Genomic DNA, 52,317 nt, shown 5'->3' on the forward strand with positions numbered 1-52,317 from the left:
ACGCCGGCATCCGCGACCGCAACGGCACGCGACCCATCGCAACACTCCTCAATCACACGGGGTGTTGCATCGACCCCTTGAAACCGCCCGAGTGCAGCCGTCAACACTGCACACTCGATGCGTCGTGAGAGGAAAGCGCCCCCGGCAGGGATCGAACCTGCGACCAACCGCTTAGAAGGCGGTTGCTCTATCCACTGAGCTACGGGGGCAACGCCCGAGGAGTCTAGCCCAATCGGTGTAAACCACGGGTTGCGTCGTCACCTAATGTGAAAGCAATGGCTAGCCACCACACGAAAGACAAGGGCGACTTGGGGATCGCCAAGGCTCATGCAGATTTGGTGGCCAAGGGCTACACAGTCCTCTTCCCTGCGACGGAGCACGCTCCGTTTGATCTTGTCGCGTACGAAACGGGCAACTTCCATCGCCTACAAGTGAAGTACCGCTCCGCTCGAGCGGGCGCCGTCACCGTGAAGTTTCGGTCGATCTGGGCGGACCGCGCAGGGACTCATACGACGCCGACGGACAAGACCGCGATCGATGCGCTGTGCGTCTATTGCCCGGAAACAGATGAGTGTTACTACATCGATCCGGCGGCTCATGGTTCGTCTGTGACGCTGCGTATCACCCCGAGCAAGAACGGGCAGCTTGCCGGAATTTTGGAGGCTGCGGCGTTTCGCGAATTGCCGCCGCCCGCGGTTGGCACGCCATGAGGTCGCGGACAGCGTGATTTGTGTCGCGAAGGCTATCGCGCGCAGGCCCTAAAGCCGCTCCGCGTCTCAGGGCGGCCGACTAGCGTGGTGCCCATGAGCAATGCGCCGGAAGTGGACGCGGCCGGACTCCCGGAGGAACTCAGTCCGCTCGACCAGATCCTGCACCGTGGCGAAGCCAACCCGCGCACCCGCTCCGGCATTCTCACGGTCGAACTGCTCGACACCACTCCCGACTGGAACGTCTTCCGCGCCCGCTTCGAGAACGCCTCCCGCAAAGTCCTGCGGCTGCGGCAGAAGGTCGTCACCCCGACGCTGCCGACGGCTGCGCCGCGCTGGGTGGTCGACCCGGACTTCAACCTCGACTTCCACCTGCGCCGCGTGCGCGTCCCGCAACCGGGCACCCTGCGCCAGGTGATGGATCTGGCCGAGGTGGCCGCCCAGTCGCCGCTCGACATATCCCGTCCGCTGTGGACCGCCACGCTGATCGAAGGGGTGCACGACGGACAGGCCGCGTTGATGGTCCATCTCAGCCACGCCGTCACCGATGGCGTGGGCGGGGTCGAGATGTTCGCCAACCTGTACGACCTGGAACGCGACCCCCCGCCGCAGGACACCGCGCCGCTGCCCATCCCGGCCGACCTGTCACCGAATGATCTGATGCGCCAGGGGTTCAACCGGCTGCCCGGCACCATCGCCGGCGGGGTCCGCGACGCGCTCTTCGGCGCTGCGCAGGCGGTCGGGCACGTCGTGCGCGACCCGGTCTCACGGCTGGGCAGCGTCATCGACTACGCGATGTCGGGCGCCCGCGTCATCGGTCCGGTGGCCCCGCCCTCGCCGCTGCTGCGCCGGCGCAGCCTGTCGAGTCGCAGCGAGGCCATCGACATCGAGTTCGGTGCCCTGCACCGCGCCGCCAAGGCCGCGGGCGGCTCGATCAACGACGCCTACCTGGCGGGGCTGTGCGGCGCGCTGCGGCGCTACCACCAGGCCAAGGGGGTTCCGGTGGACACGCTGCCGATGGCGGTGCCGGTGAACTTGCGGTCCGAGGCGGACCCGGCGGGCGGCAACCGGTTCGCGGGGGTGAACCTCGCCGCGCCGATCGGGCTGAGCGACCCGGCGGTACGCATCCGCAACATCAGGACGCAGATGACGCGCAAGCGCGACGAGCGCGCGCTCGACATGGTCGGCGCGATCGCCCCGGTCGTCTCCCTGCTCCCCGACAGCGTGCTGGAGTCGATGGCCGGTTCCATCGTGAACTCCGACGTGCAGGCCAGCAACGTGCCCGTGTACGCGGGGGACACCTTCATCGCCGGAGCGAAGGTGTTGCGGCAGTACGGGCTCGGGCCGCTGCCCGGGGTCGCGATGATGGTCGTGCTGATCTCGCGGTCCGGCTACTGCACGATCACCACCCGCTACGACCGCGCGGCCATCACCGATCCGGCGCTGCTGGCCCAGTGTCTGCTCTCCGGTTTCGACGAAGTCCTCGCCCTGGGCGGTGACGGCCGGGCCGTGCCCGCGACCTTCGCCGACGAGTCGTCCACTCTGTCCTCCACCACCTCGACGTCCTCCACCACCTCGACGTCCTCCACCACCTCGACGTCCCCTGCCCCCTCGACGAATGGAAGTGCCGCACAGTGACACCGAATACGGCCGGCAGCCCTCAGATGCGTCTCCCCGGGTCGGTCGCCGAGATCGAAGCCAGCCCGGAGGGTCCTCAGGTCGGGGCGTTCTTCGACCTCGACGGCACTCTGGTCGCCGGATTCACCGGCGTCGTCATGACGCAGGACCGGTTGCGGCGCCGGCAGATGTCGGTCGGTGAGTTCATCGGCATGGTGCAGGCCGGCCTCAACCATCAGCTGGGGCGCTCGGAGTTCGAGGACCTCATCGGCAAGGGCGCCCGGATGCTGCGCGGCAACTCCGTGGACGACATCGACGAACTCGCCGAGCGGCTGTTCGTGCAGAAGATCGTCGGCCGCATCTATCCGGAGATGCGCCAACTGGTCCGCGCGCACATGGCCCGCGGCCACACCGTCGTCCTCAGTTCCTCCGCGCTGACCGTGCAGGTCGAACCCGTCGCTCGCTTCCTCGGGATCGACAACGTGCTGAGCAACAAGTTCGAGACCGATGAGAACGGACTGATCACCGGCGAAGTGGAGCGGCCCATCATCTGGGGGCCGGGCAAGGCCCGCGCGGTGCAGGAGTTCGCCGCGGCCAACAGCGTCGACCTCTCGCAGAGCTACTTCTACGCCGACGGCGACGAGGACGTCGCGCTGATGTACCTCGTCGGCAATCCCCGGCCGACCAATCCCGCGGGCAAGATGGCCGCCGTCGCCGCCAAGCGCGGCTGGCCCATCCTGCGCTTCAGCAGTCGCAGCGGGGCGAGCCCGGTGTCGCAACTGCGCACCGCGGCCGGGATCGCGACGATGGTGCCGGTGGCGTGGGGAGCACTCGGGGTGGGGCTGCTCGCGCGCAACCGGCGCAGCGGGGTGAACTTCTTCACCTCGGTGTTCGGCAGAACCCTGCTCAACACCATCGGGATCAACCTGAACGTGCTCGGCGAGGAGAACCTGACCGCGCAGCGCCCCGCGGTGTTCATCTTCAACCACCGCAACCAGGCCGACCCGCTCATCGCCGGCAGGCTCGTCAGTGACAACTTCACCTCGGTCGGCAAGAAGGAACTCGAGAACGACCCCATCGTCGGCACGATGGGCAAGATCATGGACGCCGCCTTCATCGACCGTGACGATCCGCGCAAGGCCGTCGAGGGGTTGAAGAAGGTCGAGGACCTGGCGCGCAAAGGCCTGTCGATCCTGATCGCCCCCGAAGGCACCCGGCTGGACACCACCGAGGTCGGCGAGTTCAAGAAGGGCCCGTTCCGGATCGCGATGTCGGTGGGCATCCCGATCGTGCCGATCGTCATCCGCAACGCGGAGGTGATCGCCGCGCGCGACTCCAGCACGTTCAATCCCGGGACCGTGGATGTCGTTGTCTTCCCGCCGATTCCGGTCGACGACTGGACGCACGACACCCTCGACGAGCGCATCGCCGAGGTGCGGCAGCTCTACCTCGACACCCTCAAGGACTGGCCGCAGGACACCCTGCCGGAGCCCGACCTGTACAAGCGCACGAAGGCGGCCAAGGCCCCGGCCAAGAAGGCCGCGAAGAAGACACCGGCGAAGAAAGCCGCCGCCAAGAAGACCGCCGCCAAGAAGACGACCGCGGCCAAGAAGACGACCGGGGCCAAGAAGGCGCCCGCGAAGGGCCGGCCATGAAAGTCCGCGCCGACGACATCACGGCGTTCACCGCCGTCGACGACACCCTCGTGCTCGCCTCGGTGTCGTCACCGGCCGAGGAGGAGCTGCTCAGCGACTGGCTGCACCGGCAGCGGGACGAACACCCCGATTCCAAGATCGAGGTCCTCAGACTGCCGGCCGACGATGACCCGCCGCCGGGGGTGCTGGCTCAGCTGGTGGAGATGCTCGACGCCGACGACGACCGCTCCGTCGTCCCGGTGCGCGTGTTCTGGGTGCCCGGCGGACTGCCGACGCGCTCGAAGGTGGTCGCGCTCATCTCGGGGCGTGACACGTACTGCCCGCCGAAGATCCTGCAGCACAGCATCCTCAAACGTGACCCCTCACGTGCCCGTGTCGTCGCCGGCGAACCGGCCAAGGTGTCCGAACTACGGCAGTACTGGAGTGACAACACCACCGCCGAAAACCCCAGGGAATTCGCCCGATTCGTGCTGCGCCGGGCGATCCTGGCGATCGAGCGGGTGGAGCTGCGGCTGCTCGGGCCGGAGTACAAGTCCCCCCGGCTGATCAAACCCGAGGTGCTCTCCTCGGCCCGGTTCCGGGAGGGCCTGGAGAAGATCCCCGGCGCCACCGTCGAGCAGGCCGGCGAGATGCTCGACGAACTCGGCACCGGCTGGAGCCGGTTCTCCGTCGACCTGATCCCGTCGCTGGGCCGGGCCATCTTCAGCCGCGGCTTCGACCCCAACATCGACTACGACCGCACCGAGGTCGAGACGATGCGCCACGCGCTGGAAGCCCACCCGGCCGTCCTGCTGTTCTCCCACCGGTCCTACCTCGACGGGGTCATCGTGCCCGTCGCGATGCAGGAGAACCGCCTGCCGCCGGTGCACACGTTCGCCGGGATCAACCTGTCGTTCGGGGCCATGGGGCCGCTGATGCGCCGGTCCGGCGTGATCTTCCTGCGCCGCAAGCTCGACGACCCGTTGTACAAGTTCGTGCTGCGCCAGTTCGTCGGCTACATCGTCGAGAAGCGGTTCAACCTGTCGTGGGCGATCGAGGGCACCCGGTCGCGCACCGGAAAGATGTTGCCGCCCAAGCTCGGTCTGCTCGCCTACGTCGCCGACGCCTACCTCGACGGCCGTAGCGACGACATCCTGCTGCAGCCGGTGTCGATCAGCTTCGACCAGCTGCACGAGACCGCCGAGTACGCGTCGTACGCCCGGGGTGGCGAGAAGACCCCGGAGGGGTTGTCCTGGCTGGTCAACTACATCCGCGCCCAGGGGGAGCGCAACTACGGCAAGATCTACGTCCGGTTCCCGCAGGCGGTGTCGATGCGGGAGTACCTCGGCGAGCCGCACGGCCCGATGACCACCGACGAGGCGGCCAAACGCCTTGCGCTGCAGAAGATGGCGTTCGAGGTGGCGTGGCGCATCGTGCAGGTGACGCCGGTCAACGCGACGGGTCTCGTCTCGGCGCTGCTGCTGTCCACCCGCGGGGTCGCGCTGACACTGGACCAGTTGCACCACACCCTGCAGGACTCGCTGGACTACCTCGAGCGCAAGCAGACCCCGATGACCAACAGCGCGTTGCGGTTACGCACCCCCGACGGCGTCCGCGCCGCGCTGGACGCGCTGTCGGGTGGACACCCGGTCACCCGCGTCGACGGCGGCCGCGAGACCGTCTGGTACATCGCGCCGCAGGACGAGCTCGAGGCGGCCTTCTACCGCAACTCACTGATCGACGCGTTCCTGGAGACCTCGCTGGTCGAGCTCGCCCTCGCCTATGCCGCCCGCACGGACAGCGATCGGCTGGACGCGTTCTGGAGCCAGGTGATGCGGCTGCGCGATCTGCTCAAGTTCGAGTTCTACTTCGCCGACTCGGCGGCCTTCCGCGCGCACGTCGCCGAGGAGATGTCCTGGCACGAGGACTGGGAGAGCGACGTCGCCGCCGGCGGTGACCGCCTCGACGCGCTGCTGCGAGCCAAACGCCCGACGATCGCCGGCCCGCTGCTGCGGCCGTTCTTCGAGGCCTATCAGATCGTCGCGGACGCCCTTCTGGACGCACCGGCCGACATCTCCGAGAAGGACCTGACGGCCAAGGCGCTCGGGCTGGGCCGGCAGTACGTCGCGCAGGGTCGGGTGCAGAGCAACGAGTCGGTGTCGGCGCTGCTGTTCACCACCGCGCGGCAGGTCGCGGCCGACCAGCATCTGCTCGAACCCGCCGCGGACCTCGCCGACCGGCGCAGGAACTTCCGCGGCGAGCTGCGGGGCATCCTGACCGACATGAACACCGTCGACCGGACGGCCCGCAGGCAGTTCGTCGCGCGGGAGCGCAGCCGTCGCGAGCTGCGCAAGCCGACGGTCTGAGGAGCGCCGCCCGCAGAGGTCATACGCTGGAGGGATGACTCTCACCGGCCGACCCGCCACGGTAGGCGTGCGCAGGGCATCGGTGTGGCCAGTGCTCTACGGCGTCGCCGTGCTCGCCGGGCTGACCGCGGCCGGGCTGTCCGCGCTGTCGCTGGCCGAGGCGCTGACCGCGACCGGACTGCCCGACCCCGGACCGGTCACCACCTACGGGTTGCCGTTCGTCAAAGCCGCCGGTGAGTTGGCCGCGGTGATCGCCACCGGCTCGTTCCTCTTCGCGGCGTTCATGGTGCCGCCGCAGGCCAACGGCGTGCTCGACGTCGCGGGCTATCGGGCGCTGCGCACCGGCACGGCGGCCGCGGGGATCTGGACCGTCTGCGCTGTGCTGATGGTGCCGCTCACCGTCTCCGACATCAGCGGGCAGCCCCTGTCGTCGCGGCTGAGTCCCGGCGACATCTGGTCGGTCGCCGACCTCATCGACATCGCGGGAGCCTGGCGGTGGACGGCGCTGTTCGCCGCGGTGGTGACCGTGGTGAGCATCCCGGTGCTGCGGTGGTCGTGGACGCCGGTGCTGTTCGCCGGGTCCCTGGCGACGCTGCTGCCGCTCGCGCTCACCGGTCACTCGTCCTCCGGCGGCGCGCACGACATCGCGACCAACAGCCTTCTCGTGCATCTGATCGCCGGTGCGGTGTGGGCCGGGGGACTGCTGGCCCTGCTGGCGCACGCGCTGCGGGGCGGATCCGGCGGGCAGGAGCGCAGCGACCGGGGGATGATCCAGCACGGGTACCTGGCGGCGCGACGGTTCTCGGCGGTGGCGCTGTGGTGCTTCGTGGCGATGGTGCTCAGTGGCGTCCTCAACGCGCTCGTGCGGATGCGGCCGGAGGACCTGGTGCAGACGCGGTACGGGTGGCTGTTGCTCGCCAAGATCGTCGCCCTGGTCACGCTCGGATTCCTGGGGTGGCGGCAGCGGCGCAGCGGGATCGCCGCGCTCGCCGAGGATGCGAACGCACGCGCAGCGCTGATCCGGTTGGCGCTCGTCGAGGCGGTCGTCTTCGGGTTGACCTTCGGCATCGCCGTCGCGCTCGGACGTACCCCGCCACCGCCCCCGCGTTCTGTCGACCTGTCGATCCCCGCCGTCGAGATCGGCTACGACCTGGACGGTCCGCCGACGGCGGCGCGGTTGCTCTTCGATTGGCGGTTCGACCTGGTGTTCGGGACCGCGGCACTGGTGTTCGCCGTCGTGTACCTCGCCGCGGTGCGCCGGTTGCGCCGTCGCGGCGACGCGTGGCCGATCGGGCGCGTCGTGGCGTGGCTGCTCGGGTGTCTGGTGCTGCTGCTGGCGACGTCGTCGGGGATCGGCCGCTACATGCCGGCGATGTTCAGCATGCACATGATCGCCCACATGCTGCTGTCGATGCTGGCGCCGATCCTGCTGGTGCTCGGCGCCCCGATGACGCTGGCGCTGCGCGCGTTGCCGACCGCCGGCCGCAACGAGCCGCCCGGCCCCCGGGAATGGCTGCTGGCCGCGCTGCATTCGCGGTTCTCCCGGGTGCTGACCAATCCGTTCGTCGCCACCGCACTGTTCATCGTCGGGTTCTACGGCCTGTACTTCGGCGGCATCTTCGACGCCGTGGTCGGCAGTCACGCCGCGCACCTCGCGATGAACCTGCACTTCCTGCTCAGCGGCTACCTCTTCTACTGGGTGGTGATCGGCATCGACCCGACGCCGCGGCCGCTGCCACCGATCGCCAAGCTGGGCATGGTGTTCGCGTCGCTTCCGCTGCACGCGTTCTTCGGTGTCGTGCTGATGGGCACCAATACCGCGATCGGCGGCGACTTCTACCGCTCGCTGGCCCTGCCCTGGCACACCGACCTGCTCGGGGATCAGCGCCTCGGCGGCGCGATCGCGTGGGCCGCGGGTGAGGTGCCGCTGGTCGTGGTGCTGATCGCGCTGTTCGTGCAGTGGCGCCGCAGCGACGACCGGACCGCGCGCCGGCTCGACCGCGCCGCCGACCGCGACGACGACGCCGACCTGGCCGCCTACAACGCGATGCTCGCCGAGTTGGCGCGCCGGGACCGCGCCGACGGTTAGCCGGACCCCGGCGCCGCGCCGGCCGCGATCGCGGCGGGCCAGCCGCCGTATCCGCTGATGTCGGTTCCGTCGGCCGCGGCCGCGTCGCAGCTGAATGCGGTCCGCCACGAGCCGTCGGCGAACTCGACCTTGCCCAGCTGCATCGGCGCCGGCAGCGCCGCGAGGAACCGCCCCAGCGCCGCCGCCGACATCAGCCACCGCTGCCCGTAGAGCGCCGCTCCGGCCGAGCCGTCGGGGACACGGCAGACCGCCGGTTTGGCCGGCGTCGACGGCAGCACCGTCATCCGGTAGCGCGGGGCGGTCGTCACCTCGCCGGCCCAGCGGGCGCCCCGGTCGGTGAGCTGGTGGGTCAGCGGGCCGCCGAGCAGATGCGCGCCGAACACGACCAACTCCTGCGGATCGGCGACAGTGAGTGGCCAGACATCGTCGATCGTGCACCCGGTCAGCGCCGCGGCCACGTCCAGCGCGACCGCGTCGTCGTGCGGGCGGGCTAGCACCGCGAAGTGCGCGGTGTACACGGCAGCGCCGCCTGGGTCGCCGCAGGGCCGGCCGGTCGTCAGGACAGCGTCGACCCCGTCGGGAAGCCGCCCGCCGTCGTCCGGCGCCGCGACCACCGTGGCGTCGGGAATCGCCTGCCGCACGGCGTCGGACAGCGCGCCGGGCGCAGCGATCACGGGTCGCGGCGGCGCGGCGAACCGGACGTCGGCGGGCCAGCGCGTCGCCGCGGCCTGCGGGGCGAGCACGGCCATCGCGCGGTTGGCCGTGACGAGATCGGGCCCCAGGACGGTGATCCGATCGGCGGCCGTGGTGGGCGCGATGCCGACAGCGCCGGCCGGCACGTGCGTCCCCGTGAGGACGCGCACCCCGGGCAGCGAGGTCTGGTCGGCGGTCACCCGCTCAACCTAGGCGGCCGTCATCCCCAATGCGCGATTCATCCCCAGGGTCGCGGCCCGGCGGGCGCTGCCGGGGCCCCGCTGTCGGCGCCGCGGCGCTCAATGGCGGTGTCACCGACGGCTCGGGCGCCGTGCCCGGGCCGCAGCCACACGAGAAAGAGGAACCGTCATGTTCGAGACCCCCATCGCCATCGTCGGCACGATCGTCACCGCTCCGGAGCGCCGCTGGGTCGGCGACCAGGAGCTGTTCAAGTTCCGCGTCGCGAGCAACTCGCGCAGGCGCACCGCGGACGGAAGCTGGGAGCCGGGCAATTCGCTGTACGCCACGGTCAACTGCTGGGGCCGCCTGGTCACCGGCGTCGGTGCGGGCCTCGGGAAGGGGGACGCGGTGATCGTCGTCGGCACCCTGTATACCAGCGAGTACGAGGACCGCGACGGCAACCGGCGGTCCTCGCTGGAGATCCGGGCCACCAACGTCGGGCCCGACCTCGCGCGGTGCATCGCCCGCATAGACAAGCGCAGGCATCTCGAACAGGCCGCGGGCGCCTCGACCGGGGACACCGCGGCCGCGGAGGACGAGCCGGACGAGCCCCAGGCCGGGGCCGAGACCGTCGGGCTGCCGCTGTCCGCCTAGCGCCGGGCAACGCCGGCGCGGCCACGCCTAGGATGGGCTCCGGACTATCGCAGATCGCGAAGACCGGAGAAAGGCGACATCACAGGCATGGCCGAATTCATCTACACGATGCGGAAGGTCCGCAAGGCGCACGGCGACAAGGTCATCCTTGACGACGTCACCCTGAACTTCCTTCCGGGCGCGAAGATCGGCGTCGTCGGCCCCAACGGGGCCGGTAAGTCGAGCGTCTTGCGGATCATGGCCGGATTGGACCAGCCCAACAACGGCGACGCGTTCCTGGCCCCCGGCGCCACGGTCGGCATTCTCATGCAGGAGCCCCAGCTCGACGAGACGAAGACCGTCCGCGAGAACGTCGAAGAAGGCGTGCCGATCAAAGCCAAGCTCAACCGGTACAACGAGGTCGCCGAACTGATGGCGACCGATTACTCCGACGAGCTCATGGAAGAGATGGGCGCGCTGCAGGAGGAGCTCGACGCCGCCGACGCGTGGGACATCGACAGCCAGCTCGAGCAGGCGATGGACGCGCTGCGCTGCCCGCCCGCCGACGAGCCGGTGACGCACCTGTCCGGCGGCGAGAAGCGCCGTGTCGCGCTGTGCAAGCTGCTGCTGTCCAAGCCCGACCTGCTGCTGCTCGACGAGCCCACCAACCACCTCGACGCGGAGAGCGTGCTCTGGCTCGAGCAGCACCTCGCCGAGTACGCGGGCGCGATCCTGGCCGTCACCCACGACCGGTACTTCCTCGACAACGTCGCCGAGTGGATCCTCGAACTCGACCGCGGCCGCGCTTACCCCTACGAAGGCAACTACTCCACCTACCTGGAGAAGAAGGCCGAGCGGATCGCCGTGCAGGGGCGCAAAGACGCCAAGCTGCAGAAGCGGCTCAAGGACGAACTGGAATGGGTGCGCTCGGGAGCCAAGGCCCGCCAGGCCAAGAACAAGGCCCGCCTCGGCCGCTACGAGGAGATGGTCGCCGAGGCCGAGAAGACCCGCAAGCTCGACTTCGAGGAGATCCAGATCCCGACCGGCCCGCGCCTGGGCAGCGTCGTCGTCGAGGTCGAACACCTCGACAAGGGCTTCGACGGCAGGCAGCTGATCAAGGACCTGTCGTTCACGCTGCCGCGCAACGGCATCGTCGGCGTCATCGGGCCCAACGGCGTGGGCAAGACCACGCTGTTCAAGACCATCGTCGGCCTCGAGCAGCCCGACAGCGGAACCGTCAGGATCGGCGAGACGGTCAAGCTGAGCTACGTCGACCAGAGCCGCTCGGGCATCGACCCCAAGAAGACGGTGTGGGAGGTCGTCTCCGACGGGCTGGACTACATCGAGGTCGGTCAGAACGAGATCCCGTCGCGGGCCTACGTGTCGGCGTTCGGGTTCAAGGGACCCGACCAGCAGAAGCCCGCGGGCGTTCTCTCCGGCGGTGAGCGCAACCGGCTGAACCTGGCGCTCACGCTCAAAGAGGGCGGAAATCTGCTGCTTCTCGACGAGCCCACCAACGACCTGGACGTCGAGACACTGAGTTCCCTGGAGAACGCACTGCAGCAGTTCCCCGGTTGCGCGGTGGTCATCTCCCACGACCGCTGGTTCCTCGACCGCACGTGCACGCACATCCTGGCCTGGGAAGGCGACACCGACAACGAGGCCAAATGGTTCTGGTTCGAGGGCAACTTCGGCGGCTACGAGGAGAACAAGATCGAGCGGCTCGGCGCCGAAGCGGCCCGTCCGCACAGGGTGACCCACCGCAAGCTCACGCGGGGATAGTCTCGTCGTGCGGACCAAGTGACCGACCGCCGAACGCGGCCGGTCGCAGCCAACGGCGGCCGGTACGCAGTGTGTGAGTGTAGGAGCGGCGCATGTCGTTGAAACCCGGTGCGATCGGGGAAACCGAGCAGGACGTCACCCCCGAGGTGGTCGACCGCCTGCTTCCCGCATACCTGGAGACCTATCGGGGTCCGCACGGCGGAGCCCCGGGCTCCGAGGGCGCCGTGACCGGACCGCTGCGCCGGCCCGCGGAGAGCTCGCCGGCGGGCACGGCGCTGATCGAGGCGCAGTACCGGCTGGGCCGGCAACGGTCGGCGGGCGCGACCCTGGTCGCCGTCTACGGCGCCGACGAGCCGGGCGGGTTCGGTCCGGCGCTGCAGGTCATCACCGACAACGCGTCGATGCTGATGGACTCGGTGACGGTCCTGCTGCACCGGGTCGGTGTGGCCTACAAGGCGATCATGAACCCGATGTTCCGCGTGCGCCGCGGTGCGGGCGGGGAGCTGCTCGACATCGTCCCGTCATCACAGGCCACCTTCGGCGACGGCGTGGACGAGATCTGGGTCCACGTGCAGCTGTCCAGCGCGGTGGACCGGCGCGCGCTCGCCGAGGCCGAGCGGCTGCTGCCGCGGGTGCTCGCCGACGCGCGCCAGGTGGCGTTGGACTCGGAGAGCATGGCCGCGATGCTGCGCAGCCTGGCGGCCGAACTCGACAGCGACACCGGTCGCCGGTTCCCCAGTCCGGACCGCAAGGACGTCGCGGCGCTGCTGCGCTGGCTGGCCGACGGGCATTTCGTCCTGTTGGGTTATCAGCGCTGCCCGGTCCGTGACGGGGAGGCCACCGTGGACGCGGGCAGCCGGCTCGGCGTACTGCGCCTGCGCCAGGATGTGCTGCCGCAGCTGACCAACAAGGACGAGCTTCTCGCGCTCGCTCAGGCGACGATCCCGAGCTTCCTGCGGTACGGCGCGTACCCGCACATCGTGGTGGTGCGTGAGCAGCCCGGTGGCGGCGGCGACGACTCCGCGGCCATCGAGCACCGCTTCGTCGGCATGTTCACCGTGGCGGCGATGAACGCCAACGTGCAGGAGATCCCCTTGATCTCCCGCCGGGTCAACGACGCGCTGGCGATGGCGCACCGCGATCCCAGCCATCCCGGCCAGCTGCTGCTCGACATCATCCAGACGATTCCGCGCTCGGAGCTGTTCGCGCTCAACGCCCGCGCACTCCTCGACATGGCGATGGCCGTCGTCGACCTGGGCTCGCGCCGGCGCACCCTGCTGTTCATGCGGGCCGACCCGCTGGCCCACTTCGTGTCCTGCCTGGTGTACCTGCCCCGTGATCGCTACACGACCGCCGTGCGCCTGGAGATGCAGGACATCCTGGTTCGCGAACTGGGCGGTCTCAGCATCGACTACTCCGCGCGGGTCAGCGAATCACCCTGGGCGCTGGTGCATTTCACGGTGCGGCTGCCCGAGGGTTCCCGCCCCCAGGGCGTCGACGTGTCCGATGCGAACGAGTCCCGCATCCAGGATCTGCTCACCGAGGCCGCGCGCACGTGGGCCGACCGGATGCTCGGCGCGGTCCGCACGGCGTCGATCGACCAGGGCATCGCGGAGCACTACGCGGCGGCCTTCCCCGAGGTGTACAAGCAGGCCGTCACGCCGCTGCACGCCCTCGCCGACATCGCGATCATCGAAGAACTCGACGACAACACCGTCAAGCTGGTGCTCGACGACACCGAGAGCACCGCCGTCGACGGCATCTCCAACCTGATCTGGTATCTCGGCGGCCAGTCGGCGTCGCTGAGCCGGCTGCTGCCGATGCTGCAGTCGATGGGGGTGACGGTGCTCGAAGAGCGGCCGTTCACGGTGACCCGTCCCGACGGGCTGCCGGTGTGGATCTACCAGTTCAAGGTGTCACCGCACCGCGGCATCCCGGTCACCCCGCCCGGCGCCGAGCGCGAGGCCACCGCGCAGCGCTTCGCCGACGCCGTGACCGCGATCTGGCACGGCAACTCCGAGATCGACCGCTTCAACGAACTCGTGCTGCGTGCGGGGCTGACCTGGCAGCAGGTCGCCGTCCTGCGCGCCTATGCCAAGTACCTCAAGCAGGCCGGGTTCTCCTACAGCCAGTCCCACATCGCCGACGTGCTCAACGACAACGCCGGAACGGCACGCTCGTTGGTCGAGCTGTTCGAGGCTTTGTTCGTTCCCACCTCCCGCCCGCCGTCCAGTCCCACCGATCAGGACCAGAGCGACGCGACCCGGCGCGACGCCCAGGCCGCGGCCGCCGCGGTAGCCGCCGACATCGACGCGCTGGTCAGCCTCGACACCGACCGGGTGCTGCGGGCGTTCGCCTCGATGATCCAGGCGACCCTGCGCACCAACTACTTCGTCACCCGGTCGGACTCGGCGCGCGCCCGCAACGTGCTGTCGCTCAAGCTCAATCCGGAGCTGATCGACGAATTGCCGCTGCCCCGGCCCAAATTCGAGATCTTCGTCTACTCGCCGCGCGTCGAGGGCGTGCATCTGCGATTCGGTTTCGTCGCGCGCGGCGGGCTGCGCTGGTCGGACCGCCGCGAGGACTTCCGCACCGAGATCCTCGGACTGGTCAAGGCGCAGGCGGTCAAGAACGCCGTGATCGTCCCCGTCGGGGCGAAGGGCGGTTTCGTGGTGAAGAGGCCGCCGGCGCCGACGGGCGACCCCGCCGCGGACCGCGACGCCACCCGCGAGGAGGGCGTGGCCTGCTACCGGCTGTTCATCGCCGGCCTGCTCGATCTCACCGACAACGTCGACATGTCCACCGGCGCGATCGTGGTCCCCGAGGGCGTCGTGCGGCGCGACGGCGACGACGCCTACCTCGTCGTGGCCGCCGACAAGGGCACCGCCACGTTCTCCGACATCGCCAACGACGTCGCCAAGTCCTACGGCTTCTGGCTCGGGGACGCGTTCGCCTCCGGCGGGTCGGTGGGCTACGACCACAAGGCGATGGGCATCACCGCCAAGGGCGCCTGGGAGTCGGTGAAGCGTCACTTCCGGGAGATGGGCATCGACACCCAGAGCGAGGAGTTCACCGTCGTCGGCGTCGGTGACATGAGCGGCGACGTCTTCGGCAACGGCATGCTGCTCTCGCAGCACATCCGCCTGCTCGCCGCGTTCGACCACCGGCACATCTTCATCGACCCCGATCCGGACGCCGCGACGTCCTGGCAGGAGCGTAAGCGGTTGTTCGACCTGCCGCGCTCCAGCTGGGAGGACTACGACACCTCGCTGATCAGCGCCGGCGGCGGCGTCTACAGCCGCGAGCAGAAGTCGATCCCGATCAGCGCCGAAGCGCGGAGCGCGCTGGGGATCGACGACGACGTCACCGAACTGACGCCGCCCGCCCTGATCCGGGCGATCCTCAAGGCGCCGGCCGACCTGCTCTTCAACGGCGGCATCGGCACCTACGTAAAGGCCGAGACCGAGTCCGACGTCGGCGACCGCGCCAACGACGCGGTGCGGGTCAACGGAAACCAGGTGCGCGCCAAGGTGATCGGCGAGGGCGGCAACCTCGGCGTCACGTCGCTGGGGCGCATCGAGTTCGATCTGGTGGGCGGGCGCATCAACACCGACGCGCTGGACAACTCCGCCGGTGTCGACTGCTCCGACCACGAGGTCAACATCAAAATCCTGATCGACTCGCTGGTGACGGCGGGGAAGGTCACCACCGAGGACCGGACCGACCTGCTGCTGTCGATGACCGACGAGGTCGGCCGACTCGTGCTGGCGGACAACGAGAGTCAGAACGACCTGATGGGCACCAGCCGCGCGAACGCGGCAAGCATGCTGTCGGTGCACGCCCGGATGATCAAGGACTTCGTCGACGAGCGTGGCCTCAACCGCGAGCTCGAGGCGCTGCCCTCGGAGAAGGAGATCCGCCGCCGGACCGAGGCCGGGATCGGGCTGACCTCTCCGGAGCTGGCGACCCTGATGGCCCACGTGAAGCTGGCGCTCAAGGACGATCTGCTGGCGGGGGATCTGCCCGATCAGGAGGTGTTCGCCTCCCGGCTGCCGTCGTACTTCCCGACCACACTGCGGGACCGGTTCGCCACCGAGATCCGCTCGCACCAGCTGCGTCGCGAGATCGTGGCGACCATGCTCGTCAACGACGTCGTCGACACCGCGGGTATCTCCTACGCCTACCGGGTCGCCGAGGACGTCGGTGTCTCGGCGGTCGACGCGGTGCGCAGCTTCGTGGCGGTCGACGCGATCTTCGGGGTGGGCGAGGTGTGGCGGCGCATCCGGGCCGCCGGCGTCGACGGGGTGTCCGTCGCGGTCACCGACCGGATGACCCTCGACCTTCGCCGGCTGATCGACCGCGCATCGCGCTGGCTGCTCAACTACCGTCCTCAACCGTTGGCGGTGGGCGCCGAGATCAACCGGTTCGCCGAGAAGGTGACCGCACTGACCCCACGGATGTCGGAGTGGCTGCGCGGGGACGACCGGGCGATCGTGATGAAGGAGGCGGGGGAGTTCAGCGCCCAGGGCGCGTCGGACGACCTGGCGTACCAGGTCGCGACGGGGCTCTACCAGTTCAGCCTGCTCGATGTCATCGACATCGCCGACATCGTCGACCGCGATCCCGCCGAGGTGGCCGACGCCTACTTCGCGCTGATGGATCACCTGGGTACCGACGGCCTGCTGACCGCCGTGTCGCGGCTCTCCCGGGAGGACCGGTGGCATTCGTTGGCGCGGTTGGCGATTCGTGACGACATCTACGGCTCGCTGCGGGCACTGAGCTTCGACGTGCTGGCCGTCGGTGAGCCCGACGAGAACGGCGAGGAGAAGATCTCCGAGTGGGAGATGACCAACACCAACCGGGTCACTCGCGCCCGCCGGACGTTGACCGAACTGTACGAAAGCGGCGAGCACGACCTGGCGACGCTGTCGGTGGCGGCCCGTCAGATCCGCAGCATGACCAGGACGAGTGGGACGGGAACATCCGGGTGACGGTTCAGGGCTTCACGGCGCCGGTTCATGTGCGCTGGTCGGACATCGACATGTACCAGCACATCAACCACGCGACGATGGTCACGATCCTCGAAGAGGCCCGAATCCCGTTCCTGCGAGAGCCGTTCGGTGAGGAGATCACCACGATCGGGCTCCTGATCGCCGAGGTGCAGATCTCCTACAAGGCGCAGCTGCGGCTGATCGACTCGCCGTTGCAGGTGACGATGTGGTCCAAGCGGGTCCGGGCGGTGGACTTCACCATCGGCTACGAGGTGCGGTCGGTCGGCGCGCCGCCGGAGTCCCGCCCCGCGGTTGTCGCGGAAACACAGCTGGCCGCGGTGCACATCGAAGAACAACGGCTGCAACGACTTTCGGCGAAACAGCGGGATTACCTGCAGCACTGGGCACGATGAGCGAGCGCGGGATCTGGCTCGACGTCGACGGCGGCCACCGCGACGACCTCGCCGCGTTCACCGAACGCGCCCGTCGCGCCGACGAGTCCGCGGTGGTGCGGCTACGGGAGCGCGCCGGGGGACTGGTGGCGGCGTGGGTGTCCACCGGTTTCGACGTGCTCGCCAGCCGGGTGGTGCGCGGCCGGCTGCGGCCCGCCGACCTGTGCGCCGGGGCCGACGCCCTGCTGGCCGGGCTGGCGGCCATGGATGCCGACGGACACGTCGACCCCGGCTTCGCGATGGATTCCGCGTGGCGGGGTGCGCTGCCGCCGGAGGCCGGATTCGTCCACCTCGACGATGTGCCCGCCCGCGAGGTGTTCGCGCTCGCGCAGCGTGGCACCGCGCTGGTCCGTGAGCATTCCGGGGCACACGGACCGCCGCCGTCGCTGCTCGACCAGGACGTCGTCGACGTCGTCACCGATTCGGACACCGTCGGCATCCCGATGCGGTGTGTGTTCACGCTGACTGCGATGGGCTTCGTGCCCGACACCGCCGACGAGGTGGTGCGGGTGCGCACGACACCGGCGTGGCTGCGCATCGACGCGCGGTTCGGCAGCGTCTACCGCAGGCGCGGCAACCCCGCCGTGGTGCTGCACTGACCGTCGCTCGCGGCCCTCAGAACGGCGAGTTGACCATCGACTGCGCAGCCATCTCCAGGTAGGCGATCAACTCCTGGCGGTGCGCGTCGTCGAGGGTCTGGGCGTCGATCTCGGCCACCGCGGTGTGCATGCACCGCAGCCACGCGTCGCGCTCGAGGTAACCGATCCGGAACGGCGCGTGGCGCATCCGCAGCCGCGGGTGCCCGCGCTGCTCGGAGTAGGTGCGCGGACCGCCCCAGTACTGCTCGAGGAACAACAGCAGACGCTCCTCGGCCGCGTCGAGTTCGTCCTCGGGATACAGCGGCCGCAGGATCTCGTCGTCACGCACCTGCTGATAGAACCGCGACACGATGGTGCGGAACGTTTCGTGGCCGCCGACCGCGTCATAGAACGATTGTTGATCCATCACCGACCATTGTGGTCCATCACGCCCGCCGGGCTCACCCGGCGGTCACCTCTTCTTGCCGACCACCCTGGCGAGCTCGTCGCGGTCGGCGACGTCGAGCTTGAAGCATGCGCGGTAGACGTGCCCCTCGACCGTGCGCACCGACAGCGTGAGCTGCTCGGCGACCTCACGGTTGGACAGCCCCGCCGACACCAGTTCGGCGATCTCCCGTTCCCGCGGCGTCAGCGGCAGCGGCCGCGCCGCGGTCCTGATCGCCGGGGTGGTCGCCCCACCGCACGCCTCGGCGAGCCGCAGCGCCGTGGCGCCCGACTCACTGGTCCGGCGGCGATCGCCGGCGGCGTCGTACAGCGGGGCCGCCTGCGCCGCCGCGTCTGCGGCGGACAGCAGCAGACCGGCGCGCTCGAACTCGGTGCTGACCGCGTCCAGGGCGGCGGCGTCCGCTGCGGCGACGGCCGCGGCATGCCGGGCGTACAGCGCGGCGAGGTTCCCGTGGACCATGCCGGCCAGTTCGGCGAGCCGGGGCGCGGTGGTGCGGTCGCCGAAGCGCGTCGCGTGGTGCAGCGCCTCGGCCTCCAGGGCGTACTGCCCGGACCGGTGGGCGTTGTCGGCCGCGGCGCGCGCCAGTTCGACGGCGTTGCGCTCCATCCCCTTGGCGGCCGCGTACCACGACCGGGCGATCAGTCGCTGAGGCTCGTGCAGCGCCATCGACGGACCCGAGTGCTCGGCGGCGTCGGTGAGGACGCGCTCGGCCTCACCGATCCGGCCCAGCGCGGCGTAGGCCCGCGCCAGCAGCAGCCGCCCCGGCAGTTGCCACGGCAGCGGGCTCTCCGCCGACAGCGCGGCGAGGGCCTGCTCGATGGACGAGACGACCTCGGGGAAGTCGCCGCGGGCGTTGGCGACCGCACCGGCCATGATCTTGGCGATGGCCCAGGCGAGGAACTGACCGACCGACGAGAAGTCGGCGTAGGCGGCGGCCCGCTTGTCGGCCAGCTCGAACTGGCCGGTGTGCGTCAGCGCGAGCACGTCGCAGTACCGCACCATCACCCGGATCATGCCGTCGGTGGTCTTCTGCTCGGCGCGACACCGCGCGGCGATCGGTTCGAACTCGTCGCCGCGGCCGGCGACGGGCATCGCCAGACCGGCGGCGAATGCGGCGAATTCGACGGCCTGATCGGGAGCCTGCGGATCGGCGAGCACCCGCAGCGCTTCGGCGATGCCCTCCTCGATGCGGTTCTCGTGCACGGCCATCGCGGCCTCGGTGGCGTCCAGGATGAGCCGCAGCGCAGGATGCCGGACCCGTTCGTTGGCCAGCGCGAGCACCTCGTGCGCGGCGGCCACCTCGCTCATCGACCAGAACAGCGTCGACGCCCTCGGCACCCCCCACTGCACCAGTTGCACCTCGTCGAGGTCAGCCGGGGCGAACTGCGCCAGAATCGCGTCGGCGGCGGCGGGTTTGCCCTGCCACAGCAGCGCCCGGGACAGCAGGGCACCGTCGGCGAGGCTGCCCGTCCGCTCGAATGCCCTGCGCGCCAAGCGTTCTCCGAGCGGCAGGTTGGACAGGTAGATCGCGTCCTTGGCCGCCGAGGTGAGCAGTTCGGTGTCGACGGGCTGATCGCTGTCGATCGACAACTGCGCCATCCGGATCCGGCTGGCCGCCGTGTCGAGTCCGCGCCGGCGCAGGATCTGCACCACCTGGCCCTTGAGCCGTCGTTCGGCCGCGCGGCCCACCTTGCTGCGCACCACGTCGCCGACCAACGGGTGGCTGAAGCGGGCGTTGAGCACGGGCCCGTCCTGCTGGAAGCGGATCAGGCCGCGCATCTCGGCGTCGTCGACGGCGGCGTCGCCCGCGAGTTCGGTGAGCGCGTCGATGTCGAGAGGCTCGCAGAGCGCCAGCAGTTTGAGTGCGGTCAGGACGGTGTCGCCGGCGTGCTCGAGCCGGCTCTCCAGCAGCGCCACCAACCCCGACGGCACGGCCGTGGGACCGCGCAGCTGCCAGACGTCGTCGACCCGCTTGAGGGTGCCCGCGTCGATGGACCCCTCCACCAGGTGCCGCAGAAACAGGGGATTACCGCCGGAGGACTCCCACATCAGGTCGGCCGACAGACCCTCGAGGCGGCCGCCGATCACCGACTCGACCAACTGGACGCTCTGCTGCTTGGTGAACGGCTGGAGTTCTATCCGGCGCAGGTAGCCGTCCTTCCACAGTGACGTCACCGCGTCGGGCACCGGTTCCCCGCTGCGCACCGTGGCCAGGATGCGGCCTGTCTGATCGACGGCCATCTGGTGCAGCAGCGTGGCCGACAACTCGTCGAGCAGGTGGGCGTCGTCCACTCCGACGATGCTGTTGCCCTGCGAGACAAGCGATTCGCGTGCCGACGCCAGCAGTGCCGTCGCATCGCGCGAGGAGCTGCCGCCGACCAGGTGGGCGAACACCCCGAGCGGGATGCTGCGCGACGATTCGGTGGAGGCCACCCAGTGCACTTGGGAGCGCAGGGATTCGGTGACCGAGCGCGCCAGCGTCGTCTTGCCGACGCCGGCATCCCCGACCAGCACCACGCCGTAGGAGCCGGCGCCGGTCAGCGCAGAACGGACCGCGTCGAATTCTCGGGGGCGGTCGAGCAACTGCCAACCGTGCGGCATGTCACGGGAGTCTAATGGCGGGGGACCGCCAATTCTCGCTAATGGCCGGGGGTTAGCCGCGGCGGACAGCCGGTGACCTCACTTCGGGAACGTCGACAGGTCCGTGGGCTCGACGTAGGGGGTGCCGTTGCGGGAGTGCCGGAATTCGCTCGACGCCTCGTACACCCGCAGCTTGAGCCGGTTGATGGAGCCCAGCGGCCGGTGCTCGGCGATGCCCCGCCACGAATTGAACGTGAGCCCGTCGTCGGCGAAGTCGCGAAGCGCCTCCCCGTATCCCGTTTGCTCAGGAAAGCGGAGAGTCGCCACCGGCCGGTACGGTGACCGCTCCTCGGGCCACTCGACGGTGGCGTCCTCGATCGGCATGCCCTCGGTGCACAGCTGGGCCGACACCTCGTACTCGGCGGAGCCGGCGGCGAAGTAGGCGACGACGGCCCGCGAGGCGGCGTCGTACGGGCCGTCCTCGATCGTCGCCGGAACCGCCGCGGCAACGGTCTGCGTCGTCGGCGCCACTCGCAGCTTCGCCACGTAGTCGCCGAAGCGCACCGGCGCGGCGGTGTAGAACGTCTGACGAAGCGGATGGTGGTTGGGTTCGGCGAACACCCGCAGCTTGGCCGGCAGGTCGCGGCCGGACCGCTGCCTGGCCCGGCGCGCGGCCCGCAGCATCCGGTTGATCAGCAGCATCCCGCCGTCGGGCAGCGCAGTCAGCGCCCTGGCGGTGCGCATCCCGGCCTTGGCGTAGTCCGCGGCGTCGCGGAACAGGAACGCCGGCTCGGTGACGAACACGAAGTCCTGGTTCGCGTCGGCGAAGCGCGCGTCGGCGCGTTCCCCGCTGGCACCGGTCACCCCGAGAACCTTCAGGCCGAGGCCGCGCACGCCGCGCACCTGATCCGAGCGGATCGCCCCCGAGGTCTGTGAGATCCGGGCGATCACCGGGAACGTGGCGCCCGGCCGCGCGAACATGCCCTGCCGCAGCAGCGGGTCGAGGGCGTCGTGCACGGTCAGCTCGCCGTGCAGTACGGCGCAACTCTTGGCGTGCGCGTCGCGGATCGCGTGGGGTCGGCCGTGCCTGCGGTACTTCTCGAACATGCGGCTCTTCGCGTACTGGTACCGGTTGTTCGTGCGCAGATCGCGGACCAGCTTGGAGATCAGCTCCTCCTCGCCGGGTGGGACGACGGCCAGAGCCGGCCGATACCGCACGTAGTCGCTGTCGTCGATGCTCGTTCCCCCGGCGGTCATGGGCACAGTCTGACGGCGTCGCGCCGGGTCGGCATGAGTAATCGGCTACCTGTCCCCGGCGCCCGGTCACGAGATGTTCATCGGACTGACCTGCGAACACGACGAGAATTGTCGTGCGATCGGACGGGATCCATGGTGGACTGTCGGTCGGAGGACGTATGGCGCAGCGCAAGAACGGACGCGGCCACCGGCACCACCGGACCGCGACGGGCTCTCCCGGGCCGACAGCCAGTACGACGGCGCGTGCGCTGCACAGCGTGGTGCCCGCGCCCGACACCCGCCCCGCCGCGACGGCCGAGCCCTCGATCTGGGGGCGCCGACGGGTGCTCCTGCTCAATTCGACGTTCGAACCGCTGACCGCGCTGCCGATGCGCCGGGCCGTGATCATGGTGATGTGCGGCAAGGCCGACGTCGTTCACGACGACCCGATGGGGCCGGTGATCCACTCGGCGAGCCGGACGATCGTGGTGCCGTCGGTGATCCGGCTGCGCACCTACGTCCGGGTTCCTTACCGGGCGCGGGTGCCGATGACGCGGGCGGCGCTCATGCACCGCGACCGCTTCCGGTGCGCCTACTGCGGAGCCAAGGCCGACACCGTCGACCACGTCATTCCCCGCAGCCGGGGCGGCGACCACTCGTGGGAGAACTGCGTGGCGGCGTGTTCGCCCTGCAACCACCGCAAGGCCGACCGGCTGCTGAGCGAACTGGGCTGGAGTCTGCGCGCGACCCCGATGCCGCCCAAGGGGCAGCACTGGCGGCTGCTCTCGAGCGTCAAAGAACTCGATCCCGCGTGGGTCAGATACCTGGGTGAGGGCGCGGCCTGAACGGCCCGTGCGTTACGGTTTGCCCGTGAACAACACTGCTCTGGTGCACGCGAGTTTCTTGGTGATACCGCTGGCTCTGGCCGGTGTCCTGTCGCTGCTCATCTACCGCAAGAAGAGCCCGCATCCCGCGACGTACAACATCGCGGAGACGTGGACCCACGACCCCATCCTGTGGGCGGCCGACGAGCCGGCAGATCACGGCCACGGTGGCCACGGTTCACACCTGACGATCGGAGGCGGCGCAAGTGGCAAGTGGTGAGATCACCCGGGCAGGCGCTTACGACCTCGCCGAGCTGCCGTACGGCTCGGTGGTCACCGCGAGCGGACGCATCTCCGGGGTCACCGAGCCCGGCGAGCTGTCGGTGCACTACCCGTTCCCGACCAAGCAGCTCGTGGTCCTCGACAACGCGCTGAAGTACGGGTCGCGGTCGGCCCAGGCGCGCTTCGCGGTGTACATCGGCGATCTGGGGGAGGACACCGCGGCGTCGGCGCGCGCGATCCTGGGCCGGGTCCCGACACCGGACAACGCGGTGCTGCTCGCCGTGTCACCGAACCAGCGCGCGATCGAGGTGGTCTACGGCTCGCAGGTCAAGGGCCGCGGCATCGAGGAGGCGGCCCCGCTGGGGGTGTCGGCCGCGGCGGCGTCGTTCCGTGAGGGCAACCTGATCGACGGGCTGATCAGCGGCATCCGCGTGCTGTCGGCCGGCGTCTCACCTCGCTGATCTTCGCCACTTCTAGCGCGGAATAGCATTCCGGGCTGCGCTTGGGCAGAAATCACAGCCCGGAATGCGCTTCCGCGGCGATCAGGTCGGCGCGGATCTTCACGTAGCGCTCCAGGAACAGCCGCTCGTCGAGACGCTTGCGGCGCAGCCAGCCGGTGACCTCGTCATTGCATTTGCTGGCATTGCACGCCCCGCACGCGGGCACCACATTGTCGATGGTGTAGCGCCCGCCGCGCGAGATGGCCATCACGCAGTCGCGCTGCAGCGTTCCGGTGTTTGCTCCGCAGTAGGCGCACCCGTTCCAGGCGTCCTTGATCGCTGTCCACTGCGCGTCGGTGAGGTCGTTGACGACGGCCGCGACCCGGCGTTTGCGTCTGCGCGCCGCTCTGGCCCTGCGACTGTTGACCGCCACCGCGGTAGCTTAAGCGCGCTCGGGCACCGCGAGCGTGCGCGAACTGCCGCCCGCGAGCAGCGTGTCGCGTGCAGACACGCCCGCTCGCGGGAGAAGGTCAGCGGGCGTCGAACTCCCGCGCCCGCAGCGAGCGCTCCACTCCGGCGCGGCCCTCGAGCACCAGCCGCCGCAGCGCCGGCGGCACCTCTGGGTCGGACAAGAACCGGTCGGCCGCCTCGAGCGCGTCGGCGCTGATGTCCCACGACGGGTACAGCCCGACCACCACGGTCTGGGCGACCTCGCTGGACCGTCGCTCCCACACCCCCGAGATCGCGCCGAAGAAGCGGTCCCGGAACGGAGCCAGCAGCTCACCCTGGCCGGGCTGCACGAAGCCGCCGATGATCGCCCGCGCGGTGATATTGGCCAGCGTGTCGTCCTCGACCACCTGCTGCCAGGCCGACTCCTTCACCGCTGCCTGCGGACGCGCCGCGGCCGCTGCCGTGGCATGCCGCCGCCCGGCCGCGGTCGGGTCGTTCTGAGCTTCCGCGTCGATCAGCGGCGTCTCGGGGCCGTCGGCGTCGAGCACACCCGCGCGCGCCAGCGCCGTCACCACCCGCCAGCGCAGGTCGGTGTCGACCACCAGTCCCTCCAGGTTCACCGCGGCCGGCTCGTTGTCGAGGAGTGTCGACAGCACCGCGACGTGATTCGGGGAGAGCACCGAGGTGCACAGCGCGTTGACGAACGCCAGCTGATGGTCCGACCCGGGTGCGGCCTCGCCGGCGAGGTCGAGCAGCTTGTCCCCGAAGGCGGGCCAACCGTTCTCGGCGGCCCACTGCGGATCGGCGTACGACCCCAGCGCGGTCTGCGCCTGCAGCAGCAGGCGCTGCGCCACACCGACTTCCGACTCCGCGTGCAGGCCGCTCATCACCAGGGCGACGAAGTCACGGGCACGCAGTTCGGCGTCGCGGGTCATCTCCCAGGCTGCCGACCACGCGAGCGTGCGGGGGAGCGGTTCGGCGATGTCGGCGATCCGCGCGAGCACCGTCTGCAGTGAGTCGGGGTCCAGGCGCAGCGAGCAGTACGTGAAATCGTCGTCGTTGACCAGGATCAGCTTGCCGCGCGACACTCCGCGCAGCCCCGGCACCTCCGTCGTCGCGCCCTCGACGTCGAGCTCCTCGCGGTGCACCCGCACCAACTTGCCCGACGCGTCCTCGTCGTAGATGCCGACGGCCAGTCGGTGCACGCGGGTCTCGCCGGCCCCGGGCTTCGCGCCGCCCTGCTCGATCGCGAACCGGGTGAACGCGCCGTCACCGTCGACGTCGAAGTCGGGCCGAAGCGTGTTCAGCCCGGTGGTCTTGAGCCACTGCCGGCCCCAGCCCGACAGGTCGCGGCCCGACGACTTCTCCAGCGCGCCAAGCAGATCGCCGAAGGTCGCGTTGCCGAAGGCGTGGTCGCGGAAGTAGTCGCGCAGGCCGGCGAGGAACGCGTCGAGCCCGACGTAGGCCACCAGTTGCTTGAGCACGCTGGCACCCTTGGCGTAGGTGATGCCGTCGAAGTTCACCTCCACGGCGTGCAGGTCGGGGATGTCGGCGGCCACCGGGTGGGTCGACGGCAGTTGGTCCTGCCGGTAGGCCCACGACTTCTCCACGTTGGCGAACGTCGTCCACGCCTGGGTGTACTCGGTGGCCTCGGCCTGACAGAGCACCGACGCAAAAGTCGCGAACGACTCGTTGAGCCACAGGTCATCCCACCACTGCATGGTGACGAGGTCGCCGAACCACATGTGGGCCATCTCGTGCAGCACGGTCTCGGCGCGGCGCTCGTAGGAGTACCGGGTGACCTTGGAGCGGAACACGTAGTCCTCGAGGAACGTCACCGCTCCCGCGTTCTCCATCGCGCCAGCGTTGAACTCCGGGACGAACAGCTGGTCGTACTTGCCGAACGCGTACGGCGTGCCGAAGTTGTTGTGGTAGAAGGAGAATCCCTGCTTGGTCTCGGTGAACAGCCGGTCGGCGTCCATGAATTCCTCGAGGGACTTGCGGCAGAAGATCCCCAGGGGGATGTCGCCGTGGTCGTCGGAGTACACGTCGTCCCAGCGGGCGTACGGCCCGGCGATCAGCGCGACCAGGTAGGTGCTCATCCGCGGGGTGGCCTTGAAGATGTGCTGCTTGGCCTTGCCGTCCCACGTGACGTCCGCGGTGGCGCCGTTGGAGATCACCTCCCAGTGCCCGGGCGCGGTGACCGTGATGTCGAACGCCGCCTTCAGGTCGGGCTGGTCGAAGCAGGCGAACATCCGCTTGGCGTCAGCCGTCTCGAACTGCGAGTACAGGTACACCTCGTCATCGACCGGGTCGACGAAGCGGTGCAGTCCCTCACCGGTGTTGGAGTAGCGGCAGTCCGCGTCGACGACGACGACGTTGTGCGCGGCCAGTCCGGTCAACGGGATGCCGGTCGACTCGTCGTAGCCCGACACGTCGATGTCGGCGCCGTTGAGCGTCGCGCTGCGGATCGTGTCCGCGGCGAGGTCGAGGTAGGTGTCGGAGCCGGCGAGCGCGTCGAACTCGACGGTCGTCACCGACCGGAACGTCTTCTCGCTCGGCGCACCGGCGCCGTCGGTCAGATCGAGGGCGACGCGGTAGCTGTCGACGGTGATCAGGGCGGCGCGTTCGGCGGCTTGGTCGCGCGTCAGATTAGGAAGGGCCACGCCCGTCAACATTAGTCTCAACCCGGGAAGACAGGACGGGCGTCGTGGGTTGAGCCGTATTGACGTCTGTCACCGACTCGACAAGGAGATCCCATGACCGAGAAGTCCCGCGCCGATTTCTGGTTCGACCCACTGTGCCCGTGGTGCTGGATCACCTCACGCTGGATCCTCGAAGTGGAGAAGGTCCGCGACATCGAGGTCAACTTCCACGTCATGAGCCTCGCGGTGCTCAACGAGGGCAGGGACCTGCCCGAGGAGTACCTGGAGATGATGAAGAAGGCGTGGGGACCGGTGCGGGTCGCCATCGCCGCCGAGCAGAGCAAGGGCTCCGAGGTGCTGGCCCCGCTGTACACGGCTATGGGCACGCGCATCCACAACCAGGACAACAAGGACTTCACCCAGGTGATCGCGGAGTCGCTCGCCGAGGTCGGCCTGCCCGCCGAACTCGCCGACGCCGCCGAGTCGGACGCCTACGACGAGGCGCTGCGCAAGAGCCACCACGAGGGCATGGACGCCGTCGGCGACGACGTGGGCACCCCGACCATCCACGTCAACGGTGTGGCGTTCTTCGGGCCCGTGCTGTCGAAGATCCCGCGGGGCGAGGAGGCCGGCAAGCTGTGGGACGCGTCGGTGATCTTCGCGTCGTACCCGCACTTCTGGGAGTTGAAGCGCTCCCGCACCGAGCCGCCCACCTTCGACTGACACGCCGAGCGTGAAGCCATCGTCACGTTCGCGCCCGATGGTGAAGGTGGCTTCACACTCGTTTGTTTCGGGCAGGTTGCCTCCGGTTGCGCGTTGACCGCGGCGCCTCCACCGTAGATCGGTGACAGTCACCGAACGCAGCACCGACGGCACCTACCGGGACCGCGTCGTCGCCGTCGAACCCGGCGGCAACGAGTACATCGCCGAAGCGGACCGCCACGGCAGGCCCAGCCAGCTGTTCTGGACGTGGACCTCGCCGAACCTCGAGTTCGCGACGATCTTCGTCGGCATGCTCGCGGTCCTCGCGTTCGGGATGACGTTCTGGCAGGCGGTCGCCGGCGTGGTGATCGGCACCGGGCTGGGCGCGATCGCGCACTACGTGCTGTCCGCCCGCGGGCCGTTGCACGGTGTGCCGCAGATGGTGTTGGCGCGCTTGGCTTTCGGGTTCAAGGGCAACGCCGTTCCGGCGGTGCTGATGTCGGTCACCGCCGGCGTCGGCTGGTTCGCCACCAACAGCGTCAGCGGAGCGTTCGCCCTGTCGACGTTGTTCGGTTTCGGGCCGCTGGCCGGCCTGGTGATCATCGTGGCCGCGCAGACGGTGCTGGCCTTCTTCGGGCACAACCTGGTTCAGGCGTTCGAGAAGTACTCCTTCCCGGTGCTGGCGGTGATCTTCATCGCGGCGTCGGTGGCGATCTTCGCCCATGCCGACCTCGGCAACGCCGCCCCCGCCGCCGGCGGCGTGGGCGGTCTCGGTGGGTTCCTGCTGACGGTCGGTACGTCGTTCGGCTACGCCGCGGGCTGGACGCCGTACGCCGCGGACTTCACCCGGTATCTGCCGAAGACCGTGTCACCCGCGCGCACCGGATTCTTCGCCGCCGCAGGGCTGTTCACCGCGTGCGTGGTGCTCGAAGTGGTGGGCGCGGCGTCGGTGACGACGGGCGAGGCCTCGCTCGCCGACCCGACGGGGTCGTTCACCGCCGAACTCGCCTCGCCGCTGGCCAAGGCGACCCTGCTCGCCATCGCAGTCGGCGCGATCGCGGCCAACGCCATCAACGTCTACTCCGGGGCGATGGCGTTCGTGACCATCGGCATCAAGCTGCCCGCGCACGTCGCCCGCGCGCTGGTGACGGTGTTCTTCGGCATCGCCGGCTTCCTCGTCGCATGGTGGGCGCTGCCCGACGCCGCCCATAGTTACGAAGCATTCCTGCTGATCATCGCCTACTGGGTGGGGCCGTGGCTCGGGGTGATGTTCGCCGATCAGTACCTGCGCCGCGGGCGACCCGTCGCGCATCTGCTCTACGACCGCTCGTACACCAACTGGGGCGGGCTGGCCGCGTTCGGGATCGGCCTGGTGGTGTCTGTGCTGCTGTTCGCCAATCAGGAGAAGTTCGTCGGCTTCGTCGCGGCCGCGGTGCCCGCGCTCGGCGACATCACGTTCTTCGTCGGGTTCGTGCTGGCCGGGGCCGCATACTGGGTGCTGTGCCGCCCCGCGATCGTCACGCAGAGTCGATGACCTCACCGCAGTCCATGCTCGACGTCGCCGTCGACGAAGCCCGAAAAGGGTTGGCCGAAGGCGGTATTCCGATCGGAGCGGCGCTGTTCTCCGCCGACGGCACACTGTTGGGCAGCGGGCACAACCAACGGGTGCAGCGCGACGACCCGTCGATCCACGCCGAGACCGACGCGTTCCGCAACGCGGGCCGTCAGCGGGGCTACCGGTCGACGGTCATGGTGACCACGCTGTCGCCGTGCTGGTACTGCAGTGGCCTGGTGCGCCAGTTCAACATCGGGGCGGTGGTGATCGGGGAGAGCACGACGTTCACCGGCGGGCACGAGTGGCTGGCCGAGCACGGCGTCGAGGTCACCGTCCTCGACGACGAGCGCTGCGTGGCGATGATGACCGACTTCATCGCCGCGCATCCGGACCTGTGGGCGGAGGACATCGGCGAATGAGTGTGATTGCCAGCATCGATCTTTCGCGGTGGCGCCAGGGCGGGGCGGCCGCCGACGCCGTCGCGGCCAATGTGGACGCCGGGCTGCAGCGCGCCGGTTTCATCCTGGTGACCGGGCACGGCGTGGACCCCGCGCTCGCGCGCGATGTGCGGGCCGCCGCCCGGGAGTTCTTCGCGCTGCCCGGGTCGGTCAAGGACCGCTACGCGGTGCCGGTCGGCGGTCACGGGTGGATCGGGCCCGGTGCCGAGGCCAACGGGTACGCCGAGGGGACCGAGACCCCGCCGGATCTGAAGGAGAGCTTCAGCCTGGGCGCCGAAACCGCCACGGGTGACCCCGATGTCGACCGGATCTGGTTCGCGCCGAACGTGTGGCCGGCGGAGGTGCCCGCGCTGCAGCGGCTGGTCGACCGGTACACCGCGCAGATGCGACGCGTTGCCGACGAGCTGCTGGCTCTGTTCGCCCACGCGCTGCACCTGCCGGCGAATCCGTTCGCGGCGCTGGCGAGCCGCCCGACGTGGACGATGAACATCAACCACTATCCGCCCGTCAGCGTCGTCGGCGTCCCCGAGCCCGGGCAGTTCCGGATCGGTCCGCACACCGACTTCGGCACGGTGACGATCCTGGACCGCGAACCCGGCGCCGGCGGCCTGCAGGTGTACTCCGACGCCGCGGGCTGGGAGGACGCCCCGTACGACCCGGAGGCGCTGACGGTCAACATCGGCGACCTGCTGGAGTACTGGAGCGGACGGCGCTGGCCGTCGGGCCGGCATCGGGTGCTCCCGCCGCAGCCGCACGCCCCCGAAGAGGACCTCGTCTCGCTCATCTACTTCTACGAGGCCAACCACGACGCCGTGGTGACGCCGCTGCAGCCGCCGGTGGGGAAGGTGGCCGGGCTGGCGCCGGTCACGTCGTCGGAGTTCATCAAGGAACGGCTGGACGCGATCACCGTGGCCTGAGCTACCGTATCGGCCATGCGCGTCTACCTCGGGGCCGACCACGCCGGATACGAGCTCAAGCAGGCCGTCATCGAGCATCTGACGGCGGCCGGGCACGAGCCCGTCGACTGCGGGGCGTTCGGCTATGACGCCGAGGACGACTACCCGGCGTTCTGCATAGCGGCGGCCGAGCGCACCGTCGCCGACCCGGGCAGCCTGGGCATCGTGCTGGGCGGATCCGGCAACGGCGAGCAGATCGCCGCCAACAAGGTGCCCGGGGCCCGGTGCGCACTCGCGTGGAGCACCGAGACCGCCGCGCTGGCCCGCGAACACAACGACGCCCAGCTGATCGGCATCGGCGGACGGATGCACACCACCGAAGAGGCGCTCGCGATCGTCGACGCGTTCCTGTCCACGGCGTGGTCGCAGGCCCCACGCCACCAACGGCGCATCGACATCCTGTCCGAGTTCGAGAAGACGCACATCGCCCCAGCGGTGCCCGGCGCCTAGGGATGCCCGAAGGTCACACGATCCATCGACTGGCGCGGCAACATCAGCGGATGTTCCGCGGCCAGCGGGTGGCCGTGAGTAGTCCGCAAGGCCGGTTCGTCGACGGTGCCGACGCCGTCAACGGGCGCGGCTTCGAGAAGGCCAGCGCCTACGGAAAGCACCTGTTCCATCACTATGGCGGTGGCCGCATCGTCCATGTGCATCTCGGCCTCTACGGCAAGTTCACCGACTTCACCGTCGACGCGGGCGTCCCCGAACCGGTCGGGCAGGTTCGCATGCGCATCATCGGCACCGAACGCGGCACCGATCTGCGCGGCCCGACCGCGTGCGAGATCGTCACTGAGGCGGAGGTGTCGGAGATCTTGGCCCGGCTGGGCCCCGATCCGTTGCGCAAGGACGCCGACCCGGATGCGGCGTGGACCCGGATCACCAAGTCGCGCCGCGTGATCGGCGCGCTGCTGATGGACCAGAGCGTGATCGCCGGGGTCGGCAACGTGTACCGCAACGAGCTGCTCTACCGGCACCGCATCGACCCGCACCGGCCCGGAACGCAGATGGCCCACGGCGAGTTCGGTGACGCGTGGACCGACCTGGTCGAGCTGATGAACGTCGGGGTGCGCAAGGGCCGCATCATCACCATCCGGCCCGAGGACGACCACGGCATGCCGTCCTACGGACGGCGGCGCCCGCGCACCTACGTCTACCGTCGCGCCGGCGATCCGTGCCGGATCTGCGACACCCCCATCCGGACCGAGGTGCTCGAGGGACGCAATCTGTTCTGGTGTCCCACCTGCCAGAGCTGAGTCCAGCGGGCGATTCGGCACCGCAGCCGGGAGAATCGCCGGGTGGAACTGATCCTGGTCGTCGTCGGAGCGATCGTCGTCACCGCGGTGGCGCATCGGCGTGGACTCGAGCCCGCGCTGATCATCGTGGTCGTCGGTATCGCGGTGTCCTTCCTGCCGGGCTTCGAGGCGCCTGAGCTCGACTCGCACATCCTGCTGTCGGTGGTGCTGCCGCCGCTGCTGTACTCCGCAGCGCTGGACTTCTCGTTCCCGACGTTCCTGCGCAACATCAAACCGATCCTCGGCCTCGGCGTCGGTCTGGTCGTCGTCACCGCGTTCACGGTCGCGCTGGTGTCCTCGTGGCTGGTCGTGGTGCCGTTGACCTTCGGCACCGCGCTGGTGCTGGGCGCGATCGTGGCGCCGCCGGACGCGGTGACCGCCGTCGCGGTCGGGCGCAAGCTGGGCCTGCCCAAGAGGGTGATGTCGATCCTGACCGGGGAGAGCCTGATCAACGACGCGGCCGCGCTGGCGTTGTTCTCGGTGGCGGTCGCACAGGTCGCGGGCAGCCACACCTTCATCGAGAACCCGGTGCTGCTGTTCGGGTACAGCGCCGTGCTGGGCCCTCTGATCGGTGCCGCGCTCGGGTACGTGACGCTGTGGATCCGGCGCCGGCTGGCCAATCCGGCGCTGGAGACCGTGCAGGGCCTGATGGTGCCGTTCGCGGCGTTCATCGTCGCCGAGGAGGTGCACGCCTCGGGAGTGCTGGCCGTCGTGGTCGCCGGCTTCGTCGTCGGCAGCGGCACGGTCGACGCGGGATATCAGACCCGCCTGCAGGAACGGTACGTGTGGAACTCGGTCGACGTGCTGCTCGAGGCGTTCGTGTTCGCCTACATCGGTCTGCATCTGCGTTTCGTCCTCGAGGATCTGCGCGAGGCCCACGAATCGTTGGTCGAGGTGGCTGTGGCATCCGTCGTCGTCCTGGTGATCGTGCTCGTCATCCGGCCGCTGTCGGTGTTCGCGATGTTCGGCAGGGGAGTGCTGTCCCGTCAGGTCGAAAAACGGCTCAGCGTACCGATTCCCGATCAGGGCGGTCGCGGCGCTCTGGGCACGCGACGCCGCGCCGCCGTTCCGCCGCGGTGGCGTTCCCGCATCGACACCCGCGCGTTGAGTTGGCAGGAGAACGTCGTGGTGTCGTGGACCGGCATGCGCGGCGTGGTGACTCTGGCTGCGGCGGCGGCGATCCCGGCGACGACCTCGGTGGGGGAGCCGTTCCCCGAGCGGGCGACGATCCAGGCGATCGCGTTCGTGGTGAGTGTGGGAACGCTTCTGCTGCAGGGGGCCTCGCTGCCGCTGCTGATCCGCCGGCTCGATCTGTCGTCGGACGACGAGCAGGCCTACACCGTCGCCGAGACCGAGAAGGCCGAGAGGCTGGTGCACGCCGCCGCCGAGGAGGTGCTCGCCGCATTCCGCGCGAATCCACCTGCGGGACTGGACCCGCGGGTGCTCGCGGAGATCCGCGGCATCGTCGCGCGGCACTCCCAGGACGCCGACGAGATGCCCGACCCGGACACGCACACGCCCCGCGCCGAGGTGTTCGCCCAGCTGTACCGCGACGTGCTCTCGGCCCAGCGGGCCGCACTCATCGCCGAGCGTGACGACGGAACGATCGACGACGAGGCGGTGCGGGCCATGCTGGAGCGCCTCGATCTGCAGGAGGCCGGTGTGTCCGCCCGACTGGAGAGCCGGTTCTAGAACCCGCCGAAATCTCCGCCGCCGAAGTCGCCACCGCCGAAGTCGCCGCCGTTGTCCCAGCCACCGCCGTCCCAGCCGCCACCGGCGTCCCCGCCGCCGTCATAGCCGCCGCCGTCGAGCTGCCCCTGCTCGAATCCCTCGGAGAAACCGTCTCCGTAGCCGTTCTCGAAAGCCTGTGCGTCGTAACCGACTCCGGACATCCCCGAGAACATCGCGCTGAACAGCAGGGCTGAGCCGACGCCCCAGGCGCCCGCCACCAGTGCCGGTTTCCACCAGGGTTCGGAATACCATCCCGCCGGCACGGGTCGCCCGGCGACGCGCCCGCCCGGGTAGTAGTTGGGGGTGCGTGGCGAGGGCGTCGGGGACGCCTCGATCTGCCGACCTTCGAACTCGACCCTGCGGTCCTCGGTCACCGCCCCCGCCGTGCGCTGCCCGGCCAGCGACTCCAGCTCCGGCCCCGGATCCATGCCCAGCGCCGTGCGGGCCGCGCGGACGTAGTAGAGCCCCTCGATGGCACTCTCCTTGGCGAGCGCGGCCTGACGCACGGTCGTCGCCTGCTCGATCTGCGACGACGCCGCGGTGTAGCGCTCCGAGGCGTCGGCGAGCGCCTGCTTGGACGCGTCGTCGGTTCCGCTCAACGCGAACACCTGACCGCCGAGCCGTTCGATGAGCCGGCGCGCGTCGGCCTTCGCGTCGGCCAGCGACGCGGCGTTGCGCTGACCGGAGGCCTTCGACGACGCATACACGGCGATACCGATGGCCGCGACGACGATCACGATGAGGACGAGAAGTACGCCTTCCATGGCTCACAGCGTACCGACAGCAACCGGCTGCTCCCGGATACGTTTGCGGGAGTCGGTGGTCGCGGGGCCTGTTCCCGGCGTTCGGTCGCACGGTCATGGTCTGGCCCCGCTCACCCATCGCCGTCGTGACATCAGCAAGCGGCGCGGCAAAGACGCCCTGATCGTGCGAAATGCACCGGGATCTCGGCGAGTTCGTCGATGAGCACGGTGTCCAACTCCTGGGCGCCATGGAAACCTCTGCTGTGCAAGCGTTGTGCAGCGGCAAAGGCTCCTCGACGGTCAGCGCCGGGGGGTGTGCATGGGGTCGGTCGGTACGGCGATGTCGCCGCACCGGATGAAGGTGGGGGCGTTGCCGACGACGGTGAGGTGAGCGTCCACCGTCGTCACCGCGCCGGGTGGGGCCGGTGGTTGACGCGCCGTCGCGCCCCGTGCATTCGGGCGGCCAGCGGTTCGGACTCGCGGATGAGGAGGGTGTCCCTGCCGACGGCGATCCACCCACGGGAGGCGAAGTCGCACAGCACCTTGTTGACCGACTCCCGCGAGGAGCCGACCAGATGGGCGAACTGCTCCTGGGTGAGGTCCATCGGCACCCGCATCGCGCCGTCGTGCTGCACGCCGAAGCGCTGGGCCAACCCGAGCAGGTGCTTGGCGACGCGGGCGGCGACGTCGGCGTAGACGGTGTCGGTGATGTTGCTCGACGTGGACCGGATGCGGCGGGCCAAGATCCGCATGAAGCGCTGCGACATCTCCGGCCGGGCGATCAACAGCGGCATCAAACCCGCGCGTCGGAGCGAGACCGCCTCGACGTCGGTCATGGCGATCGCGTTCGAGCTGCGCGGTCCGGGGTCGAACACCGATTCTTCGCCGAATATCTCGCCTGGGCCGAGCACTGTGAACAGGCATTCCCGGTCGATGCCGTCGTGGCGACCGACGCGCACCTTGCCCCTCTCGATGAGGTAGAGGCAGGCGTCGCGGTCGCCTTCGGCGAAGATCGCCTCACCCGCCACGCATCGCAGCCGATCGGCGTGCCCGGTCGACATCAGTTCCGGCATCGCCGTCTCCAGAAGCTGTGGCCCACCTGCGCTTTCCACCAAAACCTCCCCGGTTGTGCGGTTCTCGTCAGATCGACTGCTACCCGGTGGGCGCCCGTCTACGCATTGTGCGGGGGAACTGATCGTCAGTCTCGCGGCACCGAACCGGGACTTTTCAACGCCCGGATGGCCAGCCAGGCCGCGGCTCGATCGTCGGGACTGGACATCGACAGGCCCGTCAGCGCCTCGGCGCGCCGGATCCGCGCGGCCAACGTCTGCCGGTGGATCTGCAGCCGGGCGGCGGTGGCCCCCCAGGCGCCGTGCTCGGACAGATACACCTCGAGGGTGCGGGTAAGCGGCCCGTGCCGGCCGGCGTCGTCGCGCAGCGGGTCGAGTACCGCCGCGATGCGCGCGGTCGCGCTCTCGTCGAGCTGGTCGAGAACGTTGGAAACCGTCGTCAGAGACCGGTACCAGACGACCGGCCGCGAATCGACGACGGCGATCTCGAGGGCCTGCCTGGCCTCGGCCGCCGAGTTCGCCAGCCTCTCCACCTTGGCCGGTGAGCCCAGACCCAGGCGCAACGGCATGCCTGCCTCCGTGGCGAGGCCTTCGACCAGAACGGCGAGCTCGTCGGCGCGCTCGTCGCCGATGAACCCGACCACGCGACCCTTCTCGGCGGACAGCACGTGGACGGCGCCGAGTTCATCGAGCCAACGGATGGCCAGCCGCTCGGCATCGATTGCCCGTGACCGGGAGGCGACCGCGAACGCCGTCAGCGAGGGTTCGTGAACTCCCCAGCGCCGCAACAGGTTCCTCGCGTCGGGGCCGCCGCGCAACAGGGTCGACATCATCACCTCGCGGCCCAGCCGCTCCGTTGTGGGGTGGTCGGCGGTGTGCAGCACCAGGTCCAACAGCGCGGCCACCTGCGACGCGAGATCCCGGCTTCGGCTGGTCGACCCGCGGGCGCCGATCACCAGATGGGCACTGACGTCCTCGCCCTGCCCGACGGGGTGGATCTGCAGCCCGGGATGACGAATCCGGACCCGTCGGCCGAGGGCGGCCGCGACGGCGTCGCGCACGTGCAGGCCGCCCGCTCCGGCTGTCGTGATCACCTCGCCGCGAGCATCGAGTAGCACCGCCCACCCGTCGATGCGATGGGCGAGTTCGGCGACCACCGCCACGACCCCGCCGCGGCGGGCAACCTGGGTGAGCACCTTGATGCCGGTGGTCACCCGTCGGTCCTCGGCGGCCTGATCCCCGGCGATCAGCGCGGTCAACCTCGGGTACACCACCTCGCTGAGTTGGCCGGGCACGTGCACGGCCGTCACGCGATCGGTCAATGCGTCGCGGGTGGCCCCATCGACAGATCCGTCCGCGATCACCGCGACGCAACCGGCAAGAGGTTGCCGGCCGTGGGCGACCGCCTCGATCCACCTTGACGACGGCCCGACCGTCAGCGTGGCGTGACCCGGTGAACTGGGCACGACCAGGTCGTCGAGCACGATCACCGACTCCACCGGCGCGGCGGCGTCGATGCTCCCGACGGCCAGGTCCCCGCCCAGGTATTCGGCGACTGCTCGCACGTCATAGACCACCCGCGAAGTGTACGAGTTGATGGTTTTTCCACTCAGATCCACAACTATTGCGACTGCCGCCGCCGGTTGCCGGTTCATACGATTCGTGGCGTTCGCTACGTCCGAGGAGTGCTGTGAAAGCCGTCGTTTTTCGTGATCCCGCCACCGCCATCGAGTTCGCAGACGTCGATCTCGACGGCCCTAAGGCCGGCGAGGTCCGGGTCCGGATCGCCGCGGCCGGGGTGTGCCATTCCGACCTGCACGTCAAGCGCGGAGAGTGGGACGCCCCCGCTCCTCTGGTGATGGGCCACGAAGGCTCCGGGGTGGTCACCGAACTGGGTGAAGGCGTCACCACCCTCGCCGTCGGAGACCACGTCGTGCTGTCCTGGGTGCCGCCGTGCGGCGAATGCCGCTACTGCCGGTCTGGTCACGAGGCCAGGTGCCAGAAGGTGGCGACCGTCGTCGCCCCCAAGGGAACGCTGTTCGACGGCACCTCGCGCCTGTCGATGCGTGGCGAGCCGCTGCATCACTACCTCGGTGTGTCCTCGTTCGCCGAGGAGGTCATCGTGCCCGCATCCGGGGCTGTCAAGGTCCGCGAGGATGCGCCGCTGGACATCATCGCGGTCGTCGGCTGCGCAGTGGCCACCGGCGTCGGCGCGGTGCTGAACACCGCCGCGGTCGAACCCGGGGCGACCGTCGCCGTCATCGGTTGCGGCGGAGTCGGACTCAATGTCATCCAAGGCGCCAAGCTCGCCGGGGCCGAACGCATCGTCGCGATCGACGTGCGCGATGACAAGACCCGGTTGGCGACCCAGTTCGGGGCGACCGATCGCATCAACGCAGCACACGGTGACGCCGAAGAGCAACTGCGCGAACTGATCCCAGATGGTGTCGACTACGCGTTCGACGCCTTCGGGCACACCGGCACCACCGAGCAGGCGATCCGGATGCTGGGTCTGGGCGGCGCCGCCGTCGTCGTCGGGCTCCCCCCGACCGGAGCCAAGGCGTCGTTCGAACCGCTCGTTCTCGCAGAAGCCGACCAGCGCATCCTCGGGTCCAATTACGGATCGGTGCGGCCGTCGATCGACATCCCGGCACTGGTCGACCGGTACATGGACGGTCAGCTCAAGCTCGACGCGCTCATCTGGGCGCGCCGACCGCTCGACGAGGCTGCGGCCGCCTTCGCGGACCTGGAGTCGGGCGAAGCGCTGCGCACCCTGCTCGTCCCCTGAAAAGCATTCACCAGCAACCACTTTCGAGCCGGAGTCCTTCATGACCGCTTCACCCAACACATCGACGAGCACCACCCGGGATGCCGGCCTACGCCACGGCGTGATGTCGGGACCCGAGTTGGCGGCCCAGGCTATCGCCAACATCGCCCCGAGTGCCGTCATCGCGTTCACCGCGGCGGCCATCTACCTGTCCGCGGGCAAGGGCACCATCCTGTCGTTCGCGCTGGCGACGGTGGCGATCCTGGCCGTCGGTTACTGCGTGGTGGTCTTCGCCCGGCGCAACGCCTCGGCGGGATCGTTGTACACCTATGTCGCCAAAGGCCTCGGCCCGTTCGGTGCGTACCTCGCGGGAGTGGCGCTGCTGGTCGGGTGTTGGGGGATCACCGCCGGATCGCTGGGCGGTGCGGTCTCCTACATGAACGACTTCCTCAACCTGCTCGGCGTTCCGGCAACCGGCGTGGTCTGGCAGATCGTGCTGGCAATCGTGCTCGGCGGGCTGGCCACCCTGTTCACCATTCGCGGCATCCGGCTCTCGGCGCGCGTGTCACTGACACTGGAGCTGATCTCGGTGTCGATCATCACCGTGCTGCTCGTCCTCGCCCTGGTGTGGGCCGGCCCGGCGGCGTGGGACCCGGCGCAGTTCTCCCTGACCGACGTTCCGCTGCAAGGGGTCGCGACCGGCATGGTGCTCGGCATCCTCGGTTTCGTCGGCTTCTCGTCGGCTGACGCGCTGGGCCGGGAGGCCCGCAACCCGTACACCGCGATTCCGCGGGCGATCATGTGGAGCGCGCTGGTCGTCGGCGTGCTGTACGTCTTCGCCGCCTACACCCAGATCGCGGTGCTGCAGGACAAGCTGGCCGAGAGCGCGAACCCTCTGCAGGACATCTCGGAGATGATCGGGATGCCCTCCTGGTTCACGCCCATCCTGATCTTCGGCGTCGGCGCGTCGTTCTTCGCGGTGGTCGTCGCGCCGCTGAACGTGGTCGGCCGGATCGTGTATGTGATGGGGAAGGAGGGTGTGGTTCCGGACCGGTTCGGCCGCACTCACGAAAGTCACCTCACGCCACACCGGGTGCTGCTCATCGCCGGGCCCGCCGCCATCGTGCTGGACATCATCCTGCTCGCCGCAGGCGTGGCGCCGATGAACATCGTGGTGTGGGTGGACACCTACGGCACCTACGGCTACATGGTCGCCTACGCGCTCGTCGCCATCGCCTGCGTCGTCTACACCCGGCGCACCGCTGAGCCGAATCGACTGGTGTGGGTGGCCGCGATCGTGGCCGTGGTGGCCATGGCGTACACGTTCTTCGCCAATGTCTATCCGCAGCCGGCCTTCCCCCTCAACGTGATCCCGTACCTGTTCCTGGTCACGATCGCCGCCGCCCTGGCGTGGTACCTGGTGCTGGCGCGTCGGCGGCCCGAGGTCATCGGCAGGATCGGCAAGACCGAGACGGACGCGCTCGACGGTGTCGGTTAGGCCCGCGCCCACCGGACGATGACGGTGCCGTCGTCGCCGGTCAGGATGCCGCGGCGCACCATGGGCACCTGGATGTGGCTCTCGGATGCCGCGATGCGACGGGCCGGGCCCACCACCATCATCGGGCTGGTGGTCAGGCACAGTTCGTCGATCTCACCGTCGGCCACCAACCGCGAGAACAGCGTCGGACCGCCCTCGACGAGCACCCGCAGCAGTCCCATTTCACCCAGTGTCGCGCGGATGGCGGCGGAACTCACCCGTGGCCCCGGGAGTTCGACGACGCGTGCCTCCGACTGCCGAAGTGCCTCTCGGGCATCCCGATCCGCCGCGGAGGAGAGCAGCACGATCGGCGGCACGGTCGCGTGGAGCAGGGCCGGCGGCACCACCCCGCGACTCGACACGACCGCAACAGGTTGAATCGGCGGCAGCCCGTGGGTCAGCCGCCAGGCCTGGGCCTCGATGCTCATGCTCATGTCGACATAGGGCGCCGCCGTGGCGGTCGAGGCGCCGACGAGCACGACATCCGCGACTTCACGTAGGCGTCGGAACACCCGCCGATCCGTGGCCGTGCCCAGCTTGCGTCCCGAGCCGTCGAACGTGACCGCGCCGTCGATGCTGGCGATGAAGTTCGCCCGCATCAGCGGGGTGCGCAGGCCTTCGGGATAGGCGAGCAGGGTGCGCAGCGCGTCGTCGTCGAGTGACTCCGCTGCGTGCAGCGTCGGCCCCGGAGTGCTGGCAACGGCGGTCATGGTGCGACGCTCACATCCCCTCGGAATCGGTGGCCCGTATCGGATCGCGCTCGGCCGGTCAAGAACAGCGCCGTCGCCGCACCCAACGCCGCGGCCGTTGCCGGCAACAGCATCGACTCGGCCATCGCGGTGGCCAACGACGCGCGCGCCGGGCCCGACAGTGGCGCCGCGCCGCCGGTCGGTCCGGCGATCGCCGCCGGCTCGCTGCCCAGCAGTGCGGTCATCAACGCCGCGACGCCTGCGCTGCTAAGTGCCGCACCGATCTGCCGCGAGGTGTTGCACATCGCCGACCCCGCGCCCGCCAGCTCGGGCGGCAGAGTGCGAGAGGCGATGACCGACAACGGTTCCCACGTCAACGCCCCGGCGGCGCCCATCACGGTGAGCGGGAGCAGTAACCGCCAGACCGGGGTGGCCGGGGTCATCTCCTTCGAGAGCCAGAGCAGTCCGACGGCCAACGCCAGGAAACCCGCGGCGACGATGGGCCGCGCCTGCGTCCGATCGACCATCCTGCCGACCACGGGGGCCAGCAACCCGGTGGCGATCGCCATCGGGGCGATCAGCAGCGCGGCGCGCGTCGGCGGCAGTCCGCAGACCTCCTGCAGGTAGAACATCAGGGGAACCGCGAACGCGACGAAGGCGACGCTCACCAATACGATCCCGGCATTGGACAGGACGAAGTCGCGGTGCCGGAACAGGCTCATCGGGATGAGTGGCTCGTCGCGCTGCACCGCCTGCCAGGACACGAACGCGGCGATCAGCAGCGTGCCGCCGGCGATCATTCCCCAGATCGGGACAGACCAGCCCTCGTGCTGCCCTTCCTGGAGACCGAACACCAGCAGACCGATGCCGACCGCGGACAGCAGCGCACCCGGCAGGTCCAGGTGATGCCGCCGGCCGGGGGTGGCGGGGATGAGAACCGCGGCCACGACCAACCCGGCCGCGCCGACCGGAGCGTTGACGAAGAAGATCCACGGCCACCCCCACGTGTCGACGAGCACGCCGCCGACCAGCGGTCCCGCGAACATGCCCACGCCGGCCGTGGCGCCCCAGACCGCCATCGCGACACCGCGCCGCTCGGGCGGGAAGGTGCGGGTGATCGTGGTCAGGATCTGCGGCGTGATCAGCGCGGCGCCGGCACCCTGGACGAGACGGGCCACGATGAGCATGTCGATCGACGTGGACAGACCACACCAGACCGACGCCGCGCCGAATACGGCCAGCCCGAGCAGATAGAGGTTCCTGGGCCCGTACCGGTCACCGAGTCGGCCGCCGAGCAGCAGCAGCGCCGCGAACGCGAGCAGGTAGGCACTGCTCACCCAGATGACGGAGTGGTGATCGACGCCGAAGGTCTCCCTGATGACCGGGCTGGCGACGGCGATGGCGGTGGCGTCGACGACGACCAGCAGGAAGCCCACCATCATCACCCACAACGGCAGGAACAGCTGACGTTCCCCGCCGGCGGTCATCGCATCCCGCAGTCCACCGCGCGCCCCCTCCCGCACCGACGCAAGCAGTCGCGGAGGGGTCGTCGCACGCACCGCGACGTCTTTCGTAGGCGAGTTAACGAATAGCAGAATTGTCGCCGCCGTGAATTGCTTTTCGTGCAGGTCGCAAGGGGGTATGCGGCAGAGATGAGTACCCCTGAGGGCAATCCGCAGTCCGTCACGATCGAGGTGGAGCAGACCGATCGTGGCTGGATGGTCGTGCACGTCGTCGACGGCGAACGCAAACCCATCGAACCGCCGTACGCCGACCGCGAGACCGCGGAAGCCAACGCCGCGATCCACACGGCGGCCAGCGACCGGTGGACGGGCGCCGCGGAGGTGGTGTCGGCCGAGGATCGGCCCACCGACATCGCGAAGGACGACCTCGGGGACACCTGAGCATGTCGGTGGCTGTGGTTAGTGTCCGGCCATGGCGGCAGCGGAATTCGACGAACGCTTCACCGACCTCGACGTCGCTGTCTGGACGTCGTCGTATCTGCCGGCGTGGAGTTCACGCGCCGAGGCTTCGGCGACCTACGAGGTGGGGCCCGCCGGTCTCGATCTCTTCATCCCGTCCACGCAGGCGCTGTGGTGTGCCGATCTGCACGACGGACCGTTGCGGGTGTCGGCGATCCAGAGTGCGAACCGCTCGGGCCCTGTCGGCTCGACCGACGCACCCCAGCCGTTCCGGGAGGGTCTGCTCGTGCGCGAGGAGCAGCCGACCGTCCTCGGCTTCGTTCCGCACTTCGGCACACTCTCGGTCACCTGCTCGGCGCAGCTGAGCCCACGGTCGATGTTCTCGGCATGGATGGTCGGGCTCGAGGACGAGCCCGAGCGGTGTGGCGAGATCTGCGTGATGGAGGTCTTCGGCGATTCTGTGGCCGACGGCCGAGCCGCCGTCGGGCAGGGGATACACCGGTTCCGGGATCCGGCCCTGCGCGAAGACTTCTCCGCGGACCTGCAGGACATCGACATCGAGCGGGACCACACCTACTCCGTGCACTGGGTTCCCGATTCGGTGGAGTTCGCCATCGACGGCGTGACGACCCGGACGACCGATCAGTCGCCCGACTATCCGATGCTTCTGATCCTCGGGGTGTTCGACTTTCCCGACCGGCCGGGGCCTGCTGACCACGTGCCGCACCTGCGCGTCAGCCGGGTCGCGTACCGAGGATTGAGCTAGTCCGGCGCCGACGATTCGGCCCTTGCCGGTCTAGATGGCCGGCATCGCTTCGACGATGCTGAACGGCGACGGGGTTGAAATAACCCGTCTCATCGCCCATCCGGCTCGGGCGAGGAGGTCACGGTATTCATTGGCTGTCCGTTCCCGTGCCGACGTGGCGACCAGCATCTCCAGATCGAGCCACTTGCCGACGGATTCCCGCTCGTGCCGGGGGATGACGGATTCGACCAGCAGCAGCGACGCCGTGTCGCCGGCCACCGTCCGGATGTTGCGCAGGATCGCGAGGGCCTGATCGTCGGCCCAGTCGTGGACCACGTTCTTCAGCACGTAGGCGTCGCCGCCCGCGGGAACCCCGTCGAAGAACGAACCGGCGGCGATCCGCACGCGGGAGTCGACGGCGTGTGCCCGCAGCAGATCCCCGGCTCCCGCGACGACATGGGGCAGGTCGTACAGGACACCTCGGGCACCCGGCGTGGCCGCGAGGACTGCCGCCAACAATCGGCCGTGGCCACCGCCGACGTCCACGATCGTCGGGTACGCGCTGAAGTCGTAGGCAGCGACCACCGGTCCCACCGCCAGTTCCGAAAAGCTCGTCATGGCTTGGTTGAAGTCGTCGGCGAGTTCCGGCTCGCTCGCGAGATAGTCGAAGCCGTCCTGGCCGCGCAGCATCGGAATGGTCGACTTACCGGTGCGCACCGCCTCCTCGAGCAGGCTCCAATGCTCGCGGTGCTGACGGGAGCCCTTGAAGCGCGCCAGACCCGCCATCGACCCGGGCACGTCGCTCTGCAACGTTCGGCCCAGGGCGTTGAGTTCGTAGCGGCCGTCGCCGCGACGGCGGAAAACGCCACGGCTGACCAGCGCCCTCAACATCCTGTGGAGTGCGTCCGGGTCTGCGTCGACCCGGGTCGCCAACGCGTCGACGGCCAAGGGGCCAGCGGCCAGGGTATCGGCGATGCGGAGCCGGGCCGCCACCGTGATGGCCTGCGAGAGCCAGGAGTCGCTGATCATCTCCGCCATCACGGCGGGCGGCGGTGCCATTCGCTGGTGAAGCCGGTACAGATGGTGGCGAGCGAACTCGACGGCACGAACCAGTGTCGTCGGCGGCATCGGCGGTCGGGAGGGCAACGGTTCGTCTCCTGTGCTCACAGCGTGCATGTTCGGGCACGGTCCGACGGCGACGGATCGGTTGTCACCGCATTCACGTCAACGAGACAGCCACTGGTGAGGTTCACGTCGAGGTCCGAACAGTCATTGCGAGCGCACCGCGGGCAAAGGGCACGGCCCACGGACAGGCGGGACGGAACAGGGCGATCGAGCCTCGAAAGGGGCCTGCGAACAGCCGACACGCCCCTACCGGGACGCTTGTGAGAGCGGGCGACGGGAATCGAACCCGCGTAGCTAGTTTGGAAGACTAGGGCTCTACCATTGAGCTACGCCCGCATGTGCTGCACGGCTGACAGTACCGGCAGAGGATACCGGCCCCGCCCGTTCCGAATCCAATCGACATCTGGATGTGGCTTCGGTGAGGTCAGGACGTAGGATCGCCGGTGGTCTGGCGCTGCGCGCATACGTGAGTGGCTGCGACGACCGGGGTGTAGCGCAGCTTGGTAGCGCATCCGCTTTGGGAGCGGAAGGCCGCAGGTTCAAATCCTGTCACCCCGACCAGCTCCACCCCATCACACGAAAGCAATAAGAGGAGTACCAACGTGAAGAGCACCGTCGAGAAGTTGAGCCCGACCCGGGTGCGCATCAACGTGGAGGTGCCCTTCGCCGAGCTCGAACCGGACATCGACCGCGCCTTCAAGCAGCTGGCCAAGCAGATCCGGCTGCCCGGGTTCCGTCCCGGCAAGGCGCCCCGCAAGTTGCTCGAGGCCCGCGTCGGCCGCGGCGCCGTGCTCGAGCAGGTCGTCAATGACGCGCTGCCGGCCCGGTACAGCGAGGCCATCACCTCCGAGTCGCTGCAGCCCATCGGCCAGCCCGAGATCGAGGTGACCAAGCTCGAGGACAACGAGGAGCTGGTCTTCACCGCCGAGGTGGACGTCCGCCCCGAGATCGACCTGCCCGACCTGTCGGCGCTGACGATCACCGTCGACCCCGTCAGCGTCACCGACGAGGACGTCGACGCCGAGATCGAGGCGCTGCAGAAGCGGTTCGGCACCCTGACCGGCGTGGACCGGCCGGCCGAGGAGGGCGACTTCGTCTCCATCGACCTGTCGGCCACCGTCGACGGCGAGGACGTGCCCGAGGCGAAGACCGAGGGCCTCTCGCACGAGATCGGATCCGGCCAGCTGATCGAGGGTCTCGACGAGGCGATCATCGGCCTGAAGGAGGACGAGTCGAAGTCCTTCACCACCACCCTGGTCGCCGGCGAGCACGCCGGTCAGGAGGCCGAGGTGACCGTCACCGTCAAGTCGATCAAGGTGCGCGAGCTGCCCGAGCTCGACGATGAATTCGCGCAGCTGGCAAGTGAATTCGACACCATCGACGAGCTGAAGGCGGACCTGCGCGAAAAGGTCGAGCGCGTCAAGCGAGTCCAGCAGGCCGAGGCCATCCGCGACAAGGCCATCGAGGAGCTGCTGACCCAGGTCGAGGTTCCGCTGCCCGAGGCAGTGGTGCAGGCCCAGGTCGACGACACGCTGCACAACGCCATCCACGGCCTCGACCACGACGAGGACCGGTTCGCGGAGTCGCTCACCGAGCAGGGCAGCAGCCGCGAGGAGTTCGACGCCGACAACCGCAGCAATGCGGAGAAGGCCATCAAGACCCAGCTGCTGATGGACGCGATCGCCGACAAGCTCGACATCCAGGTCGGCCAGAACGACCTGACCGAGCGGCTGGTGCTGATGTCGCGCCAGTACGGCCTCGAGCCGCAGCAGCTGCTGCAGATGCTGCAGCAGAACAACCAGCTGCCGGCGATGTTCGCCGACGTCCGCCGCGGCCTCACCGTGGCCGCCGTCGTGCACGGCGCCACCGTCAAGGACACCGACGGCACCGAGATCGACACCGCCGAGTTCTTCGGTCCCTCCGGGGAGCAGGCGGCCGACGACGATCAGATCGCCGCCGACGACGCTGACGACGACACCGCCGAGGACGTCACCGAGGACGCTGACGACGACGCCGCGGCCGCCGAGGACGACGACGCCAAGTGATGCTGTGAGCGAACGCGCGTCGTCTGGGGACTCCCCGGCGGCGCGCGTTGGTTAGTGTCGTTCGTAAGACCGGTCACCGCGTCGGAAGTACACAGAAGAAAGCAGGTATCCAGTCGTGACTGACATGCGTGGCGCCTCATCGGGCCTCAACCTTGTCGACTCGGTCTATGAGCGCTTGCTGTCCGAGCGCATCATCTTCCTCGGATCCCAGGTCGACGACGACATCGCCAACCGGCTGTGCGCGCAGATCCTGCTGCTCTCGGCCGAGGACCCGACCAAGGACATCCACCTCTACATCAACTCGCCCGGCGGCTCGATCAGCGCCGGCATGGCGATCTACGACACCATGGTGCTCGCGCCCTGCGATGTGGCGACCTATGCGATGGGCATGGCCGCCTCGATGGGCGAGTTCCTGCTCGCCGCCGGCACCAAGGGCAAGCGCTATGCACTGCCGCACGCCCGCATCCTGATGCACCAGCCGCTCGGCGGCATCACCGGTGGCGCCGCGGACATCGCCATCCAGGCCGAGCAGTTCGCCTCGATCAAGAAGGAGATGTTCCGTCTGAACGCGGAATTCACCGGGCAGACGATCGAACGCATCGAGGCCGACTCGGACCGCGACCGCTGGTTCACCGCTCAGGAGGCTCTCGAGTACGGCTTCGTCGATCACATCATCACCAGCGTGACCATCAACGGCGACGGACCGGGAGCAGGAATCGACAAATGACCGACAACATTCATCCGTCCCTGGACCCCCGCGTGCAGCCTCAGGCGCGCTACATCCTGCCGTCGTTCATCGAGCACTCGAGCTTCGGCGTCAAGGAATCCAACCCGTACAACAAGCTGTTCGAGGAACGCATCATCTTCCTCGGCGTGCAGGTCGACGACGCGTCGGCCAACGACATCATGGCCCAGCTGCTGGTCCTCGAGTCGTTGGATCCCGACCGCGACATCACCATGTACATCAACTCGCCGGGCGGATCGTTCACCAGCCTGATGGCGATCTACGACACCATGCAGTACGTGCGGGCCGACATCCAGACCGTCTGCCTCGGTCAGGCCGCCTCGGCCGCAGCGGTGCTGCTGGCCGCCGGCACGCCCGGCAAGCGCCTCGCGCTGCCCAACGCCCGCGTGCTGATCCACCAGCCCGCCCTCGGCGGCGTGATCCAGGGGCAGTTCTCCGATCTGGAGATCCAGGCCGCGGAGATCGAGCGCATGCGCACGCTGATGGAGGAGACCCTCGCGCGGCACACCGGTAAGCCGGCCGAGGTGATCCGCAAGGACACCGACCGCGACAAGATCCTGACCGCCGAGGCGGCCAAGGAGTACGGCATCATCGACACGGTGCTGGAGTACCGGAAGCTCTCGGCGCAGAAGGTCTGATCACTTCACGAGTACCTGTCCGCAGCGCGTAGTGCGAGCCTGAAAAGAGGTATCGCACTACGCGTTGCGGCGTCTCTGCGCGTCCATAACGTCCTCCCTGAGTGACGCATCCGCGTCACCACCCACTCAGGGGAGGTTTCTCATGAACAGCGTTCTGTATTGGAACTCGGTTCTTCTCGAAGCGTCGAGGCGCGATTTCACCAAGGGGTATGTCAACAATCAGCAGCCCGGCCCGATCCGCACGTCGCGGGCGATGGCCATGGTGCATCTGGCCATCCACGACGCGATGGCGTTCCACCCCACGGGGAACCCGGCGGCCGCCTACCTGACCAAAAAGGGGCAGCCTGCGGTCGCTGTGAGCGGACCGCTGGATGATGTCGTCGCGGGAGCTGCGGTCACCATGCTCACGCATCTCTACCCGGCCTACGCGCCGATGTTCGACGATGCGCTGGGCTCCTACAACACCGGGGCGTTCGGCAGCGGGACGAAGGTGGCCGACGCACTCATCACCCTGCGCACCGGGGACGGTTCGGACGTCGCGATCAGCGCGCCGCAGCTGCCGATGCCCGTCTACGGTCAGCACCGCGCCGACCCCTACACGCCGGGTCAGGGGCGACTCGGGTCGGTGTGGGGGAATGTCACGCGCTTCGCCGGAGGAGCGCACCAACCCCTCGACAAGTTCCCCGGCAACGGTCAGACCAACTACCTCACCGATCCCGACTACAAGGACGACTTCGAGGAGGTTCGGGACTTCGGCTCGGCGCAGCGACGGTCTCGCACGGCGGAGCAGGAACGGATCGGTGTCTACTGGGGCTACGACGGTGCCAACAATCTCGGGGTGCCGCCGCGGCTGTACAACCAGATCGCCCGCGAGATCGTGGCGATGAAGATGCTGCCCTTGCGCCGGACTGCAGAGCTGTTCGCCGTGCTGAACGTCGCGATGGCCGACGCAGGCATCGACGCGTGGCATCACAAGTACGTCAACAACCTGTGGCGTCCCGTGGTCGGCATCCGTGCCGAGGCCGCGCCGCACCGCGACCCGTTCTGGGCGCCGCTGGGCGCGCCGCAGACCAATTCTGCGCGCGGTACCACGACGCCACCGTTCCCCGCGTACCCGTCCGGTCACGCCACCTTCGGAGCGGCGGTCATGCAGGTTCTGCGTTTGGGTCTGTCCACCGCGCCGGGCCCGATCACGGTCGCCGACGTGCTCGACGTCGAAACAGGGAATTCGGCTCCCATCCCGGCCGAGACGTTCACGTTCGTGTCCGACGAATTGAACGGGATCTCCACAGACCCCGACGGCTCGGTGCGGGCGTACACGCCGGTCACGTTCCGGAACTTCGTCGAACCGGTGTGGGAGAACTCGGTGAGTCGCGTCTACCTCGGCGTTCACTGGCGGTTCGACGGAATCCCCCGCAACCCCGCCCACAACATCGGCGGGGTGCCGCTGGGTCTCGCGGTCGGCCGAGAGGTCCACGACCTCTTCAATGACGGAGCGTCGCTCGGAGGCAGCGTCTGACGGGGCTCAGCCGTTGCCGTAGATCCGCGTCGGGGCCACCAGGACGGCGACGCGGCGCTGCTCGCGCATCGTCGCGTCGTAGGCGTCCCAGTCGTCGTGGGTGCCGCCTGCGGCGGTGAAGACATCCCGCAACAGGCGCCCCAGCGCCTGCTCGGAAGCGAGCCACGGCTGCGGGTCGTCGGGGCCGGCCAGTTCGGCCCGTCCCTCCACGGTGGCCCACTGCCAACCCCGCCGGAACGTTGCCGCCGTCTGCGGGCGCGCCCGCAGGTTGGCCAGCTTGACCCTGCCGTAGGTGACGTAGGCCAGGACCGGTTCACCGGTCGCGGGATGCGCGAGAACGCCGGCATTGATCAACGACGACTGGATGGTGCCGTCCGCCCTGAGCGTCGACACGACGGCCAGGCCGTTGTCCTCCCGGGCGAGCGCGACGGCGTCGGTCAGTGTGGTCATGGTCGCAGGGTACGGCGCAGCGCCGCCGGGCAAACCGCAGCAAAAGGCCGCGCAACCCCATCCGTGCGTGTCACGCTGGAGATCGACACCGTTGTCAAGACGGCGAGCGATCATCTTCACGGCAAGGGGAGTGTCATGACGGGGAAGGTCAGATCCGGCGCGGTCGCCGCGATCGCTGTGGCAGCCGCAGCGCTGTCGGCGCCGGCGGTCGCGCAGGCGCAGGACCCGGTGTGCCCCGAGGGCACCTACTGGGAAGCCGCGATCCATCAGTGCGCCCCCGTGACGGTGTACGTCAACCCGCCGAATCCCGTTGTGGGACCGGTCGGTCCGGTCGGCGTGGGCGGCGTGGTCGGCCCGGTCGGTCCCGGACCCATCGGACCGGGACCGGTGGGACCCGGTCCCCTCGGACCCGGCCGCTGACCGTCGCTAGCCGACGTCGTCGGCGATGTGGGCGATGTCTGAAGGCCGCACCCGGCAGCACCCACCGATGATGCGGGCGCCGGCATCGACCCACTGCGGCACCAGCCCGGGCTGCCAGCGCGACGAGCCGGTCCACACCCGGCGCGGTCCGTCCCACACCTCACCGCTGTTGGGGTACACGACGACGGGTTTGCCGGTCACCTCAGCCGCGATGCTCACCGCGGGCAGGACGTCCTCGGGTGCACAGCAGTTGACGCCGACCGCGACGATCTCGGGGCTGTCGGCGGCTACGGCGAACGCGTCGGCCAGCGGTTGGCCGGCGCGGGTGGCGTCCCCCGCGATCGTGTACGACAGCCACGCCGGCAGTCCCACGTCCCGCAGCAGAGCGGTGACGGCCTCGGCCTCGTCGACGTCGGGGATGGTCTCGACCGCCAGCAGATCCGGACCGGCGTCGGCGATGATCTCCAGTCTCTCCCGGTGCCAGTCGCGCAGCTGCGCCACCGTCAGGCCGTAGCGGCCCTGATACTCCTCGCCGTTGGCCAGTGCGGCGCCATACGGGCCGACCGATGCGGCCACCCACCCTCGGCCGACCGCGTCGCGCGCCGACCGGGCCAACTCCACGCCGCGGCGCAGCAGCATCCGCGCGGTCGGTCGGTCGATGCCGCGGGACGCGAAACCGTCGAACGACGCCTGATAGGTCGCCGTCGTCGCGATCTGAGCGCCCGCGCGCAAGAACGCGGTGTGCACCGCGACGATCTCCCCGGGGGCATCGAGGAGCAGCCGCGCCGACCACAGATCGTCAGAGAGATCGTGCCCGCGCGCCTCGAGTTCCGTGGCCAGGCCACCGTCGCTGACCAGCACCGCGTTGTGCAGCGGGGGGAGATTCACGACGTCACCGTACGTCCCCGGCGCAGGTGGGTACTCTCGTTCGGGTAACGGCGGCGACACGCCAGAGACACGGTGGTGCGTTCCAGGACCGTCGGCACGAGAACAGGCGATATGTTGTCGCCACCACACATGAATATCAGCGACGCTATTCGACCTCATCGGTCGCACGGCGCCGGAATATGCGGGTAGCGTCGGGAATGTTGCGGTGCGACCCACCGAATCGATCGATCAGCGACAGCAACAGGAAGTAGGACCCCAGCACCATGGCACGCATTGGAGACGGCGGTGACCTGCTGAAGTGCTCGTTCTGCGGAAAGAGCCAGAAGCAGGTGAAGAAGCTCATTGCGGGACCGGGCGTCTACATCTGCGACGAGTGCATCGACCTGTGCAACGAGATCATCGAGGAGGAACTGGCCGACGCCGACGACGTCAAACTCGACGAGCTGCCGAAGCCGGCGGAGATCCGCGACTTCCTCGAGGGTTACGTCATCGGTCAGGACACCGCCAAGCGCACGCTGGCCGTGGCGGTCTACAACCACTACAAGCGAATCCAGGCGGGGGAGAAGAGCCGCGACTCGCGCTCGGAGCCCGTCGAGCTGGCCAAGTCCAACATCCTGATGCTCGGCCCCACCGGGTGCGGCAAGACCTACCTGGCGCAGACGCTGGCCAAGATGCTCAACGTCCCGTTCGCCATCGCCGACGCGACCGCACTCACCGAAGCCGGCTACGTCGGTGAGGACGTCGAGAACATTCTGCTCAAGCTGATCCAGGCGGCCGACTACGACGTCAAGCGCGCCGAGACCGGCATCATCTACATCGACGAAGTCGACAAGATCGCCCGCAAGAGCGAGAACCCGTCGATCACCCGCGACGTGTCCGGCGAGGGCGTGCAGCAGGCGCTGCTGAAGATCCTCGAGGGCACGCAGGCGTCGGTGCCGCCGCAGGGCGGCCGCAAGCACCCGCATCAGGAGTTCATCCAGATCGACACGACGAACGTGCTGTTCATCGTGGCCGGGGCCTTCGCCGGGCTGGAGAAGATCGTCTCCGACCGCGTCGGCAAGCGCGGCCTGGGCTTCGGCGCCGAGGTGCACTCCAAGGCCGAGATCGACACGCAGGACCACTTCGCGGAGGTCATGCCCGAAGACCTGATCAAGTTCGGGCTGATCCCGGAGTTCATCGGCCGCCTGCCGGTCGTGGCCTCGGTGACCAACCTGGACAAGGAATCTCTGGTGCAGATCCTGTCCAAGCCGAAGAACGCGTTGGTCAAGCAGTACACGCGGCTGTTCGACATGGACGGCGTGGAGCTCGAGTTCACCGGGGACGCCCTGGAGGCCATCGCCGATCAGGCGATCCACCGTGGCACCGGTGCTCGCGGTCTGCGCGCCATCATGGAGGAAGTCCTGCTGCCGGTGATGTACGACATCCCCAGCCGCGACGACGTCGCCAAGGTGGTCGTCACCAAGGAGACCGTCGAGGACAACGTCCTGCCGACGATCGTGCCGCGTAAGCCGCAGCGCCCGGAGCGCCGCGACAAGACCGCGTAGTTTTCTCGCCGCGAGAGTGCACTGGCGGTCGTTCAGTCAGCCTTGAGTTCAAGGGGTCGATGCAACAGTTGGCGGTTTTGACAGTAGTTCGTTGAGGGCTTCGGCTGGGGTTTTCCAGTCGAGGGTTTTGC

Annotated in this window: 44 protein-coding genes and 3 tRNA genes; 31 read left to right on the top strand and 16 right to left on the bottom strand. The window is 69.1% G+C overall.

Annotated features, from left to right (window positions below; genetic code table 11):
* Positions 1-136: 136 nt before the first annotated feature.
* Positions 137-209, bottom strand: a tRNA-Arg gene (locus tag MCHUDSM44219_RS08155).
* A 66-nt stretch (positions 210-275) separates the two neighbouring features.
* Between MCHUDSM44219_RS08155 and MCHUDSM44219_RS08160 the strand changes: the two genes are divergently transcribed.
* The 5 genes from MCHUDSM44219_RS08160 to MCHUDSM44219_RS08180 all read left to right on the top strand — a co-directional run bounded on the left by MCHUDSM44219_RS08160 (position 276) and on the right by MCHUDSM44219_RS08180 (position 8,413).
* Positions 276-710 (top strand): group I intron-associated PD-(D/E)XK endonuclease, encoded by a 435-nt coding sequence (locus tag MCHUDSM44219_RS08160; RefSeq protein ID WP_048417744.1) that lies wholly within the window; start codon positions 276-278, stop codon positions 708-710.
* A 93-nt stretch (positions 711-803) separates the two neighbouring features.
* On the top strand, positions 804-2,345 hold the full coding sequence (locus MCHUDSM44219_RS08165; protein ID WP_048417745.1) for a wax ester/triacylglycerol synthase family O-acyltransferase: 1,542 nt from the start codon (positions 804-806) through the stop codon (positions 2,343-2,345).
* A 26-nt stretch (positions 2,346-2,371) separates the two neighbouring features.
* A complete protein-coding gene (locus MCHUDSM44219_RS08170; protein ID WP_048417746.1) occupies positions 2,372-3,979 on the top strand; it encodes an HAD-IB family hydrolase/lysophospholipid acyltransferase family protein in 1,608 nt (535 codons plus the stop codon).
* Positions 3,976-6,324 (top strand): glycerol-3-phosphate 1-O-acyltransferase, encoded by a 2,349-nt coding sequence (locus tag MCHUDSM44219_RS08175; RefSeq protein ID WP_048417747.1) that lies wholly within the window; start codon positions 3,976-3,978, stop codon positions 6,322-6,324. Before MCHUDSM44219_RS08170 ends, MCHUDSM44219_RS08175 begins: the two co-directional genes overlap by 4 nt.
* Before the next feature lie 34 nt (positions 6,325-6,358).
* The gene (locus MCHUDSM44219_RS08180; RefSeq protein WP_048417748.1) at positions 6,359-8,413 is read left to right on the top strand and encodes a bifunctional copper resistance protein CopD/cytochrome c oxidase assembly protein; all 2,055 of its coding nucleotides are present in this window, start codon (positions 6,359-6,361) and stop codon (positions 8,411-8,413) included.
* Here the strand turns inward: MCHUDSM44219_RS08180 and MCHUDSM44219_RS30450 are convergent.
* Positions 8,410-9,306, bottom strand: coding sequence for an allophanate hydrolase-related protein (locus tag MCHUDSM44219_RS30450; protein ID WP_053081214.1), 897 nt, complete (start codon positions 9,304-9,306; stop codon positions 8,410-8,412). The two genes, MCHUDSM44219_RS08180 and MCHUDSM44219_RS30450, sit on opposite strands and share 4 nt — an antisense overlap.
* Before the next feature lie 169 nt (positions 9,307-9,475).
* Here MCHUDSM44219_RS30450 and MCHUDSM44219_RS08190 point away from each other — a divergent pair, with 169 nt between their 5' ends.
* The 5 genes from MCHUDSM44219_RS08190 to MCHUDSM44219_RS08210 all read left to right on the top strand — a co-directional run bounded on the left by MCHUDSM44219_RS08190 (position 9,476) and on the right by MCHUDSM44219_RS08210 (position 17,743).
* The gene (locus tag MCHUDSM44219_RS08190) at positions 9,476-9,940 is read left to right on the top strand and encodes a single-stranded DNA-binding protein (RefSeq protein WP_048417749.1); all 465 of its coding nucleotides are present in this window, start codon (positions 9,476-9,478) and stop codon (positions 9,938-9,940) included.
* 87 nt (positions 9,941-10,027) lie between these two features.
* Positions 10,028-11,701, top strand: a complete 1,674-nt coding sequence (gene ettA / locus MCHUDSM44219_RS08195) for an energy-dependent translational throttle protein EttA (protein WP_048417750.1) — start codon at positions 10,028-10,030, stop codon at positions 11,699-11,701.
* A 92-nt stretch (positions 11,702-11,793) separates the two neighbouring features.
* Positions 11,794-16,692 carry an NAD-glutamate dehydrogenase gene (locus MCHUDSM44219_RS08200; protein WP_048417751.1) on the top strand — a complete coding sequence of 1,633 codons (4,899 nt, stop codon included), beginning with the start codon at positions 11,794-11,796 and terminating at the stop codon, positions 16,690-16,692.
* Positions 16,693-16,742: 50 nt separating this feature from the next.
* Positions 16,743-17,105 (top strand): acyl-CoA thioesterase, encoded by a 363-nt coding sequence (locus MCHUDSM44219_RS08205; RefSeq protein WP_413783590.1) that lies wholly within the window; start codon positions 16,743-16,745, stop codon positions 17,103-17,105.
* Entirely contained in the window at positions 17,102-17,743 is a 642-nt protein-coding gene (locus tag MCHUDSM44219_RS08210) for a DUF8185 domain-containing protein (protein ID WP_048417753.1), read from the top strand. The genes MCHUDSM44219_RS08205 and MCHUDSM44219_RS08210 overlap by 4 nt, the downstream gene beginning before the upstream one ends.
* 16 nt (positions 17,744-17,759) lie before the next feature.
* On the opposite strand, the gene MCHUDSM44219_RS08215 is transcribed toward MCHUDSM44219_RS08210, so the two are convergent.
* The 3 genes from MCHUDSM44219_RS08215 to MCHUDSM44219_RS08225 form a co-directional block, all read right to left on the bottom strand.
* Positions 17,760-18,149: a globin gene (locus MCHUDSM44219_RS08215; protein ID WP_048417754.1), complete on the bottom strand. Its 390-nt coding sequence runs from the start codon at positions 18,147-18,149 to the stop codon at positions 17,760-17,762.
* Between the two features lie 45 nt (positions 18,150-18,194).
* Positions 18,195-20,789, bottom strand: coding sequence for a helix-turn-helix transcriptional regulator (locus MCHUDSM44219_RS08220; RefSeq protein ID WP_048417755.1), 2,595 nt, complete (start codon positions 20,787-20,789; stop codon positions 18,195-18,197).
* A 78-nt stretch (positions 20,790-20,867) separates the two neighbouring features.
* Positions 20,868-22,025 (bottom strand): catalase family protein, encoded by a 1,158-nt coding sequence (locus tag MCHUDSM44219_RS08225; protein WP_048417756.1) that lies wholly within the window; start codon positions 22,023-22,025, stop codon positions 20,868-20,870.
* A gap of 158 nt (positions 22,026-22,183) precedes the next feature.
* On the opposite strand from MCHUDSM44219_RS08225, the gene MCHUDSM44219_RS08230 reads away from it, so the two are divergent.
* Genes MCHUDSM44219_RS08230 through MCHUDSM44219_RS08240 form a run of 3 tightly spaced genes read left to right on the top strand, consistent with a single transcriptional unit; the run spans position 22,184 to position 23,571 of the window.
* The gene (locus MCHUDSM44219_RS08230) at positions 22,184-22,849 is read left to right on the top strand and encodes an HNH endonuclease (protein WP_048417757.1); all 666 of its coding nucleotides are present in this window, start codon (positions 22,184-22,186) and stop codon (positions 22,847-22,849) included.
* 25 nt (positions 22,850-22,874) lie between these two features.
* Positions 22,875-23,108 carry an aa3-type cytochrome oxidase subunit CtaJ gene (gene ctaJ / locus MCHUDSM44219_RS08235; protein ID WP_231508425.1) on the top strand — a complete coding sequence of 78 codons (234 nt, stop codon included), beginning with the start codon at positions 22,875-22,877 and terminating at the stop codon, positions 23,106-23,108.
* On the top strand, positions 23,095-23,571 hold the full coding sequence (locus MCHUDSM44219_RS08240; RefSeq protein ID WP_048417758.1) for a DUF5130 domain-containing protein: 477 nt from the start codon (positions 23,095-23,097) through the stop codon (positions 23,569-23,571). The genes ctaJ and MCHUDSM44219_RS08240 overlap by 14 nt, the downstream gene beginning before the upstream one ends.
* A gap of 52 nt (positions 23,572-23,623) precedes the next feature.
* On the opposite strand, the gene MCHUDSM44219_RS08245 is transcribed toward MCHUDSM44219_RS08240, so the two are convergent.
* Both MCHUDSM44219_RS08245 and pepN read right to left on the bottom strand, forming a co-directional pair.
* Entirely contained in the window at positions 23,624-23,983 is a 360-nt protein-coding gene (locus tag MCHUDSM44219_RS08245; protein ID WP_048417759.1) for an HNH endonuclease, read from the bottom strand.
* Positions 23,984-24,080: 97 nt separating this feature from the next.
* Complete coding sequence (gene pepN, locus MCHUDSM44219_RS08250; RefSeq protein ID WP_048417782.1) at positions 24,081-26,666, bottom strand: aminopeptidase N; 2,586 nt, start codon at positions 26,664-26,666, stop codon at positions 24,081-24,083.
* A 93-nt stretch (positions 26,667-26,759) separates the two neighbouring features.
* Here pepN and MCHUDSM44219_RS08255 point away from each other — a divergent pair, with 93 nt between their 5' ends.
* The 7 genes from MCHUDSM44219_RS08255 to MCHUDSM44219_RS08285 all read left to right on the top strand — a co-directional run bounded on the left by MCHUDSM44219_RS08255 (position 26,760) and on the right by MCHUDSM44219_RS08285 (position 33,300).
* Positions 26,760-27,368: a mycothiol-dependent nitroreductase Rv2466c family protein gene (locus tag MCHUDSM44219_RS08255; RefSeq protein WP_048417760.1), complete on the top strand. Its 609-nt coding sequence runs from the start codon at positions 26,760-26,762 to the stop codon at positions 27,366-27,368.
* Between the two features lie 121 nt (positions 27,369-27,489).
* Complete coding sequence (locus MCHUDSM44219_RS08260) at positions 27,490-28,881, top strand: purine-cytosine permease family protein (protein ID WP_048417761.1); 1,392 nt, start codon at positions 27,490-27,492, stop codon at positions 28,879-28,881.
* Positions 28,878-29,321 carry a nucleoside deaminase gene (locus tag MCHUDSM44219_RS08265; protein WP_048417762.1) on the top strand — a complete coding sequence of 148 codons (444 nt, stop codon included), beginning with the start codon at positions 28,878-28,880 and terminating at the stop codon, positions 29,319-29,321. The genes MCHUDSM44219_RS08260 and MCHUDSM44219_RS08265 overlap by 4 nt, the downstream gene beginning before the upstream one ends.
* A complete protein-coding gene (locus MCHUDSM44219_RS08270) occupies positions 29,318-30,277 on the top strand; it encodes an isopenicillin N synthase family dioxygenase (RefSeq protein WP_048417763.1) in 960 nt (319 codons plus the stop codon). The genes MCHUDSM44219_RS08265 and MCHUDSM44219_RS08270 overlap by 4 nt, the downstream gene beginning before the upstream one ends.
* 15 nt (positions 30,278-30,292) lie before the next feature.
* Positions 30,293-30,766 carry a ribose-5-phosphate isomerase gene (locus MCHUDSM44219_RS08275; RefSeq protein ID WP_048417764.1) on the top strand — a complete coding sequence of 158 codons (474 nt, stop codon included), beginning with the start codon at positions 30,293-30,295 and terminating at the stop codon, positions 30,764-30,766.
* A 2-nt stretch (positions 30,767-30,768) separates the two neighbouring features.
* Positions 30,769-31,569, top strand: a complete 801-nt coding sequence (locus MCHUDSM44219_RS08280) for an Fpg/Nei family DNA glycosylase (protein WP_048417765.1) — start codon at positions 30,769-30,771, stop codon at positions 31,567-31,569.
* Positions 31,570-31,611: 42 nt separating this feature from the next.
* The gene (locus MCHUDSM44219_RS08285) at positions 31,612-33,300 is read left to right on the top strand and encodes a cation:proton antiporter (protein ID WP_048417766.1); all 1,689 of its coding nucleotides are present in this window, start codon (positions 31,612-31,614) and stop codon (positions 33,298-33,300) included.
* Here the strand turns inward: MCHUDSM44219_RS08285 and MCHUDSM44219_RS08290 are convergent.
* The 3 genes from MCHUDSM44219_RS08290 to MCHUDSM44219_RS08300 all read right to left on the bottom strand — a co-directional run bounded on the left by MCHUDSM44219_RS08290 (position 33,297) and on the right by MCHUDSM44219_RS08300 (position 36,729).
* Positions 33,297-34,103, bottom strand: coding sequence for a hypothetical protein (locus tag MCHUDSM44219_RS08290; RefSeq protein ID WP_048417767.1), 807 nt, complete (start codon positions 34,101-34,103; stop codon positions 33,297-33,299). The two genes, MCHUDSM44219_RS08285 and MCHUDSM44219_RS08290, sit on opposite strands and share 4 nt — an antisense overlap.
* Before the next feature lie 383 nt (positions 34,104-34,486).
* On the bottom strand, positions 34,487-35,194 hold the full coding sequence (locus MCHUDSM44219_RS08295) for a Crp/Fnr family transcriptional regulator (protein ID WP_053081215.1): 708 nt from the start codon (positions 35,192-35,194) through the stop codon (positions 34,487-34,489).
* 86 nt (positions 35,195-35,280) lie between these two features.
* On the bottom strand, positions 35,281-36,729 hold the full coding sequence (locus MCHUDSM44219_RS08300; RefSeq protein ID WP_048417768.1) for a PucR family transcriptional regulator: 1,449 nt from the start codon (positions 36,727-36,729) through the stop codon (positions 35,281-35,283).
* A gap of 113 nt (positions 36,730-36,842) precedes the next feature.
* On the opposite strand from MCHUDSM44219_RS08300, the gene MCHUDSM44219_RS08305 reads away from it, so the two are divergent.
* Positions 36,843-37,940 carry an alcohol dehydrogenase catalytic domain-containing protein gene (locus MCHUDSM44219_RS08305; protein WP_048417769.1) on the top strand — a complete coding sequence of 366 codons (1,098 nt, stop codon included), beginning with the start codon at positions 36,843-36,845 and terminating at the stop codon, positions 37,938-37,940.
* 40 nt (positions 37,941-37,980) lie between these two features.
* On the top strand, positions 37,981-39,417 hold the full coding sequence (locus MCHUDSM44219_RS08310; RefSeq protein WP_048417770.1) for an APC family permease: 1,437 nt from the start codon (positions 37,981-37,983) through the stop codon (positions 39,415-39,417).
* Here the strand turns inward: MCHUDSM44219_RS08310 and MCHUDSM44219_RS08315 are convergent.
* Together MCHUDSM44219_RS08315 and MCHUDSM44219_RS08320 are read right to left on the bottom strand one after the other, a co-directional pair.
* Positions 39,414-40,166 (bottom strand): dihydrofolate reductase family protein, encoded by a 753-nt coding sequence (locus tag MCHUDSM44219_RS08315; RefSeq protein ID WP_048417771.1) that lies wholly within the window; start codon positions 40,164-40,166, stop codon positions 39,414-39,416. The two genes, MCHUDSM44219_RS08310 and MCHUDSM44219_RS08315, sit on opposite strands and share 4 nt — an antisense overlap.
* Entirely contained in the window at positions 40,163-41,704 is a 1,542-nt protein-coding gene (locus MCHUDSM44219_RS08320) for a DHA2 family efflux MFS transporter permease subunit (protein WP_236695401.1), read from the bottom strand. Before MCHUDSM44219_RS08320 ends, MCHUDSM44219_RS08315 begins: the two co-directional genes overlap by 4 nt.
* A gap of 93 nt (positions 41,705-41,797) precedes the next feature.
* Here MCHUDSM44219_RS08320 and MCHUDSM44219_RS08325 point away from each other — a divergent pair, with 93 nt between their 5' ends.
* Together MCHUDSM44219_RS08325 and MCHUDSM44219_RS08330 are read left to right on the top strand one after the other, a co-directional pair.
* A complete protein-coding gene (locus tag MCHUDSM44219_RS08325) occupies positions 41,798-42,049 on the top strand; it encodes a hypothetical protein (RefSeq protein WP_048417772.1) in 252 nt (83 codons plus the stop codon).
* A 31-nt stretch (positions 42,050-42,080) separates the two neighbouring features.
* Entirely contained in the window at positions 42,081-42,833 is a 753-nt protein-coding gene (locus MCHUDSM44219_RS08330) for a glycoside hydrolase family 16 protein (protein ID WP_048417773.1), read from the top strand.
* Positions 42,834-42,863: 30 nt separating this feature from the next.
* Here MCHUDSM44219_RS08330 and MCHUDSM44219_RS08335 read toward each other — a convergent pair whose 3' ends face one another.
* Both MCHUDSM44219_RS08335 and MCHUDSM44219_RS08340 read right to left on the bottom strand, forming a co-directional pair.
* Positions 42,864-43,940, bottom strand: coding sequence for a methyltransferase (locus MCHUDSM44219_RS08335; protein WP_082162110.1), 1,077 nt, complete (start codon positions 43,938-43,940; stop codon positions 42,864-42,866).
* A 262-nt stretch (positions 43,941-44,202) separates the two neighbouring features.
* Positions 44,203-44,273, bottom strand: a tRNA-Gly gene (locus MCHUDSM44219_RS08340).
* Positions 44,274-44,421: 148 nt separating this feature from the next.
* Between MCHUDSM44219_RS08340 and MCHUDSM44219_RS08345 the strand changes: the two genes are divergently transcribed.
* The 5 genes from MCHUDSM44219_RS08345 (at position 44,422) to MCHUDSM44219_RS08365 (ending at position 48,884) form a co-directional block, all read left to right on the top strand.
* Positions 44,422-44,498 (top strand) — tRNA-Pro (locus MCHUDSM44219_RS08345).
* Positions 44,499-44,539: 41 nt separating this feature from the next.
* Complete coding sequence (tig, locus tag MCHUDSM44219_RS08350; protein WP_048417775.1) at positions 44,540-45,982, top strand: trigger factor; 1,443 nt, start codon at positions 44,540-44,542, stop codon at positions 45,980-45,982.
* Between the two features lie 115 nt (positions 45,983-46,097).
* Positions 46,098-46,709 carry an ATP-dependent Clp protease proteolytic subunit gene (locus MCHUDSM44219_RS08355; RefSeq protein ID WP_082162111.1) on the top strand — a complete coding sequence of 204 codons (612 nt, stop codon included), beginning with the start codon at positions 46,098-46,100 and terminating at the stop codon, positions 46,707-46,709.
* Positions 46,706-47,365 carry an ATP-dependent Clp protease proteolytic subunit gene (locus MCHUDSM44219_RS08360; protein ID WP_048417776.1) on the top strand — a complete coding sequence of 220 codons (660 nt, stop codon included), beginning with the start codon at positions 46,706-46,708 and terminating at the stop codon, positions 47,363-47,365. Before MCHUDSM44219_RS08355 ends, MCHUDSM44219_RS08360 begins: the two co-directional genes overlap by 4 nt.
* Positions 47,366-47,507: 142 nt before the next feature.
* A complete protein-coding gene (locus tag MCHUDSM44219_RS08365) occupies positions 47,508-48,884 on the top strand; it encodes a vanadium-dependent haloperoxidase (RefSeq protein WP_048417777.1) in 1,377 nt (458 codons plus the stop codon).
* 6 nt (positions 48,885-48,890) lie between these two features.
* On the opposite strand, the gene MCHUDSM44219_RS08370 is transcribed toward MCHUDSM44219_RS08365, so the two are convergent.
* On the bottom strand, positions 48,891-49,334 hold the full coding sequence (locus MCHUDSM44219_RS08370) for a TIGR03618 family F420-dependent PPOX class oxidoreductase (RefSeq protein ID WP_048417778.1): 444 nt from the start codon (positions 49,332-49,334) through the stop codon (positions 48,891-48,893).
* Between the two features lie 135 nt (positions 49,335-49,469).
* On the opposite strand from MCHUDSM44219_RS08370, the gene MCHUDSM44219_RS30150 reads away from it, so the two are divergent.
* Positions 49,470-49,754 (top strand): hypothetical protein, encoded by a 285-nt coding sequence (locus MCHUDSM44219_RS30150; RefSeq protein ID WP_048417785.1) that lies wholly within the window; start codon positions 49,470-49,472, stop codon positions 49,752-49,754.
* Between the two features lie 6 nt (positions 49,755-49,760).
* Here the strand turns inward: MCHUDSM44219_RS30150 and mmuM are convergent, their stop codons facing one another.
* Positions 49,761-50,612, bottom strand: coding sequence for a homocysteine S-methyltransferase (gene mmuM, locus MCHUDSM44219_RS08380; protein WP_048417786.1), 852 nt, complete (start codon positions 50,610-50,612; stop codon positions 49,761-49,763).
* Positions 50,613-50,905: 293 nt separating this feature from the next.
* On the opposite strand from mmuM, the gene clpX reads away from it, so the two are divergent.
* Positions 50,906-52,186, top strand: a complete 1,281-nt coding sequence (gene clpX / locus MCHUDSM44219_RS08385; RefSeq protein WP_048417779.1) for an ATP-dependent Clp protease ATP-binding subunit ClpX — start codon at positions 50,906-50,908, stop codon at positions 52,184-52,186.
* The last annotated feature ends 131 nt before the right edge of the window (positions 52,187-52,317 follow it).

Source organism: Mycolicibacterium chubuense, assembly GCF_001044255.1.
GTDB lineage: Bacteria > Actinomycetota > Actinomycetes > Mycobacteriales > Mycobacteriaceae > Mycobacterium > Mycobacterium chubuense.

Excerpts from the sequence above, each read along its gene's own strand:
- MCHUDSM44219_RS08215 (WP_048417754.1), bottom strand. The coding sequence starts at position 18,149 with ATGGATCAACAATCGTTCTATGACGCGGTCGGCGGCCACGAAACGTTC.
- MCHUDSM44219_RS08290 (WP_048417767.1), bottom strand. The coding sequence starts at position 34,103 with ATGGAAGGCGTACTTCTCGTCCTCATCGTGATCGTCGTCGCGGCCATC.
- MCHUDSM44219_RS08160 (WP_048417744.1), top strand. The coding sequence starts at position 276 with ATGGCTAGCCACCACACGAAAGACAAGGGCGACTTGGGGATCGCCAAG.
- MCHUDSM44219_RS08175 (WP_048417747.1), top strand. The coding sequence starts at position 3,976 with ATGAAAGTCCGCGCCGACGACATCACGGCGTTCACCGCCGTCGACGAC.
- MCHUDSM44219_RS08225 (WP_048417756.1), bottom strand. The coding sequence starts at position 22,025 with ATGACCGCCGGGGGAACGAGCATCGACGACAGCGACTACGTGCGGTAT.
- MCHUDSM44219_RS08330 (WP_048417773.1), top strand. The coding sequence starts at position 42,081 with ATGGCGGCAGCGGAATTCGACGAACGCTTCACCGACCTCGACGTCGCT.
- MCHUDSM44219_RS08230 (WP_048417757.1), top strand. The coding sequence starts at position 22,184 with ATGGCGCAGCGCAAGAACGGACGCGGCCACCGGCACCACCGGACCGCG.
- MCHUDSM44219_RS08325 (WP_048417772.1), top strand. The coding sequence starts at position 41,798 with ATGAGTACCCCTGAGGGCAATCCGCAGTCCGTCACGATCGAGGTGGAG.
- MCHUDSM44219_RS08210 (WP_048417753.1), top strand. The coding sequence starts at position 17,102 with ATGAGCGAGCGCGGGATCTGGCTCGACGTCGACGGCGGCCACCGCGAC.
- MCHUDSM44219_RS08170 (WP_048417746.1), top strand. The coding sequence starts at position 2,372 with ATGCGTCTCCCCGGGTCGGTCGCCGAGATCGAAGCCAGCCCGGAGGGT.
- MCHUDSM44219_RS08360 (WP_048417776.1), top strand. The coding sequence starts at position 46,706 with ATGACCGACAACATTCATCCGTCCCTGGACCCCCGCGTGCAGCCTCAG.
- MCHUDSM44219_RS08335 (WP_082162110.1), bottom strand. The coding sequence starts at position 43,940 with ATGCCGCCGACGACACTGGTTCGTGCCGTCGAGTTCGCTCGCCACCAT.
- MCHUDSM44219_RS08180 (WP_048417748.1), top strand. The coding sequence starts at position 6,359 with ATGACTCTCACCGGCCGACCCGCCACGGTAGGCGTGCGCAGGGCATCG.
- MCHUDSM44219_RS08280 (WP_048417765.1), top strand. The coding sequence starts at position 30,769 with ATGCCCGAAGGTCACACGATCCATCGACTGGCGCGGCAACATCAGCGG.
- ettA (WP_048417750.1), top strand. The coding sequence starts at position 10,028 with ATGGCCGAATTCATCTACACGATGCGGAAGGTCCGCAAGGCGCACGGC.
- MCHUDSM44219_RS08365 (WP_048417777.1), top strand. The coding sequence starts at position 47,508 with ATGAACAGCGTTCTGTATTGGAACTCGGTTCTTCTCGAAGCGTCGAGG.
- MCHUDSM44219_RS30150 (WP_048417785.1), top strand. The coding sequence starts at position 49,470 with ATGACGGGGAAGGTCAGATCCGGCGCGGTCGCCGCGATCGCTGTGGCA.
- MCHUDSM44219_RS08190 (WP_048417749.1), top strand. The coding sequence starts at position 9,476 with ATGTTCGAGACCCCCATCGCCATCGTCGGCACGATCGTCACCGCTCCG.
- MCHUDSM44219_RS08270 (WP_048417763.1), top strand. The coding sequence starts at position 29,318 with ATGAGTGTGATTGCCAGCATCGATCTTTCGCGGTGGCGCCAGGGCGGG.
- MCHUDSM44219_RS08205 (WP_413783590.1), top strand. The coding sequence starts at position 16,743 with ATGTACCAGCACATCAACCACGCGACGATGGTCACGATCCTCGAAGAG.
- MCHUDSM44219_RS08200 (WP_048417751.1), top strand. The coding sequence starts at position 11,794 with ATGTCGTTGAAACCCGGTGCGATCGGGGAAACCGAGCAGGACGTCACC.
- MCHUDSM44219_RS08255 (WP_048417760.1), top strand. The coding sequence starts at position 26,760 with ATGACCGAGAAGTCCCGCGCCGATTTCTGGTTCGACCCACTGTGCCCG.
- MCHUDSM44219_RS08370 (WP_048417778.1), bottom strand. The coding sequence starts at position 49,334 with ATGACCACACTGACCGACGCCGTCGCGCTCGCCCGGGAGGACAACGGC.
- MCHUDSM44219_RS08275 (WP_048417764.1), top strand. The coding sequence starts at position 30,293 with ATGCGCGTCTACCTCGGGGCCGACCACGCCGGATACGAGCTCAAGCAG.
- MCHUDSM44219_RS08310 (WP_048417770.1), top strand. The coding sequence starts at position 37,981 with ATGACCGCTTCACCCAACACATCGACGAGCACCACCCGGGATGCCGGC.
- clpX (WP_048417779.1), top strand. The coding sequence starts at position 50,906 with ATGGCACGCATTGGAGACGGCGGTGACCTGCTGAAGTGCTCGTTCTGC.
- MCHUDSM44219_RS08315 (WP_048417771.1), bottom strand. The coding sequence starts at position 40,166 with ATGACCGCCGTTGCCAGCACTCCGGGGCCGACGCTGCACGCAGCGGAG.
- MCHUDSM44219_RS08265 (WP_048417762.1), top strand. The coding sequence starts at position 28,878 with ATGACCTCACCGCAGTCCATGCTCGACGTCGCCGTCGACGAAGCCCGA.
- MCHUDSM44219_RS08220 (WP_048417755.1), bottom strand. The coding sequence starts at position 20,789 with ATGCCGCACGGTTGGCAGTTGCTCGACCGCCCCCGAGAATTCGACGCG.
- MCHUDSM44219_RS08165 (WP_048417745.1), top strand. The coding sequence starts at position 804 with ATGAGCAATGCGCCGGAAGTGGACGCGGCCGGACTCCCGGAGGAACTC.